62 protein-coding genes and 1 tRNA gene (2 of these 63 only partly in view) are annotated in these 57,118 nt (G+C 48.6%); 15 read left to right on the forward strand and 48 right to left on the reverse strand.

All coding sequences use genetic code 11. The features are described 5' to 3' along the window. The 9 genes from I8U19_RS13390 to I8U19_RS17700 all read right to left on the reverse strand — a co-directional run. Positions 1–605, reverse strand: partial view of a replicative DNA helicase gene (locus I8U19_RS13390; RefSeq protein WP_033100787.1) — the beginning only. Its footprint begins 712 nt before the window's first position; the window shows 605 of its 1,317 coding nt (coding positions 1–605); its start codon is at positions 603–605; its stop codon lies off the left edge, out of view. After that, positions 577–1,446, reverse strand: coding sequence for a helix-turn-helix domain-containing protein (locus tag I8U19_RS13395; protein WP_198056154.1), 870 nt, complete (start codon positions 1,444–1,446; stop codon positions 577–579). The genes I8U19_RS13390 and I8U19_RS13395 overlap by 29 nt, the downstream gene beginning before the upstream one ends. Before the next feature lie 234 nt (positions 1,447–1,680). Then, positions 1,681–2,229 (reverse strand): host-nuclease inhibitor Gam family protein, encoded by a 549-nt coding sequence (locus I8U19_RS13400; protein WP_198056155.1) that lies wholly within the window; start codon positions 2,227–2,229, stop codon positions 1,681–1,683. 255 nt (positions 2,230–2,484) lie between these two features. Next, the gene (locus tag I8U19_RS13405) at positions 2,485–2,685 is read right to left on the reverse strand and encodes a hypothetical protein (RefSeq protein WP_033100786.1); all 201 of its coding nucleotides are present in this window, start codon (positions 2,683–2,685) and stop codon (positions 2,485–2,487) included. Further along, on the reverse strand, positions 2,672–3,130 hold the full coding sequence (locus I8U19_RS13410) for a hypothetical protein (RefSeq protein WP_198056156.1): 459 nt from the start codon (positions 3,128–3,130) through the stop codon (positions 2,672–2,674). The genes I8U19_RS13405 and I8U19_RS13410 overlap by 14 nt, the downstream gene beginning before the upstream one ends. Before the next feature lie 57 nt (positions 3,131–3,187). After that, positions 3,188–3,370 carry a hypothetical protein gene (locus I8U19_RS13415; RefSeq protein WP_033100784.1) on the reverse strand — a complete coding sequence of 61 codons (183 nt, stop codon included), beginning with the start codon at positions 3,368–3,370 and terminating at the stop codon, positions 3,188–3,190. Then, a complete protein-coding gene (locus I8U19_RS13420) occupies positions 3,342–4,349 on the reverse strand; it encodes an ERF family protein (protein ID WP_198056157.1) in 1,008 nt (335 codons plus the stop codon). Before I8U19_RS13420 ends, I8U19_RS13415 begins: the two co-directional genes overlap by 29 nt. Positions 4,350–4,567: 218 nt before the next feature. Then, positions 4,568–4,870 carry a helix-turn-helix domain-containing protein gene (locus I8U19_RS13425; RefSeq protein ID WP_198056158.1) on the reverse strand — a complete coding sequence of 101 codons (303 nt, stop codon included), beginning with the start codon at positions 4,868–4,870 and terminating at the stop codon, positions 4,568–4,570. Beyond that, positions 4,861–5,127 carry a helix-turn-helix domain-containing protein gene (locus I8U19_RS17700; protein ID WP_052154149.1) on the reverse strand — a complete coding sequence of 89 codons (267 nt, stop codon included), beginning with the start codon at positions 5,125–5,127 and terminating at the stop codon, positions 4,861–4,863. The genes I8U19_RS13425 and I8U19_RS17700 overlap by 10 nt, the downstream gene beginning before the upstream one ends. A gap of 219 nt (positions 5,128–5,346) precedes the next feature. Here I8U19_RS17700 and I8U19_RS13430 point away from each other — a divergent pair, with 219 nt between their 5' ends. The 3 genes from I8U19_RS13430 to I8U19_RS13440 all read left to right on the forward strand — a co-directional run bounded on the left by I8U19_RS13430 (position 5,347) and on the right by I8U19_RS13440 (position 7,735). Next, positions 5,347–5,721, forward strand: a complete 375-nt coding sequence (locus I8U19_RS13430) for a helix-turn-helix domain-containing protein (RefSeq protein WP_052154141.1) — start codon at positions 5,347–5,349, stop codon at positions 5,719–5,721. A 130-nt stretch (positions 5,722–5,851) separates the two neighbouring features. Then, the gene (locus I8U19_RS13435) at positions 5,852–6,298 is read left to right on the forward strand and encodes an ImmA/IrrE family metallo-endopeptidase (protein WP_052154140.1); all 447 of its coding nucleotides are present in this window, start codon (positions 5,852–5,854) and stop codon (positions 6,296–6,298) included. A gap of 267 nt (positions 6,299–6,565) precedes the next feature. Next, the gene (locus tag I8U19_RS13440) at positions 6,566–7,735 is read left to right on the forward strand and encodes a site-specific integrase (protein ID WP_033100782.1); all 1,170 of its coding nucleotides are present in this window, start codon (positions 6,566–6,568) and stop codon (positions 7,733–7,735) included. Between the two features lie 95 nt (positions 7,736–7,830). On the opposite strand, the gene I8U19_RS13445 is transcribed toward I8U19_RS13440, so the two are convergent. Further along, positions 7,831–7,906, reverse strand: a tRNA-Ala gene (locus I8U19_RS13445). Positions 7,907–8,257: 351 nt separating this feature from the next. On the opposite strand from I8U19_RS13445, the gene I8U19_RS13450 reads away from it, so the two are divergent. After that, the gene (locus I8U19_RS13450) at positions 8,258–9,214 is read left to right on the forward strand and encodes a polysaccharide deacetylase family protein (RefSeq protein ID WP_232331017.1); all 957 of its coding nucleotides are present in this window, start codon (positions 8,258–8,260) and stop codon (positions 9,212–9,214) included. A 32-nt stretch (positions 9,215–9,246) separates the two neighbouring features. Here the strand turns inward: I8U19_RS13450 and I8U19_RS13455 are convergent, their stop codons facing one another. After that, positions 9,247–9,831 (reverse strand): lysophospholipid acyltransferase family protein, encoded by a 585-nt coding sequence (locus tag I8U19_RS13455; protein ID WP_033101244.1) that lies wholly within the window; start codon positions 9,829–9,831, stop codon positions 9,247–9,249. A gap of 174 nt (positions 9,832–10,005) precedes the next feature. Then, positions 10,006–11,829: an asparagine synthase (glutamine-hydrolyzing) gene (gene asnB, locus I8U19_RS13460; protein WP_033101243.1), complete on the reverse strand. Its 1,824-nt coding sequence runs from the start codon at positions 11,827–11,829 to the stop codon at positions 10,006–10,008. Positions 11,830–12,009: 180 nt separating this feature from the next. On the opposite strand from asnB, the gene I8U19_RS13465 reads away from it, so the two are divergent. Continuing rightward, a complete protein-coding gene (locus I8U19_RS13465; RefSeq protein WP_052154244.1) occupies positions 12,010–12,639 on the forward strand; it encodes a TetR/AcrR family transcriptional regulator in 630 nt (209 codons plus the stop codon). 166 nt (positions 12,640–12,805) lie between these two features. Then, positions 12,806–14,224 carry an MDR family MFS transporter gene (locus I8U19_RS13470; protein ID WP_198056159.1) on the forward strand — a complete coding sequence of 473 codons (1,419 nt, stop codon included), beginning with the start codon at positions 12,806–12,808 and terminating at the stop codon, positions 14,222–14,224. 146 nt (positions 14,225–14,370) lie between these two features. Here I8U19_RS13470 and I8U19_RS13475 read toward each other — a convergent pair whose 3' ends face one another. The 10 genes from I8U19_RS13475 to I8U19_RS13520 all read right to left on the reverse strand — a co-directional run bounded on the left by I8U19_RS13475 (position 14,371) and on the right by I8U19_RS13520 (position 21,763). Beyond that, on the reverse strand, positions 14,371–15,054 hold the full coding sequence (locus I8U19_RS13475; RefSeq protein ID WP_198056160.1) for a TerC family protein: 684 nt from the start codon (positions 15,052–15,054) through the stop codon (positions 14,371–14,373). 282 nt (positions 15,055–15,336) lie between these two features. Beyond that, entirely contained in the window at positions 15,337–15,564 is a 228-nt protein-coding gene (locus I8U19_RS13480; RefSeq protein ID WP_033101239.1) for a hypothetical protein, read from the reverse strand. A 14-nt stretch (positions 15,565–15,578) separates the two neighbouring features. Further along, positions 15,579–15,983: a hypothetical protein gene (locus I8U19_RS13485; protein ID WP_052154243.1), complete on the reverse strand. Its 405-nt coding sequence runs from the start codon at positions 15,981–15,983 to the stop codon at positions 15,579–15,581. Positions 15,984–16,034: 51 nt separating this feature from the next. Further along, complete coding sequence (locus tag I8U19_RS13490; RefSeq protein WP_198056161.1) at positions 16,035–16,421, reverse strand: anti-sigma factor; 387 nt, start codon at positions 16,419–16,421, stop codon at positions 16,035–16,037. 63 nt (positions 16,422–16,484) lie between these two features. Continuing rightward, a complete protein-coding gene (locus I8U19_RS13495; RefSeq protein ID WP_198056162.1) occupies positions 16,485–17,021 on the reverse strand; it encodes an RNA polymerase sigma factor in 537 nt (178 codons plus the stop codon). Between the two features lie 195 nt (positions 17,022–17,216). Then, positions 17,217–18,224: a FecCD family ABC transporter permease gene (locus I8U19_RS13500; protein ID WP_198056188.1), complete on the reverse strand. Its 1,008-nt coding sequence runs from the start codon at positions 18,222–18,224 to the stop codon at positions 17,217–17,219. Between the two features lie 2 nt (positions 18,225–18,226). Then, the gene (locus I8U19_RS13505) at positions 18,227–19,264 is read right to left on the reverse strand and encodes a FecCD family ABC transporter permease (RefSeq protein ID WP_198056163.1); all 1,038 of its coding nucleotides are present in this window, start codon (positions 19,262–19,264) and stop codon (positions 18,227–18,229) included. 21 nt (positions 19,265–19,285) lie between these two features. Then, positions 19,286–20,215 carry an iron-hydroxamate ABC transporter substrate-binding protein gene (locus tag I8U19_RS13510; protein WP_198056164.1) on the reverse strand — a complete coding sequence of 310 codons (930 nt, stop codon included), beginning with the start codon at positions 20,213–20,215 and terminating at the stop codon, positions 19,286–19,288. 178 nt (positions 20,216–20,393) lie between these two features. Continuing rightward, a complete protein-coding gene (locus tag I8U19_RS13515; RefSeq protein WP_198056165.1) occupies positions 20,394–21,209 on the reverse strand; it encodes an ABC transporter ATP-binding protein in 816 nt (271 codons plus the stop codon). A gap of 290 nt (positions 21,210–21,499) precedes the next feature. Beyond that, positions 21,500–21,763: an HPr family phosphocarrier protein gene (locus tag I8U19_RS13520; RefSeq protein ID WP_198056166.1), complete on the reverse strand. Its 264-nt coding sequence runs from the start codon at positions 21,761–21,763 to the stop codon at positions 21,500–21,502. Between the two features lie 276 nt (positions 21,764–22,039). Here I8U19_RS13520 and I8U19_RS13525 point away from each other — a divergent pair, with 276 nt between their 5' ends. After that, positions 22,040–22,357 carry a MerR family transcriptional regulator gene (locus I8U19_RS13525; RefSeq protein ID WP_033101233.1) on the forward strand — a complete coding sequence of 106 codons (318 nt, stop codon included), beginning with the start codon at positions 22,040–22,042 and terminating at the stop codon, positions 22,355–22,357. Positions 22,358–22,486: 129 nt separating this feature from the next. Here I8U19_RS13525 and I8U19_RS13530 read toward each other — a convergent pair whose 3' ends face one another. The 6 genes from I8U19_RS13530 to I8U19_RS13555 all read right to left on the reverse strand — a co-directional run bounded on the left by I8U19_RS13530 (position 22,487) and on the right by I8U19_RS13555 (position 29,337). Continuing rightward, positions 22,487–23,749 carry a PTS ascorbate transporter subunit IIC gene (locus I8U19_RS13530; RefSeq protein WP_198056189.1) on the reverse strand — a complete coding sequence of 421 codons (1,263 nt, stop codon included), beginning with the start codon at positions 23,747–23,749 and terminating at the stop codon, positions 22,487–22,489. 41 nt (positions 23,750–23,790) lie between these two features. After that, positions 23,791–24,054 carry a PTS sugar transporter subunit IIB gene (locus I8U19_RS13535; RefSeq protein ID WP_033101232.1) on the reverse strand — a complete coding sequence of 88 codons (264 nt, stop codon included), beginning with the start codon at positions 24,052–24,054 and terminating at the stop codon, positions 23,791–23,793. Continuing rightward, positions 24,051–26,120, reverse strand: coding sequence for a BglG family transcription antiterminator (locus I8U19_RS13540; protein ID WP_198056167.1), 2,070 nt, complete (start codon positions 26,118–26,120; stop codon positions 24,051–24,053). Before I8U19_RS13540 ends, I8U19_RS13535 begins: the two co-directional genes overlap by 4 nt. A 147-nt stretch (positions 26,121–26,267) precedes the next feature. Next, positions 26,268–27,089 (reverse strand): carbohydrate ABC transporter permease, encoded by an 822-nt coding sequence (locus I8U19_RS13545; RefSeq protein ID WP_052154241.1) that lies wholly within the window; start codon positions 27,087–27,089, stop codon positions 26,268–26,270. Then, positions 27,086–28,039, reverse strand: coding sequence for a carbohydrate ABC transporter permease (locus I8U19_RS13550; RefSeq protein ID WP_232337274.1), 954 nt, complete (start codon positions 28,037–28,039; stop codon positions 27,086–27,088). Before I8U19_RS13550 ends, I8U19_RS13545 begins: the two co-directional genes overlap by 4 nt. Before the next feature lie 62 nt (positions 28,040–28,101). Next, entirely contained in the window at positions 28,102–29,337 is a 1,236-nt protein-coding gene (locus I8U19_RS13555) for an ABC transporter substrate-binding protein (protein WP_232331023.1), read from the reverse strand. A 416-nt stretch (positions 29,338–29,753) separates the two neighbouring features. Between I8U19_RS13555 and I8U19_RS13560 the strand changes: the two genes are divergently transcribed. The 5 genes from I8U19_RS13560 to I8U19_RS13580 all read left to right on the forward strand — a co-directional run bounded on the left by I8U19_RS13560 (position 29,754) and on the right by I8U19_RS13580 (position 36,094). Then, positions 29,754–30,338 (forward strand): TetR/AcrR family transcriptional regulator, encoded by a 585-nt coding sequence (locus I8U19_RS13560; RefSeq protein WP_198056168.1) that lies wholly within the window; start codon positions 29,754–29,756, stop codon positions 30,336–30,338. Between the two features lie 45 nt (positions 30,339–30,383). Next, a complete protein-coding gene (locus I8U19_RS13565; protein ID WP_198056169.1) occupies positions 30,384–32,888 on the forward strand; it encodes a PEP/pyruvate-binding domain-containing protein in 2,505 nt (834 codons plus the stop codon). Continuing rightward, on the forward strand, positions 32,881–34,218 hold the full coding sequence (locus I8U19_RS13570; protein ID WP_198056170.1) for an MFS transporter: 1,338 nt from the start codon (positions 32,881–32,883) through the stop codon (positions 34,216–34,218). The genes I8U19_RS13565 and I8U19_RS13570 overlap by 8 nt, the downstream gene beginning before the upstream one ends. 143 nt (positions 34,219–34,361) lie before the next feature. Beyond that, positions 34,362–35,258: a YitT family protein gene (locus I8U19_RS13575; RefSeq protein ID WP_033101226.1), complete on the forward strand. Its 897-nt coding sequence runs from the start codon at positions 34,362–34,364 to the stop codon at positions 35,256–35,258. A gap of 86 nt (positions 35,259–35,344) precedes the next feature. Further along, a complete protein-coding gene (locus I8U19_RS13580) occupies positions 35,345–36,094 on the forward strand; it encodes an arylamine N-acetyltransferase family protein (protein ID WP_033101225.1) in 750 nt (249 codons plus the stop codon). A gap of 26 nt (positions 36,095–36,120) precedes the next feature. Here the strand turns inward: I8U19_RS13580 and I8U19_RS13585 are convergent, their stop codons facing one another. Together I8U19_RS13585 and I8U19_RS13590 are read right to left on the reverse strand one after the other, a co-directional pair. Then, a complete protein-coding gene (locus tag I8U19_RS13585) occupies positions 36,121–36,570 on the reverse strand; it encodes a riboflavin biosynthesis intermediates N-glycosidase (RefSeq protein WP_198056171.1) in 450 nt (149 codons plus the stop codon). Positions 36,571–36,621: 51 nt separating this feature from the next. Continuing rightward, entirely contained in the window at positions 36,622–36,807 is a 186-nt protein-coding gene (locus I8U19_RS13590; protein ID WP_152568559.1) for a hypothetical protein, read from the reverse strand. Positions 36,808–36,900: 93 nt separating this feature from the next. On the opposite strand from I8U19_RS13590, the gene I8U19_RS13595 reads away from it, so the two are divergent. From I8U19_RS13595 to I8U19_RS13605, 3 genes are all read left to right on the forward strand, one after another. Next, a complete protein-coding gene (locus I8U19_RS13595; RefSeq protein WP_198056172.1) occupies positions 36,901–38,025 on the forward strand; it encodes a hypothetical protein in 1,125 nt (374 codons plus the stop codon). Between the two features lie 85 nt (positions 38,026–38,110). After that, positions 38,111–38,536 (forward strand): hypothetical protein, encoded by a 426-nt coding sequence (locus I8U19_RS13600; RefSeq protein ID WP_152568558.1) that lies wholly within the window; start codon positions 38,111–38,113, stop codon positions 38,534–38,536. Between the two features lie 197 nt (positions 38,537–38,733). Continuing rightward, complete coding sequence (locus I8U19_RS13605) at positions 38,734–39,165, forward strand: hypothetical protein (RefSeq protein ID WP_152568557.1); 432 nt, start codon at positions 38,734–38,736, stop codon at positions 39,163–39,165. A 281-nt stretch (positions 39,166–39,446) separates the two neighbouring features. Here I8U19_RS13605 and I8U19_RS13610 read toward each other — a convergent pair whose 3' ends face one another. The 18 genes from I8U19_RS13610 to I8U19_RS17705 all read right to left on the reverse strand — a co-directional run. Next, positions 39,447–39,722, reverse strand: coding sequence for a hypothetical protein (locus I8U19_RS13610; protein WP_033101223.1), 276 nt, complete (start codon positions 39,720–39,722; stop codon positions 39,447–39,449). Continuing rightward, positions 39,719–40,864, reverse strand: a complete 1,146-nt coding sequence (locus I8U19_RS13615) for a sulfate/molybdate ABC transporter ATP-binding protein (RefSeq protein ID WP_198056173.1) — start codon at positions 40,862–40,864, stop codon at positions 39,719–39,721. The genes I8U19_RS13610 and I8U19_RS13615 overlap by 4 nt, the downstream gene beginning before the upstream one ends. 1 nt (position 40,865) lies before the next feature. Beyond that, entirely contained in the window at positions 40,866–41,708 is an 843-nt protein-coding gene (cysW, locus tag I8U19_RS13620) for a sulfate ABC transporter permease subunit CysW (RefSeq protein ID WP_198056174.1), read from the reverse strand. A gap of 12 nt (positions 41,709–41,720) precedes the next feature. Next, the gene (gene cysT, locus I8U19_RS13625; protein WP_033101221.1) at positions 41,721–42,557 is read right to left on the reverse strand and encodes a sulfate ABC transporter permease subunit CysT; all 837 of its coding nucleotides are present in this window, start codon (positions 42,555–42,557) and stop codon (positions 41,721–41,723) included. A gap of 33 nt (positions 42,558–42,590) precedes the next feature. Then, on the reverse strand, positions 42,591–43,610 hold the full coding sequence (locus I8U19_RS13630) for a sulfate ABC transporter substrate-binding protein (RefSeq protein ID WP_198056175.1): 1,020 nt from the start codon (positions 43,608–43,610) through the stop codon (positions 42,591–42,593). A 127-nt stretch (positions 43,611–43,737) separates the two neighbouring features. After that, positions 43,738–43,884 carry a YezD family protein gene (locus I8U19_RS13635; protein WP_370589277.1) on the reverse strand — a complete coding sequence of 49 codons (147 nt, stop codon included), beginning with the start codon at positions 43,882–43,884 and terminating at the stop codon, positions 43,738–43,740. A gap of 226 nt (positions 43,885–44,110) precedes the next feature. Further along, positions 44,111–45,349, reverse strand: coding sequence for a DUF4309 domain-containing protein (locus tag I8U19_RS13640; protein ID WP_033101219.1), 1,239 nt, complete (start codon positions 45,347–45,349; stop codon positions 44,111–44,113). Positions 45,350–45,464: 115 nt separating this feature from the next. Then, positions 45,465–46,442 carry a dTDP-glucose 4,6-dehydratase gene (gene rfbB, locus I8U19_RS13645; RefSeq protein ID WP_198056176.1) on the reverse strand — a complete coding sequence of 326 codons (978 nt, stop codon included), beginning with the start codon at positions 46,440–46,442 and terminating at the stop codon, positions 45,465–45,467. Next, entirely contained in the window at positions 46,439–47,338 is a 900-nt protein-coding gene (rfbA, locus tag I8U19_RS13650; RefSeq protein ID WP_033101218.1) for a glucose-1-phosphate thymidylyltransferase RfbA, read from the reverse strand. The genes rfbB and rfbA overlap by 4 nt, the downstream gene beginning before the upstream one ends. Positions 47,339–47,476: 138 nt before the next feature. Next, positions 47,477–48,304, reverse strand: coding sequence for a methyltransferase domain-containing protein (locus tag I8U19_RS13655; RefSeq protein ID WP_235281664.1), 828 nt, complete (start codon positions 48,302–48,304; stop codon positions 47,477–47,479). Positions 48,305–48,321: 17 nt separating this feature from the next. Continuing rightward, positions 48,322–49,266 (reverse strand): acyltransferase domain-containing protein, encoded by a 945-nt coding sequence (locus I8U19_RS13660; RefSeq protein ID WP_198056177.1) that lies wholly within the window; start codon positions 49,264–49,266, stop codon positions 48,322–48,324. A gap of 8 nt (positions 49,267–49,274) precedes the next feature. Further along, a complete protein-coding gene (locus I8U19_RS13665; RefSeq protein ID WP_198056178.1) occupies positions 49,275–50,627 on the reverse strand; it encodes an MATE family efflux transporter in 1,353 nt (450 codons plus the stop codon). 27 nt (positions 50,628–50,654) lie between these two features. Then, positions 50,655–52,058 (reverse strand): MATE family efflux transporter, encoded by a 1,404-nt coding sequence (locus I8U19_RS13670; RefSeq protein WP_198056179.1) that lies wholly within the window; start codon positions 52,056–52,058, stop codon positions 50,655–50,657. Positions 52,059–52,118: 60 nt separating this feature from the next. Then, complete coding sequence (locus tag I8U19_RS13675) at positions 52,119–53,555, reverse strand: DUF6179 domain-containing protein (RefSeq protein ID WP_033101215.1); 1,437 nt, start codon at positions 53,553–53,555, stop codon at positions 52,119–52,121. 2 nt (positions 53,556–53,557) lie between these two features. Then, a complete protein-coding gene (locus I8U19_RS13680) occupies positions 53,558–54,022 on the reverse strand; it encodes a DUF6323 family protein (RefSeq protein WP_033101214.1) in 465 nt (154 codons plus the stop codon). A gap of 433 nt (positions 54,023–54,455) precedes the next feature. Beyond that, on the reverse strand, positions 54,456–55,661 hold the full coding sequence (locus I8U19_RS13685) for a macrolide family glycosyltransferase (protein WP_198056180.1): 1,206 nt from the start codon (positions 55,659–55,661) through the stop codon (positions 54,456–54,458). Between the two features lie 53 nt (positions 55,662–55,714). After that, a complete protein-coding gene (locus I8U19_RS13690; RefSeq protein WP_198056181.1) occupies positions 55,715–56,563 on the reverse strand; it encodes a sugar phosphate isomerase/epimerase family protein in 849 nt (282 codons plus the stop codon). Positions 56,564–56,586: 23 nt separating this feature from the next. Further along, a protein-coding gene (locus tag I8U19_RS17705; protein ID WP_370589781.1) for a thioesterase domain-containing protein crosses the window boundary here: on the reverse strand, positions 56,587–57,118 show its 3' portion. It continues 425 nt past the right edge of the window; only the last 532 of its 957 coding nucleotides appear in the window; the start codon falls outside the window, past its right edge; its stop codon occupies positions 56,587–56,589.

A 57,118-nucleotide genomic window follows, 5' to 3' on the forward strand; every position in this document is an offset into this window, starting at 1 on the left:
GATGGCCGGGCGGCAAGGATATAAAGCCATCCTCGCCCCAGTCCACCCATCCATTCATCAAATTGCTTGAAACCGGTAAGAATCAGGTCATCTTTTTGTCTCAAGTAGTCCATATAGTCTTTCCGGGTATCCTTGATATGAACCAGGTCATTTCGGATACCTGGCCTGACAGAATCGGCCAACTGCTCAATTCGCCTGAACAGATCTTCATTATTCTCAAATTGATCCTGAAGGACTAATTGTTTGATTTGTTCACCGACGGTAGCGACACGCCGCCGGATCGACCGCTTTCTCACGATCTCGGCATAGTGCTTGGCATTTGCGGAAGTCGGGACGGCTGCGGCCAGTTCATTCAAGTAAGGAACCCCTCCAACTTCGTCCAAACGTTTGTAGATGACCAGCATTTCAGTAAGCGTAATCGGGTCGATCACTTTATCGTTTGAATGCATGTAGAGCATGGCTTTCCAAATCATTTCATGGGCAAAAGTGCTAAAATCCCTCGCTTCCAACAGAAAAGCCAGATCATCCATTACTTTGTTGTCAATCAAGACCGAACCAATCACAGCTTGTTCGGCCTCAATGATTTTTAGCTGTTCCAAGTTCATTTGGATCAGCTCCCCTCTCTAACCATGCGTGAAATCCCTTTATATCTTCAGGACTGTGTCCTGCCGCCACCCACCGATTAAAGGCAATAATCCTTGCCTGTTCGCTGATTTCCTTTTGCTCTCTGGCACGATCTCTCTCAGGAAATCGAACGACATTGCCGTTTCTGCTATTCATCTGCGCCAGTAAGGTTTGAAATTGTTTTCTTAGCTTTTCGGGTGAAAGAATATTGCTTTGCCAAAAGTGGTGACTGGTCGCCCAATCAATCACAGCAACAATCGTCTTTTTATCCCGTTTATCGATGGTCAATATCTTTCGGCAATCATCCGCCCATTTTTGCATGTTCTTGGCTTCATAATCTGGATTCCATTCATGGATCTTCCTCAGCAGGTACTTTGCCATTTTCATATACTCAGAATCATCATCGTACTTGCGACGATGATCTTTTTTTTGTTTCGTTTTGTTTTGTTTATTTAATATGGAAGGATTGCCGGAAACACTGTCGGAAGCAGAGGCGGAAAGATTGTCGGAAACACTGTCGGAAAATTTGTCGGCAATATTTGCAGACAAGCGGTTTAATTTGTAAATGGCTGATCGGTTCCCCGATCGGGATTTGAAGTCAATATACCCCTTTGTTTTCAACTCGTTTCTTGCATTTGCAACACTTCGTTCTGATAGTCCGGATTTGTGAGATAGCACCGTGACAGCTACGGAAAACTCTTCTGCCCATCCGGTTTTATTGCATGTGTGCATCAAGGCGTGCCACAGTGCAATCGCGGATGCGGACAATGGTTTTACCTCAAGCCGGTCATAAAATGCCCTAATCTCCAACAAATAGTTCATGTCTAAAACCCCTTTAAAATCACGCCATGAGCGAATGTCACACCTATCGGGTCACCAGCATATCTTAAAGTTCCTCCAAACAATCCTTTCTTGCTCCGTACTGTACTCAATGAGGGTCGGCTATCTTTCCCCCCAGAGGCAGAGTGTCACCGGGGGAAAGAACCATCATCACTGGATGTAACCCTCCGCTTTCAAAGGACGGTGGTTAGTCCGTCCCTTGCCAAGATATCCCGTCTATTTCACAATCTCGATTTTCAATTCATCCTCCCGATGTTCTACCGACACCCCGTCGATAACCATACCGGTTTCCGGGTCCACAACTCGATTGCCCTGAATTTTAAATGCTTTTCTGAGCCCGTTTTTATCCGGCTCCTCTTTGATACGAATTAAGTCGATGCGGCCCAAATCTTTGAGCGATTGAACCAAGGTTTTCTCTTGATAGTTCCATTTAGGCTGCTGCTTGCGGAATCCAATCTTCCCGTTCGGCAAATTCATTGATTTAAATTCAGGGTCTTCGTGCCTTAACTCATTTGCATAAGCCGTCAACAATCCAGTCAAGTAATCCAAATCCCAGTCAATTTGTCCGTTCACCATTTCAAGCCAAGCATAAATTTTTTCGATCTCTGATTCAGCCAGAGCGATGTTGCCAGCTTTTTTGCTTTGAAGAGCTTTGATTTTTCTAAGTACCCAATTGGCTTTTTCCGGTGAGTCAACCACGAAATGCTCTTTGATTTGCTCTTGTTCCTCCAAGAAATCATGCAAGCTGATTTCATTGATTACCATTTTGGTTCACATCCTTTGATAGAGGGCGGCACAAAGACCACCCCAAATCGACAGACTAGTCAGACACATATGTCGTCAGCTTTTACCCAATCACGTTGAAGTCGATGGACTCTTTTTTTACTGAGTAATTCTTACCTCGATACTTGATGTAAATGATGCTCTCCTTAACCCGGAGGTCAATCATCAACTTGATCTCGAAAAAATCGAACTGAACGTCTGAACCGTCAACCAACTTTGCTTTCATGATGATCTTTTTCACAGACGAACCACCAAATCTTCGGCAAAATAGCAACCAAAGTTTTTTGTCTTGATGACCGTTCGCCCGTTAACCGTAAAGATCGAAGCAATGGTGTCCATTTGTTTTTGGGCACAAACGATGGGATCTCCCTCTCGCAGATGATCAACCGGTTTATTGACAACAGCTTGAAATACAATGCGATCCTTATTCTTTTTCATCTTCATCACCTGCGGATTGGAGTAATTGATTTCTTTGATCTTCCAGTGCTTCAATCCCTTTCAGAAGCCGTGCAACAACGGGGTTGGTCGAAACAAGGACGGATTCGGTTGATTTTGGGGATCGAATAAAGGTGTTGCCTTTCCCATCGCAGAACCACAATAAATCTGGTTCCGACTTGATTCTCGTTAAGTCTTCGACTTTTTCCCATTTCAAATCAATCTGCTTTTGAACCTCATTTGCCTCACGATGCTCATAAAACCAAATGGAGGCAATTTGGCTTCCTGGGATGAAAATCCGTTTTTCTTCCCTTTCAATGATCAAGTTCGGGAATTTGTACCCTTCTTCATGGTCAAGTGAAATTTCGAAGACCCGTTGGGAATCTTGACCCAACACTTCAATGGTTTTATTGTCAACCATGCAAATTTCAGCTTTTCTGATGAACATCTCTTTCTCCCTTTCTTGGGAGCAAACCGGGCAGGCCAGCCACCCGGCTGCCCGATTTTATACAGACTGCTTGATTTGACGAATGGTGTAAACCAGGTCATCGTCCAGAATGCGACGAATGGCTTCCGTATGTCCGAGGTCCAATGCTTGGAGAATCTGAATCCGAATCCGTTCCAATTCCTCCACCTGTTCCGAGTCAATCACATGATACTCAGGAAGTCGCAGATAATTGGTTTCCATCTACTCCATCCTCCATCTCCACATGGATTTCCTCATCCAATCGCTCATTGTCCAGTCCCAAATCCTGATTTCCTTCTTGGTCTGAGGCAATCTGCTGGTCCCTGGAGGATGTGGTTTCAACTGGTTCTCCAGCTTCCAAATTGTCATCAGATTCTTGACTGGAAGATGTCGCTTGTTTTTCTTTGAATTCATTGACGGCTCTCACGATTTCAATTTCTGTTGCATTGCTCAAGGAATTGTTCTTATCCTTGCTCAAGAACTTGTTGATATCCGCGAATTCTTCATCCGTGACATCCGCTCGACTCGATTTTTTCGTGAAGGCGTACACGATGGCTTTTTGCCTTTTGGTGGTGATCTTCTTTTCACCACAAATTGCAAAGAAACGTCTTCTCTGCGCTCCATTTCCTTTTTGTTGTTTCGTTTCTTCTTGGTTCTCTTCCGCCAGTTGGTTCCACGCAGCCAAGTCTTTTTGCTTGGAAGGCTGTTGCTCGTGTCGATTCAGCTTTTTGAACTGGGATTTTGGTTGCTTCTGTTTATCACTTACGGGCTGAACCGGAACCGCATCACTATCCTCATCTGCTGCAAGTCCTAAGGCCAGGCTTAGAGAGTACCGTCTGGCGTAGGTAATGGCTGATCCTTGCTTTTGCGATGCCGTATTGGTTTGATTCCTCTCGTCTTCTTTCACCGGGATTGGTTCAAACTCAATCATTTCTCCCGATTCGTGAACCAGAATCGTGTAAATTCCAATAACCTTGTTGTTCTCATCCCGTACAGCGTTTTGAAACCAACCTAAGCCACTTTCTTTCATAGGTTGACGAATCACATCTGCAATGTCGGCCAAATCTGCATACTTGTACGAGTAAGATCCTCCGTTCTTGGTATGAATCGTAGCTGTTTGATTTTTGGGCGGGTTTTTTACCAGTCCTTGAAACTTCACAAAGGCCGCGAGAATATTGGTGTTGTTTTCGGCGAATTTCATTACTCGCTCACCTCGTTTTATTTGGCACATGTACATCAGCCAAAATACCGTCCGTTGGAGGGATAACGATTCCCTCCGTTGACCTCCAGTCTGTCGATCTGTTAGACTAGAGGTATCCAAATTTCTTTTTTAAGCTCGCTTGTCGCCACAAGCGGGCTTTTTGCTTTCACCATCATCTCTCTTAAACCACAAAACCACCCCCTTTCAGTACCCAAAATCTAGCCATGATTTATCGAAGCTTGACTATTCAGCCATTCCTCCAAGGCTTTCCGGGGAATCAGAAATCTCGTTCCAGCCCGAACCTTTGGAAAATCCGGACGACAAAGGAAATGCTCTCTTAACGTAGGTACAGATACTTGCAGTTGCTCAGCAGCTTGTTTAACCGTTAAAGCTAAAGGTTTATCTTCCAGCTCCTTGGTTTCAACAATTTCGATCATCCGCTCAAGAATATGTAATAGTTCACGCGATTTATCCAATTGCGAATTTGACGATGATGGGATTGTCATTTGCCCTAGTCGCAATGTACCTCACCTCTCTGAGTTCCCGTGGAACGTAACGGATAGACTTTTACATAGAGCTCGTCCAAACTCACTTGAAACAAATCAGCGATCATGATTAAATGCTCCGCTTTCATCTGGCATCTGCCTTTTTCAAGGTAGTGGTATCCAAGCACACTTTTATATCCTAGAAACTTTGACATAAACTCTTGGCTAAACCCCTTGTGAATCCTAAGTCGTTTGATCTTTTTAAGATCAATCAGGACATCACAGGTTTGCATAGGTTTACTCAGAACAATCACCACCCTTCCATTAAGGAATGTGGATATTTCCGTTTTGTCATTATATCTATATCCTACTTTCCGTTATGGCAAATGTCAAGTAAGAAAACTTACGTAATGGCATTTGTCTCTATTGATTTTACCTTTTCGGTTATGTATAATTTCCGTATCGGAATTACCAAAATGGCAACTTCAATCCGATCAAGGGAGGTGAATACTATGTCAATTTTAGGGGATCGCCTCAGACTGGCTAGAAAAAGAAAAGGTTGGACACAAGCTCAACTCGCATCTGCACTTGGTGTGAAAGAATCCACGGTAAATCGCTACGAAAATGGTGGAAGACAGCCAGATTTCGAGCAGCTTACCAATATCGCAAATCTTCTTGAAGTATCTCTTGAATATCTTGCTGGTCGCTCTGAAAATCCAAAGATTCCTGAGAGAGAGAATGACAAGGACCATGTATTTGATGAAATCGATACTTTATGCCTTCATCAACTTGGCGATTACACGAAAAAACTGCCCCCACAAGCGCAGGAGCAGTTACGCGAAATCATTATTGCCTATTTGAAGACATATCCCAGAAAGGTTGATTAACAAAAAACTTTAATCAATTGGACAAAAAATCAACAAACGCTCCGAATAAAAGTAGTAATACCTGTTTGTATGTAATATTTTATATACAAACGGTATCTATTACTTTTACTGTACAGGAGGCGGATATCGGATGTCATTGGACTTATTTAACATTGCGAATCAAGAAGGCATTGAAATTTGGTACAAAGAGTTAGATCCGCCCCTGGAAGCTATCTATTTGAATTCATTGAATCGCCCACCCTTGATCGTATTTGCCAACAGAATTGTTCATAATGACCCGTATTTCCGATGTATTTTTGCGGAGGAACTGGGACATCACTTTACATCTTGCGGCATAGCCGTCTGCCATCAACGGCTTAACAACCGGAAAGCAATAGAGATCGGTCGGATCGAGTTTAGGGCTATGCGTTGGGCTGCGGAATTCTTAATTCCATTCAAAAAGCTCATACGTGCTTATTCTAAGGGGATTACCACCTTCCATGAATTGGCTGATTATTTCCAAGTAACTGAAGAAATGGTTCAATTTCGATTTAAGTTACTTAACATCCGAAGAATGGGTTCAACAGATGTTTTATAGTCAACAAAATAGATATTTCTATCAGCAAAGATAAAGAAAAACTATCCGGGGAAACGATCATGATTCTTTATGCATGTGATCAATGTGAGAGAAAGAAAAAGAGCTTGGTTTTACCGGAGAACTGGATTACAATGCTAACCAAGCTCCCCAACACCTATGCAGAAAACCACTTTTGTTCTTGGGAGTGCCTTGCAAGATACAGAAATAGTGAAAAGAGTCTGAGCCATAGGTAGGGGAGCTTAGTATCTGATTGGTAGGGGGAACTGTATGAAAGGACATGTTCGTAAGAGAGGGAGTAAATGGTGCTTTGTATTAGATATTGGACAAGACCCACAAACAGGCAAGCGGAAGCAGAAATGGTTTAGCGGGTTTAAAACTAAAAAAGAAGCCGAAAAAGCACTGATCCAAAAAATTCATGAACTTGAGCAGGGGACCTTTGTTGAACCTGCTAAAACAACCTTAAAAGAATATATGGAACGGTGGCTAGAAGACTACGCAAAGACTGCTTTGAGACCATCAACGCTTCAAACGTACAAAACCTATATCAATGCACATATTATTCCCACTTTAGGTGCGATCACTTTACAACAGCTTCAACCTATGCATTTGCAACGCTTTTACAATGAGAAGCTCACAAATGGAAGGGTTGATGGGGAAGGGGGTTTATCACCGCACACAGTAAGATACCTTCACGTAATTCTTAAAGAAGCACTAGGTCATGCAGTAAAATGGCAATTGCTCAGTCGAAATGTTGCAGACTTAGCTGATCCTCCAGCTCTTGGAAAAAAGGATATCATCACATTGGAACCTGAAGAAGTCACTTTGTTCCTTGACCACGCAAGAAAAGATCGATTATATATAGCATTTCTTCTCGCGATCACAACCGGGCTACGAAGAGGCGAAATCCTTGGGCTACGGTGGAAAGACATCAATTTTGAGGCTAAAACTGCAAGTATAAGAAAGAATTTAGTAGTAGTGAATGGGAAGCCAGTATTACAAGAGCCTAAAACCAAAGGCAGCATTCGTTCAGTTTCCCTTCCGTCTACTACGATCGAAGAGTTAAAGAAGCACAAAAGAATACAGAACCAAGAAAAATTACTAGCAGGTGCGGGTTACCAGGATAATGATCTGATTGTGGCAACATCGGTCGGAACCCCGGTCAGCCCAAGAAATCTTCTAAGAAGCTTCTACAGAATCATAAAAAAAGCCAATCTACCTGATATTAGGTTTCATGACTTGCGGCACACACATGCCACCCTAATGTTAAAACAAGGGGAGCATCCGAAAATTGTGTCCGAAAGGCTAGGCCATTCAAATACACGAATCACAATGGACATTTACAGTCATGTTCTCCCTAATATGCAACAGGAAGCCGTTGATCGATTCGAAAAAATGTTCCTCGAAAACAGCAAGATTTCCAAAGTAAATCGCCATTGAGTGTATGTTTGCAAAATGTTTGCAATCAGCACTCTCCTCGACTATCCCCCGCCTTACATAATAAGAAAAACCCCTGAATTCTCAAGGGTTTTGGTTGGTGGAGCATAGCGGGCTCGAACCGCTGACCTCTACACTGCCAGTGTAGCGCTCTCCCAGCTGAGCTAATGCCCCGCGATATGCATTTTTGCGTCGAATCGAACTGACAGTTATAAATATAACTCATCCGCATTTGAAAGTCAAGCATCTTTCCCCAAAAAATTTTTCTCTTTTTTAAGCAAGATCCGGGCTCAAAAAGCTGGCTTTTCCCGTTTATGGCTGTTCTCCAATAAATCTTCACGACGACTGTGAAAAAATTCAATTCTTATTCACATCTTTCTTCGTTCAACCATTATACAATCATTTAGTAAGGTCGTTAAATTGCTCTTTGACATATCATTTTTTGGAAATCACTTTGATTTTCGTCAGGGCTATGCTCTGTTTTTTTGTCAACTATTGTTCAAACTAACATTGAGGTGAACCTATATGCGCCGAATCCTCGCCATTGGGTCCTTTTTTCTCGGTATGAGCCTGTTCCTGTCAGGATGTACTACTGATCAAGCGGACCAAGTACATAATGAGCAACAAAAACATCCTTCTTCGGCTGAAACGAATCATCCTCAGGATCAAAAACAATATGCTTCCGGAAGCAAACAAAATGCGGATCAGCAAAAACCAAGCAAACCGGCCGTAACCAATCCGATTCCAAAATACGAGTTCACCCCGGTCAATCCGGATACATTGGACCAAAAACAATCTGAAGATCTGGCGCGCCTCAAGGATCAATCGGTGATCTTTAACAGTTCGCGCAAAATAAAAAAGGTCGCCCTGACATTTGATGACGGGCCTGATGATCAATACACCCCGCAAATTTTGGATATTCTAAAGGAAGAAAATGTGCATGCCACTTTTTTTGTCGTTGGAAAAATGGCTCACAAAAACCCTCAGATGTTAAAACGCATTGTGTCAGAGGGCCATATAATCGGAAACCATACATGGGATCATCCGCTGATTCCGAAGCTTACGCAAAAACAGCTGGAAAGTGAACTGGAACGGGCCGACCAAGAAATCTATAAAATCATCGGCTACAAGGTTCATTTTTTCCGTCCCCCCTATGAAGCGATCCATGGCGGAAAAGAACAAATCCTGGCCAAAGGTTACCAGATTATCGATTGGGACGTGGATACAGAAGATTGGAAAGCAGGGCGCACACCGGAAGGCATTTATCAAACGATCGTCAAAGAGGTGCAACCCGGGAGCATCATCCTGGAGCATTGCGCCGGAGGTGATCGCAGTGCAACCGTCAAATCGCTGCGAAAAACGATTCAATATCTGAAAAACCAAGGATATGAAATCGTCACTCTGGATCAACTGCTGCAAATTCCAGCCTATGAGAACACACCGACAAAAGAAAACACTCCTCCCGCAGACGGAAGAGTGTAATCCCGGCACTTCCCGCAAAAGGGGAGTGCTTTTTACTTTTTTTCCCCGGCTAAAAACTCCATCCGTTCATTTAAGCAATTGAGCAAAGCTTTCTGCCGGTCTCCATCCTCCTGTTCGTGCGCGATCAATTCGCCAAACCGAATCACGATTGTCTTCCCTTTAAAAAGATCTCCCAACCGCAGCGACTCCGGACCTTCATAAACCGCCGGGAGAATGGGCACTTTCGCCCGGTCGGCCAAGTACGCCGCCCCTCTTTTCAAAGGTACTGATTCCTTGGTCCGGGTACCGCTGGGGAAAATCCCCACCACTTCTCCTTTTTTAAGTAAGCGAATCGGCGTTTTCAGGGAACTGGGGCCGGGTTGATCCCGGTTGACGGGAAAGCTGTTCAATTTGCCCAAAAACCAGGCGACAAGCGGTATCTTGAACAATTCAATTTTTGCCATATAGTGAATCGGCCTCGGAATGGAAACACCGAGCGCAATAATATCCAACCAGCCCGTGTGGGTGCAGGCCAAGACAAAGCCTCCTTCGGCTGGAACGTTCTCTGCTCCCTCAACACGAATGCGATAGAAAATTTTTAAAATGGTTGTAGCAATGATTTTCGCAAATGAATACATGGCTCCTCCTTTATCCGGATGACACAAGTGACTTTTGTTCTTACTCTTACAGTAACAGGGATTCCCAATTATGCAAAGAGGTAAATCAAAAATAAAAGGCCAATCCCTGCAATTCATACAGGAATTGGCCTATCAAGGGGTAGCTTCGTGGTAAAGTGGGAAATTCAAATTACATCAGGAAATGGTTATGCCATATTCTTTGATCCAGGAATTCACTTGAATCAAATACTCCAGTGCTTTGACGATCTGTCCTTCGTCGACGCCGGCTTTGCCATCGATCAACGCCTGCACGTTTCGTCTGTTGACCAGGGAGTAGATCGGGGAGTTATGGTCAGCCAGGATATCGTTGGCCCAGCGGATAATCGCTTGGTAATAAACAGGGTTTTGCGCAGTCGGATAGGCGCTTTTTCTGCGATAAAGCACATCGTCAGGCAGATAACCTTTCAGTGCACGCCGCAAAATCCCTTTTTCAATGTTATCGACTGTTTTCACCCGGTAGGGCACATTCCACAGGTACTCGACCAAACGATAATCACAGAACGGAACGCGAACCTCAAAGCCCGTGTACATGCTGGTCCGGTCTTTGCGATCGAGCATAAACGGCAGGAACCGGGTAATAAACAGGTAAGACATTTCCCGTTGCCGCGCTTCGAGATCGCCTTCTCCCTCCAAAGCCGGAACTTCGGAAATCGCTTCTGCATAGCGCGTCTGCACATAGTCGTCAGGACGGGCATAATTCAGCGTTTCCTGGGACAATAAACTGGACAAATAGCCGGTGGTGCTCACCCGCCACGGGAATGTGCCCGCATTGAGGAACTCATCCTGATGGAACCAGGGATATCCGCTGAATACTTCATCTGCCGATTCACCGGACAAGGCGACCGTGGCATCTTTTTTAATTTCCCGGAAGAGCAGGTAGAGGGACGTTTCCATCTCCCCGATCCCCGGCAGGTCACGTGCCCTTAACGGAACCAGCAGGTTTTCAAGCAATTCCTCCGAATCGAGGACAATCGTATGGTGCTCGGTTTTCACATGTTCGGAAACACGTTTTACCCACGGTTCATCGAGATCGCGATGGAGCAAATCCGTTTGGAAATCGCGATCGCTGCCGACAAAATCGAGCGAATACGTGTGCAGGGTGCGATTCTCTTTCGCCAGTTCCTTTCCGGCAATCGCCGTCAGACCGCTCGAATCCAGCCCGCCGGAAAGCATGGCCACCAGCGGCATGTCGGAGATGAGTTGGCGACGGACGGTATCTTCCAGGATTTCGCGAATTTTGGCTGCGGTTGTTTCCACGTCATCCGTATGGGGTTTGCTTTCCAGTTGCCAGTAGCGGGTCACCCGTTTGCCTTCGCGGGTAAAGGTGATCGAATGGCCGGCGCGAACCTCTTTGATCCCTTTGAATACACCCACGCCGGGCGTACGCATCGGGCCGTTTCCGAAAATCTCCGCCAATCCGTCTGCATCCAATTCCGGTTTCACTTCCGGATGTGCCAGGATCGCCTTGATCTCGGACGCAAACAGGATCATGCTTCCCTTTTCCGTGTAAAACAGCGGTTTCACGCCCAGGTGGTCACGTGCCAAAAACAGTTTTTGGTTCGCATCGTCCCAGATGGCAAAGGCAAAAATCCCGTTCAGGTGCCGTACGCAGTCTTCTCCCCATTCGAGGTAGGTGTGCAACAACACTTCGGTATCCGAATTGGTTTTAAAGGTATGGCCACGTTCTTGCAATTCTTTTTTCAGTTCAAGATAATTATAGATTTCGCCGTTGTATGTCATCGCGAAAAGACGGTCTCCCCATCGTTCCACCATCGGTTGCAGACCACCTTCCGGATCGATCACGATCAGGCGGCGGTGAGCCAGACCGGCCCGGGGTGACAGCCAAAAACCCTCTGCGTCAGGTCCGCGATTTTGAATCGTTCCCGCCATTTTCTCCAGAATTTCCTTTTGACCGGAAATGTCATTTTCCCAATCGATCCAGCCGGTAATTCCACACATGTCAACCATCTCCCATCATTTACCGACTTTATTAACACGACGTTTGTTAATCAACACATCGTTTATTATAATACATGTAGTATATATTTCAACAAGCAAACTGTTTCTAACCCGTTGATTAATCGACAAAAAGGGGAATGATTGATTATAAATACATGAAAACTCCACAGGGGGATGACCATGAAAAATCAACGGAAAAAACTTGATCCCCGGGTTGTCCGTACGCGCAAAATGCTGCGTAATGCCCTGATCGAACTGATGGGGGAAAAAGGATACGATGCGATCAGCGTACAGGAAATCACCCGGCGAGCAACTTTGAACCGGGCTACTTTTTACCTCCATTACCGGGATAAAGGGGATCTTTTGATGCAAAGCATCGAGGAAATTTTGGCGGAACTGGTGGAAGGGATGCAACAATGCCGGTTGGACAGTGAAAACATCACCGATGCCAATGGAAATGTGGTTCGTCCTCTTCCTGATCTGGTCTATGTCTTTGAGCATGTCGCCAAACACCAGCAGTTTTACAAAGTCATGCTTAACATGAACGGACAACAACGCTTTTTGTTTCGCCTGCTTGATGTATTTGCCGATATTTTGAATGAACGCCTCAATCAAAGTACGGCCTATGATATACAACCGGCTGTTCCCAAGGAAATTCTCATCCATTATGCCGCCTCCGCTTACCTCGGCGTCATTGCCTGGTGGTTGAGAAACAACCTCCCTTATCCTCCGGAATACATGGCCATGCAATTGACGCGGTTACGGATACAGCATCTGAAAATCGGACAATTTCCGCATCATCACAGATAAAAGACCGGTTACTCCGGTTAAAACCAGGGCTAAAAATTACACCAAGAGCAAATGATTCAAAAACTATACATTGTACCATTTTCATGCTATCCGCTATGATAAAAATGAATTCAGTTTTTTCCATAATAAATTCACCAAAACCCGCTTGAATTTCCAAAAGAGGGGGGTGGCGAGAATAGAAGGAATCCAGGCAGGCACTTTATCCAGAAAAGAAAAATACAAACAGGAGCGCATGCATCCCATTGTCCTGTTTTTGTTGTTCGGGACGGCTTTTACGCGGATGGCTGTGTTTATGAGTTTGCCTTTCCTCTCTTTTTACCTTACAAAACAAATGCACCTGGAAGTTTTGCAGGTCAGCACCGTCTTGGGAATGGCCGGTTTGGGAGGCGCAATCGGTGGGCTCATCGGAGGACCTCTCTCCGATTTCTTCGGGAGGCGGTTCATTCTCTGGCTTTCGATGATTTTGTGGACTTTCGTCTTCTTCGGTTTTATGTTTGCCAGGGATTATTACAGCTTCATCGGTTTAAGCCTGGCACATGGGCTGAGCCGTTCTTTTTTTGATCCGGCATCCCAGGCGCTGATGGCCGATCTGACGATAGAGTCCAAGCGGTTAAAAATTTTCGGATATCGGTATACTGCACTCAATGTCGGAATGGTTACCGGTCCGCTGCTCGGAACCTACTTATATGAATGGGTGGGGATTTATACCTTTTTCTTCACCGGAATCGCTTTTGCCCTTTACACGCTTCTCCTGATCGTGACATTGCGTAACTATCAGCAACAGACCAGATGGTCCCGGCCAAAGGAGTCGACACGGTTTTCCAGTTTTGTCCGGGTGCTGGCACGGGATCGGTCACTCGGGTATTACATCATGGGCAGTTTGTTGTTTTATATCGTTTATTCACAGATGGAAACAAACTTGCCCATTTATCTTTACAGCCTTTTAAGCAACGGTGAAAATGTCTATCCCCTCCTGATCGCCATTAACGCGTTGATGGTCATCTTATTGCAGGGGCTGGTAGCCAGCTGGGCCGAGAATAAAAACCCTCTGAGCAGCGTGATCCTGGGTTGCTTTATTTTCGCGCTGGGGTATGCCTCGTTTGCAATCGGAAAACACGCTTCTTTTTTTATCATCGGCATCGTATTGTTCACCTTTGGTGAAATGCTCATCTTTCCGATTACAAACAAGATGATCGACCAGCTGGCGGACGACCGCTACCGAGGAGCCTATTACGGAATCGGCAACCTCGCCCAGGCCGGTCTCTTCCTGGGACCGATGATTGGCGGCTGGATGTTCAAGCAGGTGGGAGCACCGCTCACCTGGTGGGTGATTGTCATCATCTCCCTGCATATCATCTGGTTTTATGCCATGGGATACCGGCGATACCGGCAAAAAAGCGGAGTGGGAATTGCCCAGATTGTCTATCGCGTGCTGTATGATCTCAGGCTCGCTTCTCTGATCAAGTTTTCCTATAAGATGATTCCTTTAATCTCCTTGCTGCTGGGAATCCTCTTTATCGCTTCCCGCTATTTCGGGGACCATCTGTCCTTCATGCGCTTGATTGATCTCTTTTCCACTTTATGATCCTGCCGTGAATCCCTTGGCCCGGTTCGTTTCCCTGTGGGGCAGATCGCTCCCGGCCAACGGGATTCTTCTCTTCATAAAAAAACAAGCATAGAAAATCTCAGCTGTCTCCAGCAGTGATCTTCTATGCCTGCTCCCGTCTGCCGTCATCTGCAATCCGAAGGATTCGTTTCGCTGCTCCTCACTTTCCAGAGCAGTCCAATCACAATGACCAATACAGTGAGACAAACCGGCAAAAAGTCATCAAAAGCGGGAAAGGAATCGACAACCAGGCGCCGGAAGATTTTGTCTTCCGCCATCATTTCCCCTGCGGTGTACCCCAACAATCCTCCCCCGACAATGATAATGACCGGGAAGCGTTCCATCAGTTTCATGATGAGCTGGCTCCCCCAAATGATGAGCGGAATGCTCAGCGCAAGGCCGATTATGATCAAGACCATATTTCCTTCGGCCGCTCCTGCGACAGCCACCACATTGTCCAAACTCATGACCAGATCCGCGATTAAAATTGTCCTGAACGCTTCCAGCAAACGCGAACTGCCCTGGATCTCGTGAGCATCATCCTCACCCTTTAATAATTTGATGGCGATCCAGACGAGAATCAAACTCCCCACGAACTGAACCAATGGAATTCTGAACATCCAGGCGGCGATAAACGTAAGGACAACTCTGAGCCCGATCGCTCCAAAACTCCCCCAAAACACTGCCTTTTTGCGCAACTCGGGTTTCAATCCCCGGCTGGCCATGGCAATCACGACTGCATTGTCTCCGCTTAATACAATGTTGACTAGGATAATTTTTACCAGACCGATCAAAAAAGCTGATATCATAAGGACAAACATCTCCCGGGTAGAGGTTATCGGGTGCCTGATTTTCATCGGGCGCATCGGGGCACGATTATACCATCGAACAACACCCCTGGAACCCAAGAAAAAGGTTCATCTTCGCTCCGAAGTGAACCTCCATTCATTTTACTTTTACTGCAAATAATCATGAAGACTGCATTACCAATACAATTATCCAATAAAACTATCTTAATATCAAATAAAACACCTGAACCCGTTTACGAAAAAACGGCCGCCAGGAGCACTCCCGACGGCCTTTATATCAAACTATTTTTGTTTTCGCCATATTTTGGCATAGTCGATTGGATTTAAATTGACCATATCCGCATACTCTTCTGTCAGTTGTTTTACGACAGGCAGCGGGAGGCCGGATTGGATCAATTCCTGCTCAAACCGTTTGATGGCGGTCCGTTTGCCGAGACTGCACCGGATATAAGCCGAGCTGAATTTGGTCAGTCCGGCCGCCGTTCGCCCAATGAGATGAAGATACCCCATTGCCCCTGCCTCCGTTATTGGTCAGAGGGTTTATGATTGGGCGGGTTAAACGGCGGTCTGTCATGCGGACCGAAAGGCGGTCTCCGGCCCCAATCTCTCCAGTCTTTTTGCGGGAAATAAAATTGCTTGTTTCCGGAGGAAAAATTGCGAACCAAATCTTTCAGTGAAAACATGTAATCGGATGTCATTTTAAGAGCGGCATCCTGAGGAATTCCCGCATCAATCAATTCCTTGTACAAGCTTCCGATCGCTTTGCCCATCTCACGGGCAGAATCTTCGGAATAGAGAATGTCAAACAGCTTTGTAAATACCTCCGGAACTTTATTTGACACAACCTCAAGCAATTCCGGGGCTTTTTTGGCCATAACCTCAAGAATTTCAGAGATTTCTTTCGCAGAAGGACCCGGTCTGAATTCCATAATCCCATCTCTCCTTTAATTGAATTGAAATGATGAAACAGAAGCTCAGCGTCACGGAATGAGCGCTGCAAAAATCTTCGTAAAGCCAGCCGACAGCGACCTGAAGGCAAACCGGACTGCATCCCGTCCGAGGAGAAAGGGAGAAACTGCCTGACTGAGCGCAGCCGGGATATTCCTGATCCAACCGGTACGCCGCCGCGGTGCTTGAAACTGGGCTGCCTGGATGCGCGCCCAAAGCTGATCACGAAACGCAGGATCAGGCTGTGAGCCCCACACGGAAACAGCGCTGTTTTTTACGGCAACGAGAAAGGCAAGTTCCCGCTTGCATGCATCACATTCTTTAACATGGTTGAGGGTGGACACGATTTCGGCGCTCGACAGCGTCTCAGTCAATAACCAGGGCAGCAATTCCTGCACGGTTTTACACGGTTCGCTCATCATCAGTCCCTCCTTTGCGCAATTGTTGCCGCATCCGGCCCTTCGCCTGATGCATCCGGCTTTTTACTGTCCCTTCTGGAATACCCAGCATACACTAATTTCTTTATAACTCATTCCTTCGACAAAGACGAGGTAAAAAAGCTCGGCATGGTGCGGTGGCAAGGCTGCAAGGGCGTCAGCGACGGAGAGTTCGGTCACCACCTGATCCGCAATATCCGGTTCTGAACCGCTTCGGAATTCGCCGATCTCCTCCAGGCTTTCCAATTGCGAATACCGGCGACGGGACCGCAGCCAATCAAGCAGCTTATGCCGGGCAATCGCAAAAATCCATGTCGCCACTTTCGCCTCTCCGTTATAGCGGGCGGAACTTTTCCAGATGGCCACAAAAATATCCTGCATCAAATCCTGAATGTCGGCATCATGATTTATCTGTACCCGCAGATAACCGTAGAGGCGCGGGGCAAACTCCTGATACAGTGCCGCAAACGCCCTCTGGTCTCCCATCGCCATCGCCTTTAGCCACTGCTCTGCCAGTGTGTCCGCATTTTCTCCTACGCGTTTCCCGGAAAACCCATCCCCACCACCTCCCCGTTCATTCATATAGTGAGTCGGGGCAAACCGGCTTTTGGTTCGATCAATCCAAAAAAATTTTTTCCCGTCAAAACGATATCCAGAACCAACCCGGGACTGATCACCTGAGCAACATCGGAAGAGAAATGTGCCCGCGATCCAATCATCCGCACATTTACAAAGAAAAAGCCCCGGGTTACCGGGGCAAAAACAACGATGGTGATACTACTTTTTGGCCATTAAGTACATAAAGTAGGGGGCGCCGATGATGGTTACGACGATTCCGGCCGGAATCCCGCTCGGGTCCAGTATAACCCTGCCGATGGTGTCCGCGGCAAGGAGCAAAATGGCCCCGATCATCGCCGCAAACGGAAGAAAGCGTTGATGTCGCGGTCCGACCAAGGCCCTGGCGATATGCGGAGCCATAAGCCCAATGAACGGAATACCCCCGCTTACGGATACAGAAGCCGAAGAAAGGGCGACCGCGATCAGAATAAGGAGCCGTCTGTCTCTTTCCACCCGAACGCCCAAACCGACAGAGAGATGCTCATGCAAATTCAAGATGTTGAGTAAATTCGACTTTGCCAAAGCCAACGGGACGAGCAAAAGAATCCAGGGAAGCAAAGCAAGAACAAAGATCCAATCATCCCCCCAAATTCTCCCTGCCATCCAGTTGGCAAAGAAATCATATTGCTCCCGTTGCAAACGGGTGGTCAGGATCAAAACAGCCCCGTACAGAGCCGCCGCGATTCCGACACCCGTTAAAACGAGCCGATTCGGGTCAACCCCCTCCCCTCTTTTATAAGCCATAATATATATGAAACCAGCCGTTAATATCCCTCCTGTCAACGCAAACAGGGGGAGTGCGAATAAAGAGCGGTTCGCTTCCGCTGTAAAAAACATGACATAAAAAACAACCATGAGCCCTGAACCTGCATTGATTCCCAAAATACCCGGATCGGAAAGAGGGTTTCGGGTAATGCTTTGCAGAATCGAGCCGGAAACAGCCAGCCCCATCCCGGCCAACACGGTTATAATGATTCTCGGAAGCCGGAAATCATACAAAATCAAATTTTCCCTGGCCGTTCCCTGCCCGAAAATCGTTCGCACCAATTGGGCAGGGGACAAAGAGACATATCCGGTGGCCATGCTGATCACAATCAATGCCAGAAGCAAAACCAATGCGGCGATCAGGGTAAAGCGAACCTTCTTAAGCGGGTCGAAACGGATCATGTTCATGTTCTTCCTCCCTTTCGTGCGAGATAAAGGAAGAAAGGAACGCCGATGATGGATACGATGGCGCCTACCGGTGTCTCGTACGGAGCATTGACCATTCTCGCCGCTGTGTCGGCCAGCACCATGAAGATACTCCCAAACACGGCTGAACACGGGATAATCCAGCGATAATCAGTTCCAACCAGATAACGGACGATATGCGGAGCGATCAATCCGACAAAAGAAACGGGACCAGCCAGCGAAACCGCGGCACCGGCCAGAATCAGCACAGCAACCGTCAGGACTGCCTTTGTCCATACAGTACGCTGCCCCAACCCTTTGGCCATTTCTTCCCCGAAGCTGAGGACGGTCAATCCTTTGGAAAGCATGACAGCCATCACCATGCCGACAACAATGGCCGGAAAAACAAGTTTTAATTGAAGCCAGTTTGTCCCGGAAACTCCTCCGGCCGTCCAGAAAGCAAGGTTTTGGGACAGTTTGTAATACAGGGCAATGCCTTCCGCCAAAGCGGTCAATAAGGCCGACACCGCCGCACCGGCCAGAGTGAGGCGGATCGGAGACATCCCTCCCGGCCGTAAAGATCCCAGACCAAATACCAACCCCGCTCCGATTCCGGCACCGATAAAAGAAACAATCATGATAGACAAATAGTCAGACGTGAAATGGAACGCAAATGCACAGGCGAGCGCCATGCTTGCACCGGCGTTCAAACCAAGCAAACCGGGATCTGCGAGGGAATTTCTCGTCATTCCCTGCATGATGGCTCCGCTGACCGCAAAGGCAGCCCCGACAATGGCTGCTCCCAACTCCCTTGGCAACCGGATGCCGACAATAATCTGATCCGCTTCCCTGGCAGGTTCGTAGTGTAAGATCGATCTCCATACTGTAAGAAAATCCAGATGGGCGGCTCCCACTGAGATCGCGAGCACCATCCCCCCGACCAGAATAATCAAGCCAAAAGCCAACACGGATGTTCCAATGGCCGGTCGGGAGTAAACCCGATTACCTGTTGCCTGTTTGTTTTTGGTCATCATCATTCGAATTAGTCCTTTTAATTCCTATCTTTTCTCTTTTGTCAGTGCATTTACGATAAAATCAAGTTCGTTTTCAAGCGTAATCGGGTCATTAAAATTGAAAGAGTTTGAGTCAAAGGTAATGACATGGTTCTTTTGCACAGCCGGAATCCTTTTCCAAACCTCTGTCTCCATAAATGAATTGTCTGCTGCTCCGTATCCTGTTCCCACAAACAGGTAATCTCCGGCGTACTGCGGAAGCACCTCTGCTGAGATGGCTTTATATCCCGTCCCAAAAACATCCTGCTCCACCTTTTTGGGAGCTTTGAGACCCAGAGCCTGATAGATTACCTCTGTCCCGCGGGCCCAGTTGTTTCCATATACGTAAACATCTTTTCCATAGCTCTCCAACACGGTAACCGTTGCATCGTCCCCGATGGCTTCATGAACCTTTTTCTTCGCCGCTTCGGCTTTTTCTTGCCACTCTTTCACCCACGCACGTGCTTCCTTTTCTTTGCCGACCAACTTTCCGATTTCAATATGTTGTTCGAGATAGTTGTGTTTCTCATAGGTAAAGGCGACAGTCGGGGCAATTTCGGCGTATTTCTTGAGGTTTTTATCGTTAGAATAGGCAATGATCAAATCGGGATTCAGAGCCAGCAGCTTTTCCAACGAATCATTGCCGATCACTTCCACGCGATCCAATTTGCCCTCATAAAATTTGTTTTTCTTGGGCCATTCGTTTACCGCGATCGGGGTGATTCCCAGCTTCAGCAGATTCCCGGTGTAGGATGCGGCCAACACGGCTATTCTCTTCGGATGGGCAGGCACTTTTACATCTCCCGTATCCGAATGGTAAATTTTCATATCTGAATCGGCTTGGTTCGTCTGGCCTGCTCCACCGGAACACGCCGTCAACAACCCCAACAGAATAACAAGCAAACTGAATAAAATATGTTTTTTATAAATACACATCCTGCTCATCCCTCACAAAAGATAATAAAAATCATTCTCAACAGCATATAAAAAATGATGCATGATTCCACAAACTGCCCGTGAGCTGCCAACACAACCCAGGGCTGAAAATCCGGAAGACGCGGGGAGGTCAGAAAGGACACCACGCCCCGGCCAACAAATCCATTTTGAAAAATCCTCAGATCATCATTTCTTCCTTTGAATGAAACCTCTTGATCAAATCATAAGTAAGGCACATCGGCTTTTTAGTTCTCGGGTCCAGTCCGATCTCAACATCAATGTTAAAGACACTCCTGATAACCTCCGAAGTCATCACCTCTTGCGCAGTCCCTTCCTTTATGATCCGACCCTTTTTCATGGCCACGAGATGATCAGCGAAACGGGCTGCCTGATTCAGATCATGGATCACCATCACAATGGTGCGTTTTTCTTTTTCATTCAAATATTTCAGCAACTCCAGGATCTCCAGCTGATGTGACAAATCAAGATAGGTTGTTGGTTCATCCAGAAGAATAATCTCCGTTTCCTGAGCCAATGCCACAGCGATCCAAACTCTTTGCCTCTGCCCTCCCGAAAGGGCATCGACTTGCCTGTCCCTGAAGTCGGCAATACCTGTGACCTGAAGCGCCCAATCAATTACCTCCCGGTCTGTATCCTTCAGCCTCCCCATCCCCTTTTGATACGGAAACCTGCCGTAGGAAACCAATTCCGCAACCGTAATTCCCTCCGGTGCAACAAGGGTCTGAGGCAAGATGGCCATTTTTTGCGCAATCTTCTTTGTCGATTGCTTCATCATTTCTTTCCCGTCCAGAAATACAGCACCCGACCGCGGAGAGAGGATTCGGGCCATCGCCTTCAGCAGGGTTGATTTCCCGCAACCATTCGGTCCGATGATCGCGGTAATTTTCTGATCAGGGATGTTCAGGTTTAACGTTTTGACAATCTCCTCATCGCCATAGGCTATGCTTAAATTCTCAGTATAAAGCCTGGACATCGGTTAGCCTCCCGTTTCTCTTTCCCGAACAATCGAAGAGACAGCGGCCCACTCTGCGTTCATATCCGGGCCCTTTCCTTCGCCAGCACTGAATTGATATCGATTCTCAATTTCATCTGTATTTTATTTAAAACACGGGATTATGTCAATTACTGAGAAAAGGTTATTCGCCTTCCCACTGCACCTGTACGGTATTGCAAGCTCGGGAAAAAGAAACGCAAGGCTGATTCGAGTCCCCTCAAAAAGCACCAAATATCGGGCAACGCCTCTTCATCCTCTTTTTTCCCGAATTATCCGGCTCTTTCAAACAGGAGATCCTTCATCTGTTCAAACACCATTTGAGCATCCGGTCCGGAAATGAGCAAGGTCACCTGACTGTTGACCAAACCGGTGGCCAATATGCACATGCCGAGCAAACTTCTTCCGTTGATCGTGGTATGCTGTGATTGGATTAAAATGACACTGTCAAATTGATCAATCTTCTGCACAAATTGAATCATTTTTTCCAACGGAATGCGGGATGGAATTTTGCACTGGAAGCGAAGTTCTTTCATGTAAGTCATCCCCTTTAAAAAGATTCGCAAAATGAAAAAGGAGACGCGTAAAAACCGTCAGCAACAAGGCGGGCAAGTTGATCCCATCGCTGCCCATGGCCCTTCGAGCCCCCCTTCCAAGTATTTCATACTTCCACCTGCATCCGCCACAATTACGCGACATTTTATGACAAGATTTCTCCCGACTCCCTCAAATTTTACGTAAGATAATCTGACAACCATTTAGAAAAATGTCAAAAAAGCTGCTAAAATCATGACATAAAGGGGGCGGATACCGTGTCATTAAAAGACCGAAAAGTGATCAATATCGGAACCGTCAGTGAATTAACCGGGTTATCCATCCGGCAAATCCGTTACTATGAGGAACGACAGCTGATTTTTCCGGAGAGAACCAAAGGCGGCACACGTAAATACTCCTTTTCCGACGTCGAAAAATTAATGGATATCGCAAATAAAATGGAAGACGGCTGGCAATCTCATGAGATCAGAAAAATGGAAGAAAAAAAGTTAAAAGATCCCAAACTCCGGCACAAAATGATCGAGGGACAGCTAAATGCCGCCTTTGGCATGAAAAACTACAATTACTCCAAGTGAAGGCCTGCTTCATAGGCCCGAACATTCCCGCAGCGGCAGGGATGCCTCAAGCAATCCCTTCGTCCGCTTTCCGTTTGAATAGAAAATCCCCCAGGGCCATCTGCGCCTGGGGGCTCCTTTTTCTTTGATTCAGAACAGTTTCATGATCTGGCTGAGGATGAGACCGACCACGCCGAAATCGGCATCGCCAAATGTGGTTCCCTGAAAGCCGAGTTCCCCGAGAGCCGGAAGCAGCAGGGCAGGCAAGAAGCTGATAATGAGACCATTGGCAAAGGCGCCGAAAATCGCCCCGCGGCGTCCGCCCGTCGCATTGCCGAACACACCGGCAGTCGCTCCGGTAAAGAAATGGGGCACCAACCCCGGCACGATCACTTTCAGTCCAACCAGCGGCAAGAGGAACATGCTGATCAGTCCGGCCACAAAGCTGGATAAAAATCCGATGATCACCGCATTGGGCGCAAACGGGAACACCGTCGGACAATCAAGGGCAGGCTTGGCATCCGGCACCAGTTTGTCGGCAATCCCCTTGAACGCCGGGACAATCTCCGCGATGAGCATCCGCACCCCGGCCAGAACCACATAAACACCAGCGGCAAACGTAATCGCCTGAATAATGGAATAGACGAGATAATTTTGTCCTCCGGAAAGCTCTTTTTGAATATAAGCAGGCCCGGCAAAGAGGGCGACAATCAAAAACAAAATCGTCATCGTCAAGGATACGGCAACAGAGGTATCCCGCAAAAAGCTGAGCTGTTTGGGCACTTTGATCGATTCGGTGGACTTCTCTTTGTTACCCGTCAGTTGCCCCACCAGACCGGCGACAAAATAGCCAAAAGAACCGAAATGGCCGATTGCAAAATCATCCGTGCCCGTAATTTTCCGCACATAAGGATGAAGGATCGCCGGGGAAACCACCATCAAAATCCCCAGGATCACGGACCCGACGGTGACCAGTAAAGCTCCGTGCAAGCCCCCGGTGGATAAAATGACGGCAAGCAAGCAGGCCATGAACAAGGTGTGATGCCCGGTCAGGAATACGAATTTCAAGCGCGTAAAACGGGCGAGAATGAGGTTGACCACCATCCCGAACACCATGATCAAAGCGGTGGAGGTGCCGAATGTGCTTTGCGCCACAGCCACAATCGCCTCGTTGTTGGGAATCACGCCCGAGATGGAAAATCCGCGGTTCAGCATCTTTCCAAAAACATCGAGGGAGCCGATAATCACATTGGCACCGGCACCGATCAGAATAAACCCGAGAACGGTCTTCAGCGTTCCCGAAATGATTTGCGCCAGCCCTTTCTTCTGCAGGAGCAGGCCGATCAGAGCAAAAATCCCTACCAGAATTGAAGGGGTTCCCAGGATATCAACGATCACTTGCAAAAACTTCATTTTCATCCCCAACTTCCTTTATTTGGATCGGACAGCTCTACTCATAGGTGCGAGGCGAGCTTCTCTTTGATCTCCTCGAGATTCATCACATTTTCCAACGCCACAATCGTGCGCGTGCCGTCGTCCAACTGGGAGATGATGTCCTGCGCCCCAAGATAGATATCCGCCTTTTCGGTGCGGGCGGTCGCCAAATCGGTGTGCTCCACCTCCGCCTCCTTACCCAGTTCACCCAACGCCTTCTTCACGTTTAATTCCATAATAAAGCTGCTGCCAAGTCCATTACCGCATACGACCAAGATTCTCATCTTTGCATATCCCCTTTTGAGTAATGATTGATCATATTCATCACTTCTTCCGTCGTCTCCGCCTGAATGAGGCGTTCAATTTCCTCTTCTTTTGCCAGCAGCTCCGACAGCTGGGCCAGTGCCAGCAAATGCGATTCATTGTCGGCAGCGGCCAGCACAAAGATCAAATGAACGGCTTTATTTTGCGGAAAAAGAACCGCTTCTCTCAACCGCAAAAAACTCATCGACAACTGGTTTACCCCATGTTCGGGACGAGCGTGCGGAATCGCCACTTTGGGCGCAAGCACCACATACGGCCCCAACTGGTTAATCGACTCAATCATGGCTGTCACATAACGCTCTTCAATCGAACCGCTGTCGATGAGAGGCTTAGCCGCCAGGCGGATCGCCTCTTTCCAATCAGCTGCCCGCGTGCGCAACTGAATGGTCTGTTCTGTGATTAACTCGTTCAACATCGGTTTCTTACTCTCCTTTTTAAATGGAGGAGTGAAATGGTTTGGCGCAAAAAGCGAGGCCAACGCTTTGGACAAACCGGCCCGGTCATGGATATCGGCATACTGCTCTATCACATCCATAACCTTAACCAATTGCTCCCGGTTTGCAGGAAAGCCATAAATTTCTCTCGATACTTCGCTACGCAACCGGGCCTTCTCTTCCCAGCTCAAAATCGGTTTCACAATAAAAAACTTGCAATCGGTTCGCAAATAGACGGTGGAAAAAACGATGTCACACTTGATTCGTCCGGAAAAAAACTGCCTTACAGTCAGGACATCGAGAAACAGAATATCCGGAAAGAGTTCACGCAGCACATGCGTCAGCAAATTGGAAATAGCAATACCGTTGGGACACACCACCACCGCTTTGGGCCTGCTGGTCAGTTCAAGCCCCTGTCGCCTCAGCCATCCGCCAAAATGCATGGTAAAATAAGCCATTTCTCCTTCGGGAACGGGCTTGCCCACCCGGTTTTGAAAAGGAATCACGCATTTTTTCACCAAATAGTGCAATGCTTCGTTTTCGCGCAAAATCACATCAAGCAGGGGATTTTGCATTTCGAGATCGTATTTGATCCGGTAATAAGCCGAATACAGATGCATCGCGATCAGCGAAGCCAGGTGATCTTTCTCGGCCAGACTGATACATGCGATACGTTCAAATTCCCCGACCATGGCTGCGGCGATCTCTTGCATCGGTTTTTCCTTTTGGGAAAAAACATTGGTCACGAGCAATTGGAAGGCGATATAGGCTTGTTCGGTTCGGAAGGCTTCTTCCGACAGCCCGTCCGGTGCCAATTCACCGAGAAGATGCCGGCTCACCCGGTATTCTTCAGTCCGGGCAATTTCCTCCCATTCCGCCTCATCCCAGCAGATCAGGCATTTCCGTTCCAGCCGCTTCCCCAAAAACTGAAGCATATAGGTGAGTTGCAGCAAATGCTCATCCGTATAGCGAACTTGCAGATCGCGTTCCACTCTCTCCAAACAGGATCGCACACCGGAATACGGAACTTCCCGGTCTTGCTCCAACACTTTTGTCAGCAAAACTTCTCCATTTTTTTGCTCCAATGCATGCAAAACCAGCCATCGCATCAGTTTGCGCTGCTGCCACTCCGGTCCGGTCAGAAGGTAGCCCTCCATCCTTGAATAGATCAGATCGACACCCGCCTGAGCGGCGATCCGTTTTGCTTCTTTGATATCGGACAAAGCCGTGTTGCGGCTCACTTGCAGAAAACTGCTGGCATGAATCAGCGACCAAGTTTCCTTGGTGGTGAGAAGCGACAACAGGATCAACCGGGCTCTCTCCCTGCTTGACCAAACATACTCTTCTCTCTGAACCGGTGAAAGCATGCTTTGCACTTTTTCCTTCAACACCGGTGGAAACACGAATCCCTCCCGGCGTCGGTATTCGATTTCCGGCAGCTTTTCACAGGTCAGCCAGGCATTGATCTTGTCCAGAGCATAAGCGAGTTGTCTGCGCGACAGACGAAGATTCTGTTGCAATTGATTCCATGAACTGTCCGGTCTCGTCACGATCTCCTGAAGCAGTTTCAGGCAGCGTTCATCCAGTAGCATGACCCATCCCCTTCTTTCCTTTAGTATAAACAGAGAATTTTCGTTTTTGTAACCGTTTCCATCACAAATATTGTAAATCGCTTTGTACAAATGTGGGATGATCGACAAAAAAAGACACCGCAGACTGAAGCAAGCGGTGTCTTTTCTTTACCCTTTGAGCGATCCGGCCAACAAACCGCGGATAAAGTATTTGCCGAGAAAAATATAAACGAGCAGCGTCGGGAGCGCGGCCATCAGCGCCCCGGCCATCTGGATATTCCACTGGACGATCTGGCTTCCGGAAAGATTTTGCAACGCCACCATGATCGGCTGCTGTGAAGTGTTGGTGATGGTGATCGCAAACAGGAATTCGTTCCAAATCTGCGTAAATTGCCAGATGCCGACAACCACGAATCCGGAAATGGACAACGGGAGAATGATCCGCCGGTAAATGCCCCAAATGCCGTTTCCGTCAAGTTGGGCCGCTTCGACCACCTCCCTTGGGATATTGGCATAGAAATTGCGAAAAATAAGCGTCGTGATGGGGATGCCGTATACGACATGGACAAGGATCAATCCCGGAATGGTATTGTAAAGCTGGATTTTCTGCAAAAATTGGATCAAGGGGATCAAAATGCTTTGATAAGGAATAAACATTCCGAACAAGATGAGCGCAAACAGCGTGTTGGAACCGGTAAACTGCCATTTGGACAGGATATATCCGTTGAGCGATCCGAGCAGTGCCGACAAGATCGTGGCCGGAATGACCAGGTAAAGCGTGTTGAGCAAATGGGGCTCCAATTTTTCAAACGCGATCCCGTAACTGGTCAGGTCGATTCTCGAGGGCAGTTCCCACATCTGAGCCAGCGTCGCTTCACTGACCGGCTTGAGACTGGTCGTCACCATCACATAGACAGGCAGCAGAAAAAAGACTGAGAGCAAAATGAGAATACCGTTGCTGAAAAATGGGGCGATGCGGTTTCGGATCACAAGCTCTCCTCCTTCCGAAAGGTAAGAACCAGATAGGGAATAATCAGAAGGGAAACGAGAACCAGCATGATTACGGCGATCGCCGCTCCTTGCGCATAATGACTTCCTTTGAATGTCGTCTCCACCATATATAGCCCGGGCATGTCAGTGACAAAGGCGGCACCAGGTCCCGTCATGGCATAAACCAGATCGAAAATTTTCAGGGATATGTGCCCCAGAATAATGATGGCACTGAATGTGATTGGTTTTAAAGCCGGTAACAGGATATAGCGGAAAACCTGCCATTCCGTTGCTCCGTCCACTCGCGCAGCCTCTTTCAGTTCATCAGAAATCGAGCGCAATCCAGATAAAAACATCGCCATGGTAAACCCGGACAATTGCCAGGCCGCCGCAATAATGACTGCGATCAGCGCCAGGGGCAGACCGGCGTGAAGCTGGCCGAGATGCAGATCGGGGACCACTTTTGTCTGCACGTACCAAAGCGGCGGATCATCGACGCCCAACTGTTTCAAAATCAGGTTGATGCCGGTGCTGGGGTTGAAAATCCATTGCCATACAACCCCTGTCACGATAAAAGACAAGGCCATCGGAAACAGAAAGATATTGCGAAACAGGGTTTCCCCTTTTCGCTTGCGATCAAGCAATACCGCCAAAAACAGGCCCAGGCAAATGCAGACGGCCATAAACAGAAGGGTAAACACAACCGTATTCCGCAGATCAGACTGAAAGCGAAAATCGGCAAACAGAAAGCGGTAATTGGCTAAGCCGGCAAAACTGAGATCCTTGAGGAACGTATTCCATTTCGTAAGGGAAATATAACCGGTCCACGCGATAAATCCATAGACAAAGACAAAAATCGCGATCAGCGAAGGGAGCACAAACAAAAAGGAAATCCATTTCTCCCTGTGCCGCCCTTTCTTCACTGTCGAAACCGTTTGTGCTTCGGCCAAAGCGATCGCCTCCTTTGAAAAAGATCAGGCGGCAGAACCAACTGCCACCTGAAACGATCTTGTTATTTTGTCGCCAGATTTGCCGTTGCATCTTGTTTCATCATCTGGATCGCCTGATCGACATTCCCTTGGGTGACAAATGTATTGATGATTTGGTTAAACTGCGTCACAAAGCCTTCCGGAGCGGCCGAACCGTGGGCGAGACTCGGAACCAGAGTGGACGAGCGAAAATCCTGCATTGTTTGTTTTCCGTAGACATCATACTTGCCCGGGTCCGCATCCAGCCGGGCGGGAATCGATCCTTTCAGCGGATTAAAGGCATCCTGCCCTTCAACCGAACCCAGCACGGCCAAAAATTTCCTTGTCGCCTCGGGATGTTTGATCCCTTTGGGCAATCCAAACGTGTCCGTTATAACGACGAACGTTTTATCCGTACCCGGGAACGGAGCCCAGGCGAAATCCTGGTTTGGCTTCAATTTCAGGTCATTCGTCAGGTAGCCTTTGGCCCAATCCCCCATCACATTCATCGCTGCTTCGCCTTTGCCCACCAATTGCGTGGCATCCTGCCAGTTTCTGGCCGCATGATCCTGATTGGTATACGAAAGCATCTTTTTAAAGGTAACGAGGGAATCTTTTACACGCGGGTCATCAAAAGATACCTGCCCTTTCCACAACTTGTCGTAATCGTCAGGCCCCAGTTTCCCCAGCAGAATATTTTCAAAAAGCTGCGTTGCTGTCCACGGTTCCTTATCCCCGAGAGAAAGCGGAGTCACTCCCTTGGATTTCAGCGTATCCGCCACCTTGAAGAACTCATCAAACGTCGCCGGCGGTTTCAGACCGTATTGGTCAAAGATCTTCTTGTTGTACCAGAGGACATTTCCCCGGTGAATATCGACCGGAACCGAATAAATCTTTCCGTCTTTGCTCACCAGATCAATCAACGCCTTGGGGAATTTGTCCTTCCAACCTTGCTCTGCATAAAAATCGTTAAGCGGTTCCATTTTGTCCGCTGCCACCCAGCTGTCGTTCAGCTCAGCACCGCCGTGAACCTGGAAAGTATCTGGCGGGTCGTTTCCCTGCATCCGCGTCGCCAGCACGGTTTTGGCATTGGTTCCCGCCCCGCCGGCGACCGCGGCATTAATGACCTCAATTTCGGGATTCTTCTTTTTGAAAAGGGCGATCAGTGCCTTCAAACCGTCTTCTTCACCGGCTCCTGTCCACCAACTGAAGATTTCCACCTGATTTTTATTGGCGGCATTGGATCCCGAAGAAGCCGAATCGGAACTGCATCCCGTCATGAGAACGAGCAACATGCCTGCCATCAGACAAGAGAACAAGGCGCGACCATTTAATTTCAAGCCCAAGCCCCCCTCTGGATCCAGAGTTGTATTAACATACTGAAACTAAATAAAATTAAGAAACCATCTGCTATTTGTAGTATAGCAATGAAAAGACCGTTTGAATAGACTAATATTTCAGATTAAAATATTTTGTCCTGTTCTTCATTTTTAATGTGTAACCGGATGAAATCATTTTTCCCGGTCTCCCCCCCATATCGGGTCGTGCGTTCTCCGATCGCAACTCATCAATACTCTTATGTGTTATTCACAAAAAATCAATCATTTATTAACTAAATATTGACATAAAGTTAAATAAAGTTATATAATTAATTTGTTAGTTAGTGCTCACTAACATCCAGGCTTTGTCAAGGAGGATGTTACAAACACCGATGACGACGACGGAAGAGAAAATCCTGACAGCGGCCATTGAGCTGATGGCGGAAAAAGGCTATCAAGCGGTCACCACCAAAGAAATTGCCAAGGCAGCAAATGTCAGTGAAATGACATTGTTCCGTCATTTCGGCTCCAAAATGAACCTCTTGGAGGCGGCCGTTGAGCGCTTTTCCATTATCGTGCCCCTTTGGCAAACGGTGGAGAAACAGATCTCCTGGAATCTCGAAGCCGATCTTCTTCTGATCGCACAACTGTACCAGTCACTCATCAGGCAAAACAAAAAGGCATTTACCGTCTTGTACAAAGAAAGCAAACATTTTCCCCATCTCAAGGAAAAAGTGATGTATAAAAACCCCGTTAGCCTGAAAAATCATCTCGTTGAATATTTCCGGGAAATGCAAGCGCGCGGACAAATGATCGACGTCAACCCGGAAGTGCCCGCGGTCGGGTTTCTCTATATGAATTTGAACGCTGTTTTGGGAATCAATGATCTACTCAGCCAACTGGATGAAAGTGAGTTCATCTTGCAGGCCGTTCGCATTTTCGCCCGTGGCCTGAAAGCTTAGGGACCTGAACGTAAACCACAGAGAGAAAAAAGGGGAGATGTGTTGATGTTCACCATCCCGTTTGAAACTGCACTCCAATATGAGGGCGCAACAGGGGCAAAAGCGAAAAACCTGTCCATCCTGGCAAACCACCAGTTGCCGGTTCCCGATGGTTTCGTGGTCACTGCAGAGGCACTTTCGCGTACGCTCGCCGCCAACCGAATCAGCCTGGATGATGCGCAGGGTCTGTCAGAGAAGCTGACGACAGCCGTGATTCCCGATGAAGTAAAAGAGGAGATCAAAGCCCGGTTTGAGCATTTGCGGAAATCGTTTGCCGCAGTGGCCGTGCGTTCCTCTTCCGCGGCAGAGGATCTGGAAGATGCCTCATTTGCCGGACAGTACGAAACCTTTCTCAATGTAACGGCATTTGAAGACCTACTGAACAAATTGCGGCATTGCTGGGCATCCATGTTTTCAGAACAGGTTCTTTCCTATCTGAAGAAAATGAACATCTCCCTCTCCGATCTGGCGATGGGCGTCGTGGTACAGGGTCTGGTGTATTCTGATGTCTCCGGTGTCATCTTCACAGCCAATCCCATCAGCAAGAATCCGCATGAAGTGGTGATCAACGCCAGCTACGGTCTGGGTGAGGCGATCGTGTCCGGAATGGCGACCCCCGATCAGTTCGTGATCGATAAAAAAAGCGGCAACCTGAAAAAAGAGCCGGGGTTGAAAGAAGTGAAAATTCTCGCCGGCCCCTCAGGAACCCGGACGGTGGAGACAACGGAAACGGAACGGCAGCAGTTTTGCCTGACCGATGCCCAAGTGCGGTCACTGGCTGACATCGCCCGGAGGGTGGAAGAAATTTATCAGCACCCGGTCGATTTGGAATTTGGCATCGAACAGGGCAAGATTTACCTGCTCCAGGCCCGGCCGATCACCACGGCCATCTCCGATTTCCAATGGTCGATTCTGCTGAACGAAGAGGACAAAAAAGATCAGTTCTGGTTTTATGATGAAACCCACTTTGATGGCCCAAAAAGCCCGCTTTTCACTTCTTTCATGGTTCCCGCCTTTGTCCACGGATTTCATGCCGGCTTTAGCAAGTTTAAGTTTCCGGTCGGCAAAAGCCGCATCAAATCGCATCTGAGTCACATCTACATGTCGATTGAACCGTTCCGCGGCAACATAAAAGAACGTTTGGCTCAACATCAGGAAATCGTCCGTCCGTTGCTCCCCAATGTCAAACAGTATCTGGCTGACCGGGTCAATCAGGTACTGATGCCGATTTACCGTCAATTGGATCAGGACAGCCACAGAGAGCTGGAACTGGATGAAGCACGGGAAAAAGTGGCCGATCTGTTCCGCTTTTACCAAAAAGCCTGGGAAGTGCACTTTGAAGTGGTCGCACCACCCTCAGCCGTAAACAGGATGTTGGAGAACCTTTATCAACAATTGACCGGGAAAAAGGATCCCATTTTCCTTCAAGAATTACTGGTTGGTGTCATGAACAAATCGCTGGAAACCGACCGGGAGCTTTGGAAACTGGCAGAGCAGGCAAAACAGGATCCAGAAGTGTTGGCAGCTTTGCAGGAAGAGACAGCAGACCGGGTTACGGAACGACTCGCCAGAAGCGATGCCGGCCAACGCTTTTTGCGCGAACTGCAACGGATGCTGGAAACATACGGATACCGCAAAGACAATACCCATGAATTCCTGGGGAAAACCTGGATTGAAGACCTGTCACTCCCACTGAGCCGTATTCAAACCTATTTGCAAAACGGATATCATTTTGCAGATGAGCATGCCCGGATCGTGAAGTCACGCACTCAAAAATACGAAGCATTTCTCGACTCTTTGCCGGAGAGCGAGCTGAAAAGCCGGTTTATGGAGGTCTACCAATGGGCGCTGGACGCGGCGACGATCCGCGATGACCACCACTTTTACATCGATGCCATGCTCTCCGCCAAATCACGCCTGTTCCTGCTGAACGTGGGCAATACCCTCACCAGGCACGGAGTGATAAACGAAAAAGAAGATATTTTCTTCCTCTACTATGATGAATTGCTGAAATTAATGGAAAAACCGCAGGATTCTTCAGGATTGATTGCAGAGCGCAAAGCGGAATTTGCAAGGAACCAAAATCGGATCATTCCGACCCATTTCGGCAAACCTTCGCCTGAATTGTTGTCCAATCCGCAAATTGCCCAAGTCCATGGTTTGCGCAATGTGGAAGAAAAAGATGAAGACCGGGAACTCAAAGGGTTTGCCGCATCTCCGGGCACTTTTACCGGCAAGGTGAGGGTGATCCGCAGTGAAGCAGAGTTTGGCAGACTGAAAAAAGGGGAAATCCTTGTCTGCAAAACGACAACGCCGACATGGACCATCCTCTTTACGGTGGCGGCGGCTGTTGTCACCGATGCAGGGGGCATCCTCTCCCATTCGGGAATCATTGCCCGTGAATACAACCTGCCTGCTGTCGTCGGTACCCGGAACGCGACCTCAAAGCTGAAAGACGGCGATACGGTCACCGTTGATGGAAGCAGCGGGACGGTGACGATCCATGACTAAGGGCAAGGAACTCCTTTTAATTGTATCGTTGTTGGTGGGGACGATTATGGTCCCCATCAATTCCACCATGATCGCCGTCGGTTTGTCGGCCATCTCCGCCTTTTTTCATGAGAGTTTAACCTCCATCTCCTGGGTGGTCACCATTTACCTGATCGTTATGGCCGTGACCCAGCCGATCGCCGGGAAGCTGGGTGATCTCTACGGTAACCGCCGCATCTACATGTGGGGACTCGCCCTGTTGTTTTTCGGTTCCATCGCCTGTGCCTTTTCGTTCAACCTGCCCTGGCTGATCGCTTTCCGATCGATTCAGGCAATCGGCGGCGCACTGGCCACTCCAAATGCCAGCGCCATCATTCGCCATGCCGTATCCAAAGAGCGCATGGCCAAAGTGTTCGGGCTGTTTGGAATGGGCATGGGGCTGGGGGCGGCGATCGGACCGTTGCTGGGTTCCACCCTGATCAGCTTGTGGGGGTGGAAGTCGATTTTTTGGGTCAATGTGCCTTTTCTCATCTTCGCCATCGCCACCACATGGTTCGTTCTGCCGAAAAGCGAGGTGCGCAAAAAAGCAGAACTCGACTGGCCCGGTTCCCTTTATCTGGCCGTCAGTTTTGCCATGTTGATTTTGCTGACTCATCCGCAAACGGTTCCGGGCTATATCGTGCTGGGGGTTCTGTTCGCCATCTTCGCCGCTTTATTCGTATATCGGGAGCTGCATGCCCCCTATCCTTTGATTCAGTTTTCACTGTTTAAAGACAGCACGTTCACCAGTGCCAATCTTTCCATTTTGCTCAGCAATTTTGTGATGTACGCCACTTTATTGGCCATGCCCCTCATTCTGGAATCCCACTACCACCTCTCAACCCAGAAGGTGGGACTGGTCATGTTTGTTTTCTCCATTTCCATGTCTGCCGCGGGATGGATCGGCGGACAGCTGACAGCCCGGTGGGGGAACCGCAAGATGATCGCACTGACCTTTGCAATCTCCGTGTTTGCCAGCGCGCTTTATTGGTTCCTTCATCTATCAACGTCAATCCCTTATCTCCTCTTCGCCTTGATCGCGGGGGGATTGGCCGGCGGACTCGGCAACTCCGCCATGCAGACGGCATCTCTGCAATCGGTGAGCAAAGAATTGTCGGGGACGGCCTCAGGCATTTTTTCCACGTTCCGTTATTTTGGCAGTATGATATCATCGACTCTGGTCAGTCTGTTGGTGGGCCAAGCATCATTGTTCGTCATTTTGCTGGCAGTATCGGCAGCAGGGATTTTCATTTCCAGAGGCATCAAGTTGGAATGGGAATCCAAACCGGCAACCCGGCTGGAGGCAAAATAACGGGAATTTCCCTGAATTACACTTAAGAAAGGGTGAAGCAGGTTGCCTGACTTTCGTCAATCATCAACAAGGCAGAAAACGCTGCTTCGCCCCACCACACGCGATAATTGAAAAAAACAAACTTTCACGGAAAGGAGCAAAAGATGGAAGCTGTAGCCAAACAATTGGAACCCGCAAAAAAAGAGCATAAAAAACTGCCCTTTGCCAACATGGTAAAGCGGATTATCTTGATTTTGGCAGGCGCTGCTCTTGTCTCTGTCGGATTGGAAATTTTTCTGGTGCCCAACCACGTCATTGACGGCGGGATTACCGGCATCTCGATTATTCTGTCACACCTCACCGGACTTAATTTGGGTGTTTTGCTCTTCACTCTCAATCTTCCGTTTTTCTTTCTCGGCTATAAACAAATCGGAAAAACGTTTGCCATTTCCACGTTAATCGGCGTCGTCGCAATGTCAGTCGGAACCAACCTGCTTCATCCCGTTCCCGGACTGACCAAAGATCCGTTGCTGGCCGCGGTATTCGGAGGAATCATCCTCGGAGCCGGTGTGGGCATGGTGATCCGCTATGGCGGCTCTTTGGACGGGACGGAAATTCTGGCTATTTTATTCAACAAGCGAATTCCACTGTCTGTCGGCCAAACAGTGATGTTCTTCAACCTGTTCATTCTCGGGAGCGCCGGATTCGTCTTCGGGTGGGACCGGGCGATGTACTCCTTGATGGCTTATTTTATCGCCTTCAAAACGATTGACATTACCATTGAAGGCTTTAATGAAACCAAATCGGTCTGGATTATCAGCGACTATCCGGAAGAGCTGGGAAAAGTGATTTTATACCGGCTGGGGAGGGGGGTCACTTATTTGAGCGGCGAGGGAGCCTATACAGGCGATGCGAAAAAAGTGATCTTCTGTGTGATCTCCCGTCTGGAAGAGGCGAAACTGAAATCGATTGTGGAAGAAATTGATCCCCAGGCATTCCTGGCGATCGGCAATATCCACGACATCCAGGGCGGTCGCTTCAAGAAACGGGATATTCACTGAGGTTACCGCCATCGCCTCTTCTTCCCGGGGGCTCTGCATCCATTTGCATGCCGGACATTCTCTGATCTCCAAGGAGTTGATTTCCCATGAAACGATCCGCTTATCTCGAACGGATCGGGATCAAAGCCGTAAAACATCCTGACCGGGCATTCCTGTCGCTTCTTCAGGAGAATCATCTGCTACACGTTCCCTTTGAAAACCTGGACATCCCGCTGAACCGACCCATTCGCATATCTTTGCCCGCTTTTTACAAAAAGATCGTGGAACAACGTCGCGGCGGTTTTTGCTATGAACTGAACGGCTTGTTTGACTGGCTGCTGCGGGAGTGCGGATTTGTCACCTCACGGATCTCTGCGCGCGTGCGGAATCCGGACGGTTCTTATGGCCGGGAATTCGATCATTTGACTCTGCTGGTTCATCTGGATCAGCCCTATTTAGTCGATGTCGGCTTCGGGAACAGCTGCCGGCTTCCGCTCCCGCTCACTGGTGAGGAAGTGGAAGACATCAGCGGCCGGTACCGCATCATTCCCGACCAAATCCGGGATCACTATCTCCTGCAAAGACAGGAGAATGGCGATTGGTCCACACAGTTCCGGTTTACGACCCAGTCGTATGAGCTGGACGCATTCACCGAGATGTGCGAATACCATCAAACTTCGCCCTCTTCCAATTTCACACAGAGAGCGATGTGCACCATTGCCACCAGGGACGGCCGAATCACCCTCACTTCCAACTTTTTGACGATCACCCGGAACGGACAGCAACAAAAGTTTCCCATCTCGTCCCGGCAACAGTTTGATGAAGAGCTCCTGCGTTATTTCGGCATCCGGGTATGAGTCTCATATCTGACCACATACCCGGATCATGATCGATTTTCTTCCCGGCGCAACTCTTCCCTGACTTCCATCAAAATCTGCCCGAGCATATTTTTGCCGCTTCCGTCTGCTCCGCAACCCCAATAATAATCAACGGGTGAATTTTCCACAATCCCCCGGTTGCCGGTGGAGAGCAAAATCGCCCGAATGTCATGATGGCTTTTAAACTTTTGCAACACCGCTTTTCGCATCACTTCATCTTTCACCAATTCCCAATCTTGGCGCAGGGGCAGACGGCGATCCCGGCCCATGGTCGCAGCGTCCTTCGGGCTTTTTATCAGGCGAATCTCCTCTTCATAGGGGGTTCCCGCAAACTTTTGCGCTTGAAAATAATGTTCACTGGTGGGCCACCATTTTCCGTCCAGCATGAAACCATGCGCCGAAAAATTGGAGAAACAACCATATGGTTCATTCACTCTATAAAAATAAATGGTCACCGAGGTTCACCTTCCTGCCCGTAAATATTCCCAATCAATAAAAATCTAGAATTATATCATAACATAATTTTTTAAATAGATATACACTTCCATCTCCTCTTTCCCATCGCCTGTCAACCAAAAAACACCCCCTTCAATCAGTTTTCCAGGGCGTGTCCGGTGAATGACGATCCGTCCGAATTCATCGGCTCTGCTGTCCAAATATGACTTATCCTCCTCCGGTTCAACTACGCTCAAAAAGGGACGGACTTCTCCTCTGGGGTGTTATCTCAAACCTTATGAATCACGCAATCATAAATTATGGTAAATCCACTCGAAAGGGGAGAGAAAATGGCTACTTTTTATGAAGCACTGATACACAAGAACAGACTTGCCCCCATGATCATGAAACGGCCCGAAGTAATAGGAATCGGAGTAGGATACGCCAATCCGAAGGTTCCCTCCCAAGGTGCTTGTCTCAATCTATATACCTGCAAAAACTTATCCGCCTCCATTCACTCTTCGTTGCAATCAGCAATAATGAAAGCGATCAGAAAAAATTCCGCCGTGCCTGTGCGAATCATTCAAAGAGGACGCTGCACCACACATCATCCACGATTTCGCAAATCATCCGCCCTCCCGAGTTGGCAAAGCCGCCTTCGTCCCGTGCCCGGGGGAGCCAGTATTGGCAATGCCGATGGGACAGGGACAGCCGGAGTGATAGTATCCGCGTTTTCCAAATACCCCCAACTGTATATTTTGAGTAATAATCATGTTCTCACTCACTACAATACCAATCAGTTCAGTGAAACGATTCAGCCGGGACCTTCCGATGGCGGGAAGCTCAGAAGGGATCGGATCGGACGAGCATTTTTATATGTTCCTTTCAATCGAAACGGGGTAAATTATATCGATGCTGCCCTCTCCATTCCGGATCGCAATGATCTCCTGGACCCCAGATACCTTTCGGGAGAATCAGGTCAGCGAATGGCATTGCCGGGCCATCTGATCAGTTATAAAGTGGGGGAACGCTTTAAAAAAACAGGGAGAACGTCGGGGATGGTCAGGGGAATCGTTGAGTCGATCCATACCGATATCAAAGTGCTCTACTATCTGCCTGAGGAAACCACATTTTATTACCGCAACCAAACGATTGTTACCGGGAGCAAACCCAGCGCTCTTCCGGGTGATTCCGGTTCTGTCTGGCTGCGGGATCGGGACAACTTTGCTGCCGCGGTCCTTTTGGCCGGAACGGACGATGGAATCATGTCCGTCAATTACCCAATTCACTGGGCTGTCCAGGCTTTAAAAATCAGAATCGCCCGTCCTTCAGGCCTGGGGAAAGCAACAAGCCCCCCTCCCAATCATAACTTTGCCTACGTTCAACCTCTCAACCCCGTGGAATTGGAGCAGATTCGTGTGCTGAAAGTAAAAGATCGGGGCATTCCATCGTCTCTACCAATCCGGAGAGCCTAAAAAAATAGAATTGGTTTTTGGCACAAACTATCATCCTCTTTTCTTCATATCATAGAGTGTAAATTTCAAAAGGAGTGATGAGATGTTGAAAAAATTATCCGCAGAAAGCAAAGCTGTTCCGAAGAGAAAATTGAGAGCGGCACAAGGGACGGTTGCGAATCCGACGGGTGTCTACACCTCTGATGACGGCGGCCGTTATTATGTCCGGCAAATCGGGAACACCATTTGGTGGGCTGGACTGGGGAACGGAGGAACTGGAGATAACTTTACGAATGTCTTTCGCGGAACCCGAACCGGAAACGTCGTCAGCGGAACCTGGGTCGATGTTCCGCGGGGAACAAACACCGGGTCTGGTACCTTAAGTTTCCAAATCAGCTTGGATCCGACTACACAGAGAGTCACCTTTACCAGAAGATCTGCAACGGGCGGATTCGGCGCAACCTTCTGGCAATTTGACATTCCGCAGGGATTAAGACGACCGGCAAGAAGAAGAGTCAAAAGAAAAAGATAAACGGCTTTCTCAGAAAGATGCCCGTGTACTGCGGGCATCTTTTCCGTTTTCAAGCAAGACTTCCACACCAGGAAATCAGCAGAGTTATTCATTTATTCGTTCATATTTGTGCCAAAAAACAGAAATGGTCGTTTGGTACAAACCATCATTCTCTTTTTTCATACGATAAATTGACTTTGAAAAAAGGGAGTGATTCCATGTCCACAAGCAGTTTGATTGCCGGAAACAAACTGATTCCCAAGAAAAAAGTGAGAGCAGCACAAGGGACCATCTCCAATCCGACGGGTGTGTACGATTGTGATGATGGCGGCCGTTATTATGTCCGGCAAATCGGGAACACCATTTGGTGGACTGGACTGGGAAATGCCGGAGATGGGGATAACTTTACGAATGTGTTTCGCGGAATCCGAAGCGGCAACGTCGTAAGAGGAACCTGGGTCGATGTCCCACGGGGGGTGACCAGAGGGTCCGGCAACTTAAGTTTCCAAATCAGTGTGGATCCCACCACGCAGAGAGTCACCTTTACCAGAAGATCGGCAACGGGCGGATTCGGCGGCACTTTTTGGCAGTTTGACATTCCGCGGGGATTGCGAAAACCGGCGAGAAAAGGGGTCAAGAAGAAAAAATAACCGGCAGAAAAAAGCAAGACCCGTCATCAAACGGGTCTGCTTCTTTGCTAACTCCTAAAACAGGAATATGTCGGGTGCTGATACTTCTCTTCCGCTCCAGGAACCCCCGGCCAAAAGTTACCGCAGAAAGCACCCATCCCCTTCTGTTTCGGTTCCTGCCGGCTTTTTCAAAGCGCTCCCCGATTTGCCGGCAGCTTTCCCATCTGATCAGCGGGCATTTTTTATGCCGACGGATTCAGCTGATCACATACAGGTCTGAGGAAGACGGCCTGCAATCTTCTTCAATTCTCCCAAGGATGTTTTCGTTTGTGATCCAATTGTGCATCTGGCTTCGCTCCGAGATATTGCCGGGGAATGGCATCTTCTTTTCCGTCCTTTCCGGTCACCCAGTTGGATTTTGGGTTTTCCGGCTTCAGATCCTGATTGCTCTGTTTCCACCAGTCCTCCATTTTCACCCCTCCAACTGCGATGTATGCTTTAAAAATAATTTCTTTTTCCAGTCCATTGTTTCCTTCCGCAAAGGTCACCGCAGAAAAACACTCATCCCTTTCATTCACTCCGCGACCTGCTCATCCCAGACCGGCCCGGAATCGGCCGCTTCGCCCAAGTCCGATTCTTCCGCAACAGCTTCGGTTTTGGAGTTTTCCAGGAAAATCTTCATGCTCTTCAAATTGACGTAAAGGGTATCATCCACTTGAATGTCCAATTCCCGGTACCGTTCGTCACTTACTTCCACCTCAAACAATTCACCGGTATCGGTTCTTTTCAAATTTAAGCGCACAATCGGCCCGACCGGGTTGATATGACGGACAATGGTCGAAATGCTGGTCTTTTCCGATTGCTCGCGGCTGATGCCGATTTCATGGGGTCTGACATAACCCACAGCGGGAACTTCATCCGCATGTGAAATTCCCGGCACGTCCAACTCATGCTCACCCAATTTGATTTTCCCTTGATGAATCCGGCCATGAAACAGATTGACTCTGCCGAGGAATGTGTAGACAAAGGCATTGGCCGGCGAACGGTAAACTTCTTCCGGTGTTCCGACCTGTTCGATCCGTCCCCGATTCATGATAACCACCTGGTCGGCCATCTCCAGCGCTTCCTCCTGGTCGTGGGTGACGAAGACAGTGGTGATCTGCAACTTCTCATGCAATTGTCTCAGCCAACGACGAAGATCTTGTCTCACTTTGGCGTCCAACGCTCCGAACGGTTCATCCAACAGCAGCACTTTGGGTTCAACGGCCAATGCCCGGGCAAGGGCCACCCGTTGCCTCTGTCCGCCGGAAAGTTGGGCCGGATAACGTTTGGCCAATCCCTCCAACTGCACCAGGCGCAGCAATTCCGTCACCCGTTCGTATATCTCTTGTTTGGATGGTCTCTTTTTCCGAGGGCGCACTTTCAATCCGAAAGCGATGTTTTCAAAAATATTCATATGCTGAAAGAGCGCATAGTGCTGAAAGACAAAGCCCACTTTCCGCTCCTGCACCCTGCGGTTGGTATAATCTTCACCGTGAAAGAAAATCTGACCCTGATCCGCCCTCTCCATGCCGGCAATCAACCGGAGCAGTGTGGTTTTGCCTGATCCGGATGGCCCGAGCAGTGCCATCAGTTGACCTGTCGGGATTTTCAGGCTGACATTTTGAACCGCCTGAAAGGAACCGAATGCTTTAGAAACGTTGCGCACCTCAATTCCCATTTCACTGTTCCTCCTCTGCTGCTTCTAACAGGCGTTTCGTCTTCCATTCGCTTAAACTCTTGATGATGAGGGTAATGATCGCCAATACCGCCAATATGGAGGCTACTGCAAAAGCTGCAACAAAATTGTATTCGTTATAAAGAATTTCTACATGAAGAGGGATGGTGTTGGTCATTCCCCGGATATGCCCGGAGACGACAGAAACCGCACCAAACTCGCCCATCGCCCGGGCATTGCACAAAATCACCCCATATAACAGCCCCCATTTTATATTGGGCAAAGTAACGCGCAAAAAGGTTTGCAAACCGCCTGCCCCGAGGGATAAAGCCGTCTCTTCCTCCTGTTTTCCCTGCGCCAGCATGACCGGGATCAATTCTCTGACCACAAAGGGAAACGTTACAAATACAGTCGCCAACACCATGCCGGGAACTGCAAAAATAATTTTGATATCATGCGCTTCCAGCCACGGTCCCAATATCCCCTGCGCACCAAACAGCAACACAAAGATTAATCCCGATATGACGGGGGATACGGCAAAGGGCAGATCAATGAGCGTGATGAGCAGGTTTTTTCCCCTGAACTCAAATTTGGTAATCGCCCAGGCAGCGGCTATTCCAAAAATCGTATTGAGAGAAACGGAAATCGCCGCGACGAGCAAGGTTAAACGGATCGCCGAGAGCGCATCCGCATCCTCAACGGATTCAATGTAAACCAAAATTCCTTTTTTCAGGGCTTCTGAAAAAACGGCAAACAGTGGTACGATGAGAAAAAGGAAAAGAAAAATAAGGGCGGCAAAAATAAGCAAAAAGCGAACCAACGCCGCAGGCTGAACCGGTTTCGGCATATTCCTCCCTCCTTATCCGATGAAATAACGCCGGCCACTAACCCATTGCAAACAATTGATTATAAAAAGCAAGATAAAGGAAGCAATCAAGACCACTGAAGCAATCGCAGTAGCTCCTGCATAGTCATACTGCTCCAGCTTGGTCACGATGAGCAGAGGGGTCACCTCTGTCACCATTGGCATATTGCCGGAAATAAAAATTACGGAACCGTATTCTCCCAAAGCCCGGGCAAAAGCGAGGGCAAAGCCGGTCAGGAGTGCGGGCAACAACGGAGGAAACAACACCCTGACAAAGGTTTGCAGCCGGCTGGCCCCGAGCGAAAAAGCAGCCTCCTCCAACTGATGATCCAAGTCCTGTAAAACGGGCTGGATCGTTCGCACCACAAACGGAAAGCCGATAAAAGTTAAAGCAACTATGACACCAAGCGGAGTAAAAGCCACTTTGATCCCCAAGGGAGCCAAAAACTTGCCGATCCATCCGTTGTCGGAATAGACCGAAGTCAGAGCGATCCCGGCAACAGCTGTAGGCAGCGCAAACGGCAGATCGACAATCCCGTCCACCAGCCGTTTTCCGATAAAATCATAACGAACCAAAACCCAGGCGATCAGCGTCCCGAATACGGCATTGATGACGGAAGCGACAAAGGATGCGCCAAAGGTGAGCCGGTAAGAAGCGATGACTCGCGGATCGGTCACCACATCCCAATACTCTTTCCAAGATAAACTGGCCGTCTTGTAAAAGATCAGCGAGAGCGGAATCAGTACGATCAGACTCAGGTAAACCAGGGTATAGCCCATAGTCAGGCCAAATCCGGGAATGATGCTCTTTTTTGCCAACCTTTTCGCCATGAAACCTCCCCCTTCACTTTCTCAGCAAACCGGTCATTTTTTCTGATAGATCTGATCAAAGATGCCTCCGTCGGCAAAGTGGGTTTTCTGCGCTTTTTCCCAACCGCCGAATACCTCATCGATGGTGAACAAATCGATTTTCGGAAACTGGCTTGCGTATTTTGCCGCAACTTTCGGCGAACGCGGACGATAAAAATGTTTGGCGGCGATCTCCTGCCCCTCATCCGAATACAAATAGTCCAGATAAGCTTGTGCCACCTTGCGCGTTCCGTGCCGGTCCACGACTTTGTCGACAACCGCTACCGGCGGTTCCGCCAAAATGCTTTGCGAGGGATACACAATTTCAAATTTGTCTTTGCCAAACTCTTTCTGCGACAGCAGTGCTTCGTTTTCCCAAGCCAACAGCACATCACCGATTCCCCGCTCCACAAACGTCGTCGTCGCCCCACGCGCACCCGAATCCAGGACAGGGACATTCCGATATAATCTGGTCACAAAATCTCTTGCTTTCGCCTGATTTCCCTTATTCTTTTTCAGTGCATAACCCCATGCGGCCAAATAGTTCCACCTTGCTCCGCCCGAAGTTTTGGGATTGGGGGTAATGACGGATATCCCCGGTTTGACCAAGTCATCCCAATCCTTGATTCCTTTCGGGTTTCCCTTTCTCACCAGAAAGACAATCGCCGAAGTGTAGGGCGAGCTGTTCTCCGGCAGCCTCTTTTGCCAGTCTTGGCTGATCAGGCCCTTCTCGGCGATCGCATCGATATCATAAGAGAGGGCCAAAGTGACCACATCTGCATCCAATCCGTCCTGAACTGACCGCGATTGTTGCCCCGAACCGCCATGCGACTGTTTGATCGTCACCGTTTCCCCCGTCTTTTTCTTCCAATACGCGGCAAATTGCCGGTTGAAGTCCTGATAAAATTCACGGGTCGGATCATATGAAACATTCAAAAGCTCCACTTCGTTCTTCCCGGATCCGGAGGAAGGGCCGCATCCCGAAATCCCTGCCACCAAACTGAGCGAAACCAGTAACATCAATAACCTTTTCATCCGTTTTTCTCCTCTCCATTCAAAAAATAAAAAAGCTCCAATAAACCTGCCTGTGCATGGCAAGATTACTGGAGCCTTCGGTTGTCCGATCGGCGCAATATTTGATTATGGAAATGATTCTTGAGTGTCAGCCTCTTATTTTTTCTGTGCGGTCAATCTGAACAATCCTGGAATCATGAACGGTTATCAATACAGATCCGTATTTCAGCCCTTCCAATGCCCGAATAATGCGCTCAATCCACTGTTCGTCAATCCCGTATGGATGATCAGACAAGAAGATCCCCTCCATCCATAAAGGAAACCCATCCGCCTTGGAGAATAGAAACAGTCAGATTGGGCTGCATCCTTCGATCTTTATAATCTCAAGTATGTTAGTCGAGATTATGGCGACAGGATCCCATTTAATTCAATCAACAAATATAGAATATTTTATATAATATTATTCCCCAAAATCATACTTGTCAATCATAAAATGCGACCTTGATAACCGGCTTTTCTTCCTATTCGTTCTGCGGCAACAAAGTGCCGAATTCATCATCGTAGAGTCCGCTCTTGCGAAGCCAGATATAATCCAGTTCACCTTTGTCGTTGAAGAAAAAGTCCGCTTTTTTGTCATTCAGTTTGTAGGAGACAAACTTCCCGTCAAGAATGTCAAAGGAGCTTTTGTCACGATCCGGTTTTCCAAACACCCGCTCAATGTTCTCTTTGGTGATCGGAAGAGGTTGTTCCGTTTCTCTGACGCTGATCGATGTCAACCGGTCCTTGAAAAATTTGAGCTGTATTTCCCTGTCTTTAAACCGAAAGCCCAGCCCTTTCTCCTGGTCACTCACTATACGGGAAGACACATTGTTTTCATAATCACCACAGGTGCCCGCTGCCACTTGTTGCAGGGAAGTGCCCAACGGCCCGCAATCGTAGTTGCCCAGGTCCCCCCGGCTGATCCACTGCTTCAGCTGTTTCGCCGCCGACAATCCACCCTCGGGGCTGATCCGTTTGTCGCTGCCCACCGGATGGGCGGCTGTTACAAACTGGGTGCGCGGTCTGCCGTCATAAGGGAAGTTGCTGGTGGTTTCTAATGTGAACCTGTCCAATTTATTGGTTTTCGAGCTGTACGAGAAGGTTACGTGATAAGAGTTCAAATTATATTGATAATACGTCTCAAGATCCGACATATCCGATTTTCCTTCATTGGTTTCGGAGGGGGGCCCAAAAACGCGTTTGACCTCGCTGATCAGCAACGACTCGTTTTTCCGCGCCTGGATCATGATGCTTTTCAACTTTTCATTTTGAAAATCAAGCCCAATCAACTTGCTGTTTCCATCGAGATAGAACAGGCTCGAATTGGAACCGTCAATCTCATAAACATCCGTCCGCTTAACCGGTTTTCCGCAACGGTTTATCACTTCCTGAATCGCAGTCCCGATCGGGCCGCATCGGTAGTCCGGCAGATTGCCGCTGGCGGCCAGCCTTTTGATCGTTTCGGTATAGGTCTCTTTCTTCTTCCCGGCAAACAAATGACGCACCCAGGCATTGGTTTCATCCTCGTAAGCACTGAGCAGAATGGTCATGATGAGCGGGATGAGGATGACGCTGAAAATAAAGGACATCATTTTATACATCTTTCGTTTTGAACGTACGCTGAGGAAAGGCTTGGGTTTGCTTCCCGACAAATCTCCGGCAATGTGCGGTTCTTCCTGGTTTGTCATTTTGGCTTCAACTTTTTCACGATTCCCATCCATTCTTTGTCTGTGCACTCCTTATTTTTTTGAATTCTCTACTTATGAGAACAAGCTCATTTTACCAAATGAGAAAAAGAAGTGAACACAGAACAATCCAACATTCCGGGCAGGGCCATTACCCGTTCGCACGCTTTTTGATCCGTTCCCACCAGTCCCGGTTGTCCAGATACCATTGAATGGTTTGCCTGAGGCCATCTTCGAGAGTATACCTTGGCTTCCAGCCCAATTCTCTTTGGATCTTGGCCGAATGGATCGCATAGCGCCGGTCATGGCCCAACCGGTCTTCGACAAATCGGATCAATTCCTCTGATTTCCCGAGAACCTTCAAAATCAGTTTTACAATTTCAAGATTGGTTCTCTCATTATTTCCGCCGATGTTATAAACTTCTCCGTCCTTGCCCCGATGGATCACCCTGTCAAGGGCCGCACAATGGTCTTCCACATGCAGCCAGTCGCGCACATGGAGGCCGTCCCCGTAAACGGGCAATTCCTGATCCTCGAGGGCATGGGTAATCATCAGCGGAATCAATTTCTCCGGAAACTGGTAGGGGCCGTAGTTATTGGAACAACGGGTGATGTTTACCGGCAAATCAAACGTTTCATGATAAGCGCGAACCAACAGATCCGCACTTGCTTTGCTGGCCGAGTACGGACTGTTGGGAGCCAGCCCTGTCTCTTCGGTAAAAACGCCGGTTTCGCCGAGTGAGCCATACACTTCATCGGTAGATACTTGCAGGAATTTTTTTACTTTATGTTTTCTTGCCGCCTCCAAAAGGACGTGCGTCCCGACGATATTGGTTTTAACAAAAATATCCGGATTTTTGATACTGCGATCCACATGCGACTCCGCCGCGCAGTTGACAATCACCTCCACCCCGTTCCCCACAAGCGACTCCACCAGATTTCTGTCGCCAATGTCCCCTTTGACAAAGCGATAGTTGGCATGTGTCTCCACGTCTTGCAAATTCTCCCGATTCCCGGCGTAAGTCAACAGATCGAGATTGATGATCTCATATTCCGGATACCGGTTCGCCATATAGCGGATAAAGTTGCTCCCAATAAAGCCGGCTCCCCCGGTCACCAGCAATTTCATGTTGCTTCCTCCTGTCCGTTGTGGATTTTCTTGCGCCCGATCACCGAGAGCAGATACTGCCCATATTCGTTTTTCTGCATCGGTTCTGCCAATCTCCGCAAATCTTTGTCGCGAATATAGCCCATGTGGTAAGCGATCTCCTCCAGACATGCCACCTTCAGACCCTGACGTTTCTCGATCGTCTCGATAAATTGGGAAGCTTGCAAAAGGGTTTCATGCGTTCCCGTATCCAGCCAGGCAAACCCTCGCCCCATCAATTCCACGTGCAGGGCTCCCATATCCAGGTAGACTTTGTTCACATCGGTTATCTCCAACTCTCCCCGGGCGGATGGTTTTATCTGTTTGGCAATCTCCACCACATCATTATCGTAAAAATAAAAACCGGTGATAGCATAATTAGATTTCGGATTAGCAGGCTTTTCTTCAATTGAAATCACCCTGTTCGCTTCATCAAATTCTACCACACCGAAGCGCTGCGGGTCTCTGACGTTGTAGCCAAAAATGGTGGCCCCCTTCTTCCTCGCCGCCACTCTTCGCAGAATGGGCGTCAGACCATGACCGTAGAAAATGTTATCCCCCAGGATAAGCGCCACCCGGTCACGGCCGATAAATTCTTCCCCGATGAGAAAAGCCTGGGCGATCCCATCAGGTGAAGGTTGAATCGCATACGACAAGCGGATGCCGAGATCGGCTCCATCCCCCAATAATTGTTGAATCAGCGGAGTATCCTGCGGGGTGGAGATGATCAGGATATCCCTGATCCCGGCCAACATCAGGACGGACAATGGATAGTAGATCATCGGTTTATCGTAGACGGGCAACAGTTGCTTGCAAATCACCTTGGTCAACGGATAGAGACGGGTTCCAGTGCCGCCCGCCAGAACAATCCCTTTCATGCACATCCTCCTCTCTCAAGGCTCCGGGGCAGGCCCCGCATTCAAAAATAGACTCCCAAGTTTCCTGAAGAAACCAGGGAGTCTGCTTCGGCGGATAGAGGCTGCATGATGCCAAGACCGGCTGTGCTTCCCGCTTGATCAATCTTTCTTCCCCACCGCCATATACAGCTGGCGAATAACCGAATGATGTTCATCCCGGATCATTTTTCTCCAACCGAGGGAAATTTGCCCCAGCACTTTACTGGATAAAAAGCCGTCCTGAACCAGCTTATACGGGATCCCGATCCCCTCCGATCTGAAAAACATCTCATCCCCCAGAAGCGCGCTGTGGGCACTGATGATTTCAAATTCCACATCGGTAAAACCGCCTTCTTTCAGGATGCGCGGGAGTTCTCTCCCGATTTTCGGATTGCCTCCCTCAGCCGCACGCGCCTTGCAATAAGCATCGTAAAGCTCGCGCAAACCGGAAACCGGCGGATAGGTCATGATGTGCATTTCAAAATCATTGTCGATGACGATCACTTTCCCTCCCGGCTTTACGATTCGGTAAATTTCCCGAACGGCCTCGAGAGGGTCAGGCAAATGCTCCAGCACCAATCTGGCAATGGCAAAATCAAACGAATCATCCTCCAGCCCGGTATCCGTGATCGAGCCTTCAATCACCTGCCACCTGTCCAACTTTTGTTTTGCCAAATAATTACCGGCATACTCGACCAGGAGCGGATCGATCTCCACGGCCGTCACCTCGGCTCCCGGAATATGTACCAACAGTTTTTCCACAAGAAAACCGGGGCCCGATCCCAACTCCACAATTGAACCGGCTTGATCCAGACCGAACTCCTGGTAATGTTTCCATTCACTTTGCCAAAACAAGTCGACCTGCGCCTTTAAGCGATTGATCTCAGCCTCCACATTATTGGCAATCGTTTTGATATGATAGGAACCGGATGGATTCAATGATTTCACTTCCTCACTCTGGGGATTCACGGCTGAAGCAACCGGGCATACAACATTTCCAAAGCCTTTTGATGACCGGTGAACGGGGAGAGCAGGCTGAAAACATGAAGATCCCGTTTTGTCCGGAAGTGAGCATTTGCCAGGTTGGCCAAGGTACCTGAAGGTCCCAAATCAATAAAAGTCACTCCATGGGCGACCGCTTCATTTAAAGCCTCGCCAAACCGAATCGGTTGTCTTAAAACATCCCAAAAATAATTCGCTGTCAAATGAGGCATCCGCCTTCCGGTCACTGAAGAATAGAACGGAATGCGCGGAGGCCGGAACGTAACTTGCCACAAACGCTCCCGCACCGCTTCTCCCGCGGCATCAATATGCGCAGAATGAAACGGGACGGTCACGGGAAGACGCAGGTGCGTGATATCCTTCATTCGCAGATATCTCTCAACCACATCCAGCCCCTCTTCATTTCCCGCCAGCACAAAATGGGACTGATGATTCACCGCAGCCAACTGCGCATGATGGTGAATGACAGGTACCTCATCATAGAGTGCCGGCGAAGCCAGAACTGCGATCATCCCCCCGGGCGGAGAGAGCGCCTTGAGCAGACGGGCTTGATCGAACAGACAGCGCAAACCGTCTTCCGCATCCAGCGCGCCGGCGACCACGGCGGCAGCATATTCCCCCATGCTGGAACCGATCACCGCCTGAGGCCGGATCCCTTTCGACATCAGCATGTGGGCCGTCGCCACCTCAACCATGAAAATGGCCGGATGGGTATAGAACAAATCAACAAACTCATCGCTTTTGGAGCGACGTTCATCATAGAGATACCGGATCAGGGAGTTGCCCGAAAGCTCTTGAAAAACGGCATCCAACCGGTTCATCTGTTCCCGGAATTCAGGTTCGTGGTCATAAAACGCTTTTCCCATATGAAAGTATTGCGAACCCTGACCGGAAAACATAAAAACCATTTTATCCCTCATGATTTCATCCCTGAAGATTCCATGACCGTCATCTTCCACCCTTTTTTCCATGAACCAAAAAGATAGTAGAACAGACTGCAGGCAGCCAGCGCGACAAAACTGGCCAGGATGGCCAACCATACACCGTTCACCTTAAAACCAGCTTGTGTAAGGAATGCTGCGGCCGGCACCCTGACCACAACGAGGGAAGCGAGAGAAAAAAGAGTAATGATCCCGCTTTTCCCCACCCCGGTGATAATGCCGTTGCACACGTATAAAACGCTGAAGAGCAAATAACTGAGACTGACGATTCGGAAATATCCGATTCCGATGCTCACAATGTTCGGATCATTGATAAACAGCTCCATGATGAAATGAGGAGCGAAAAAACAGAGCAGAGAAATGAGCAGAACGACGGGAAGGTTGACGATCAGTCCCCGGCGGAAGAGATTTGGGATCTCCGAAAACCTGCCCGCTTGCAATGTTTTTCCGGTGAGCACCGAAATCGCAATCATCACTGCGATCGAAGGCATGGCGGCGATGGAGTCGATCCTGCTGGTCACATAAAAAACCGCAATTGCATCGCTGCCAAAGGGATTGACAAAAAACAGGATACAGGCATAGCCCAAAGCCAGCATCAACTGCTGCATAAAGACCGGCATCCCCGCAGGCAAGAAGGCGGCCATTAATTTACCGTTGAATTTCCAACCGGTCGGCCTGGTAAGGAGACCTTTTACCCGGCGCCGGATGTACCACAAGCTGACGATGATGGCGATGACGGAAACGATCAGCGCAGCAATGGCAACCCCGTTTAATCCCCATTTCGGAAACGGACCGGTTCCTTCGATAAACAAGGGAACCAGAACCAGATTGCCCACGATGGAAACCGCCACGAACAGCATCCGGGCAACGACATTTCCGACACCCCTGAGCATGGAAACGGTGAGGAAGGACAGGTACATAACGGCAAAACCGAGCATCATGATCCGCAGATAGCCGCCCGCCAGCCCGATGACAGATTCAGGGGTTCCAAACAAGGCAAGCAGCGATCGGGAAGAAAAATATCCCCCTGCGGTCATGATGACGACCAGACAAACACCGAAAGACCAGGACAGGTTCACATAGGTCTGCATCTTTTCCTTATTTTTGGCTTGAAAATGCTGCAAAATCGGGGTTGTGGCGACTCTGGCCGCTCCGCCGGCGATGGCTGCGAAAGCCAGGATGATCGGAAAACAGGCTCCGATGGCCGCTACCGCCAACCCTCCCAGTAGATGGCCCACCCAGATGACGTGGATGATGCTGTCAGCCATCATCAGCGCGCTCTCAATAAAAACCGGCAGGGCAATTTGCATGATCAGCCTCTTGCTCACAATATCACTCCGCTTTCATCTGAGAAGTTAAGATTCGCTGCTGCCCGCTACACCGGTCGGTTCGGACTGAACGGCAGTCGTCCCTATTTTCATTTGATTTTGAATTTGTTTCAGATTCGCAACCACGCATCCGAAGGTAATTGCTGCCGCACAGAAGTCGGAAATCGGCCCGGAAATCAGCACTCCTTCAACCCCCAAAAACCTCGGCAGAATGAGCAGGGCCGGAACCAGAATGAAAACTTGCCGGGTTAAGCTTAACAGGATCGCCTGTTTGGCCTTGCCGAGAGACTGAAAATATCCCGAACCGACGATGGACAGGCCGATCAGCGGGGTAAAGAGGAGGTACGTGACCAGCGCATGGCTGCCGAAAGAAATCAATTGCCGGCTTTCGCTGTTGAAAATGGCAACGATGTACTCCGGCAGGAAATAAACGAAGAGCGAGGCGACACTGGCAATTACCGTGGAAATAATCAACGCCGTTTTCAATGTGCTCTTCACGCGCTCAAAATTTTTGGCACCATAGTTATAGCCGATAATCGGCTGGATCCCGAGGCTGATCCCCCATACGGGCAGCATAATGAATGTTTGCACGGCATTGACGACGTTCATGCCTGCGATCGCCGTATTTCCGCCGTAACGGAGCAACACATTGTTAATGATGACAAACAACACGCTGCTCGCCAATTGGGTGATGAAGGAGCCGACACCCACAGCCAGAATTTTCCCGACCAGCCTGCCATCAAGCCGCATATTTTTGGCGCGGATTTTCAAGAGGCTCTTGCTCAGAAAAAAATGCGATAAAACCCACAGCGCCGAAACCAGCTGAGAGATGGCCGTGGCCAGCGCTGCACCTTGCATCCCCCAGCCAAAGCCGAAAATGAAAAGAGGAGCCAATATCACGTTCAGCACCGACCCGATCAACAGCGTAAACATCGCTTTCTTGGGGTTTCCTTCCGCTCTGATAAAGTTGTTCATGCCCGAGCCGACAATCATGAAGATGCTGGCCAACAAAATGATCCAAATATAATCGGCCGCCGGCTTCAGCACTTCCGGGCTCGCGCCAAATGCTTTCAAAATCGGATTCAGAAAGATCAGACAGGGAACGGTAAAAAGAATCGAGACAATGATAAGCAAGGTTAAAGCGTTCCCCATCACTTTCTCAGCTTCAGCGGTGTTCTTCTCTCCCAGGCGAATGGAAGTGAGTGCGGTCGCTCCGGTTCCGATCAGGGTGGAAAAAGCCATGATGGTCATCATGATGGGAAAGGAAACGGCAATCCCGGCAATCCCCAGGTCACCGATCCCGTTTCCGATAAACACCCGGTCAATAATGTTATAGAAGGCGCCGACAAACAAGCCGACAATCATGGGCAAGGAGTAGCTGATCAGTAATTTTATGGTATTTTCTTCACTCAACGCGTTGGTTTTGTTCATGCGCATTTCCTCCAAAACTCAATGATTTCTGCTTAAAACCGGTCTAAAAGGGCCGGCATCTCAATAAAACCGGATTTCCTCATAATCGATATCACTGATCAGGTTGCCAATGGCATTGATTCGGTCATCACTCAATTTTTGCATAAACTCAACGTAATGCATTTTCCATTCGCTCTCGTCGTCTTTTCCGGCAGCCACGATCGATTGAAAATCGAGAAAATCGGCGCGCAGCTCCTCATAAAATACGATTTTTGCGAAAATCGCCAGTTCCATGTCGCCAAAAGTGGCAAAGAGCGCTTCATATTCATCTCCATACAAACAACCGGAATCAAGCAGATCCAAATAGTCATGCAGGGAAGAAAAATAATCCCTGATCAGTTGCACTTTTTCTTCTTTTGTTTCGAGCCGCATCATTTCGTCCAGCAATCGGCGCAAGCGGACGTCGCTCATTCGATCCGCTTCGTTCAGCAAGAGCACAATCGATTTCGTCTTTACTTCTTTTTCTCTGATGATGACGGTTTCCAAGCTGTCATGGTTTGCAGCGTTGATCACTCGCTGAATCAAATTGTTCCGGCACTGGTTCATATAGTCTGTGAGCGGAGGATCGGTTTTCATCTCGTGCTGCAGCCGCTCCATCGCCTGATGAATGGCGGCGGCGATCTGTGAGGCATTCAGCCGGCTGAACATCCGTTGCAACCGGTTGTACTGATTGGCGGAAATTCTGATTTGACCGGCATCCCCCCCTGATAAAATCGAAAAGATGGCATTATTCAATACCAACTCAAAGATGTTGAACAATTCTATCCGGTAATCAAACCTGCACACTTTTCCATAGTCGGTCAGCAGATCCAGCAAGTCCCTCCGGTCGAATCTGCGGCAAAATCGCGTCTCCATTTGCAGGCGTTCCAGATACTGCCGGATATAAAAGACGCCCTGAAGGCGCATGTCATCGACCGCCAAAGGATAATCGATGCTGGCCATGGTATTGTGGGCATCAAAAACAATGCCGTACTTTTTCATAAAGATCGGCAACGATTCATCGATCGTCATATTGTAGGCATCGACGGGCACATCCAATTTGTTTTTCTTTACTTCCTGATAGAGCTGCTTCGTTTCTTCAAATAACCGGCGCAACAATTCCAATCCTTGTTCGTAGATGTTGCGGATATTGCCTGTTTTCAGCTCGGTGACTGCCTGATCCGGGTTGATGAATTGAAGGGTATAGGCATCAACAGCGTAGAGGAGGGAGGCCATGATACTTTCTGCCGTTTCAGAGGTCACGGAAGAACTTTCACCCTGCGTATAGCGCCGGATCAAATCCTGCAGAATGCCCATCAATCCGGCCTGGATGCGATATACCTCCTGACCGGTGAGCAATCCGGCACGAAGTCCTTCATTCAAAAGGGATATCGTATATTGATTCCGCCGGAGATTCGCTTTTTTTATCTTGCTGCGCGAAACAAGACCGGATCTCTCTTTGTCGTTTTCAAACTCCAAACCTAATCCTCCCCCTCAAATAAAGACTCACGCAGCGATTCGCTTCGGAAATTCTCGGCAAACTCCTCCAGTCTGCTTTTTAAAAGTTCCACCGAACCCGCACACTCACCGTCAAACATCTCCTTCATCATGCTGATCAGTTTGAAATCGCCGATTTTGTCTTCCGTTTCATTTCGCAAATAATAGAAGATCTCGTGCAGTTCCGTAAGTGTTGCCGCGTAATTGTCTTCATGGATATACGGTGATTCGGAAAATATCTCGATCAATTCCTTCGTCACTTCAATGCCCAGTTCCACCCGGCCGTAATCGCGCAACACCTTGTTTCTGGCGACCATCATGTTTTTTACTTCATCGGGAGTCAAGATCAAACCAAATTCTTTTGTCTTCTCATTGAGTTCCAGAATTTCGGTCATATACTTTTCCTGAACCGAGATATTGATTGCGTTGAATATACGGGATAAATACATGAGCTTCCCTTCCTCTCTGAAAGCACGACTTCCCGCCTTTTGCCCCCTTTCATCGGAAACGAATTTGCTCAAAAAGCATCATGTCTTGCAGATACAACCCGGGATCAAACTCAGGCAAAATCGGGAGGGAAACGGAAACTGCTGACCGACCATTCGAAACCCCGGGAATCAAGGGGGGACACCGCGGCCCAACCCTCAGCACAATTTCACAAAAACGGTTGACTTTTCTTTTTGTTTATGTTATATTAGGGTTGGGATAATTTATTATTTATTTTGATATCCCATTTTACCTTATTTCCCTCTTTCATGTCAAATGTTTTTCGGTCGTTCAATTATCTGATTATTTCAACATATATTTTTGTTTTGCCCGTCCCCTGACATCCTTGGCGCCAGACCGGTTGTCAGGGGTTTCGTATGGAAAAGCCGATCTCCGTCAGCCTATGTTTCGCTCTTTTTTAAAGGCCATTATCTCCTCGACCGCTTTCTTGCAGCCCCCCGCTTCCTCAAACCAACGCTTGATTTTCCCGAGATTCACCCGATACTCCGGCGCGGTTGACACCAGATCCAGCGCCTGACGGAGGATTTCCGGCGTCAGCGTATCCTTGTCCAGAGTGATTGAAGCTCCCAGACTGGCAAATCTGCCGGCCATATACGGCTGGTCGCCGCCGATCGGGATCACGACAAAGGGGATTTGCTGATAGACCAGATCGCTCGTTGTGTTCAATCCCCCGTGCGTGACAGCCACATCCGTATATTTCAGAATTTCCCGTTGCGGCACATAGTGTCTTACAATGAAGTTGTCCGGGATCGCGAACCGGGAAACATCGGTATTGTAGGCTGCAATCACGACCACCGTTTCCAAGTCTTCCTTGAAAGCGTTGAAAAATACATCGTAAAGATTCGGATTTGCATTGTTAAAAGCCGTTCCCAACGAAATGAATACCACCTTTTTGCCCTCAAGTCTGTCAAAAGGAAAATCGATCTTTTCCTCCAAAACACTTTCGGGTCCGCCGATAAAACGAAAACTTGGATCATAATCCTCATGCCTTGTCACAAATTCTTTCGCCGTATAAGCAATGTTCAGATCGCCATAATGGGTGATCATCCCGGTCAGCTGCGGCATCTCCACTCCATAGTTTTCTTTCAGCCGATTGACCATTTTCCTGTACTCGCCGAGAGCCGGGTGATCCTGCATCACTTCCATGCCGACCGTGTTTTCGTTTTGCGGAGCCAATTCCTCCGGTCTGGCAAAAACGGCATGGGAGCAGATCACCGGTACCTTCAAAATTTGTGAAATGATATTGCCGACCGGATACATCGAATCGTAGATCATGTAATCGATGGTTTCCTCTTTGATTTCCTCCAGAATATGCTGAACCACTTTTTCCGTGGATAATAACATGCGCAGAGCGATGTCAAACAACTGTTTGTTCTTGTCGATCCGGGGATTGCCTTTCGGAAGTTTGGCCCCATCCCCCAAGCTTTTGAATATCGCGCCGGTCCTGGCGATTTTTTCCCGAAAATCATCGGTGCAAAAGTAAATCACCTTTTCTCCACGGTTGCTTAACTCCGCGACCAGGCCCAATGTCGGATTGACATGGCCATGTGAAGGGCCGTTTAAAAAAAGAACGGTTGACATGGTTTCTTCTCCCTCTCTTTCCCAATTCTGTCCGGCTTGAACGGGCAATCTCTTTATCCCCGGGAATTGAGCAGCCGGTTCAATTCCGTCCGAAGATACCGGATCCCCTGTCTGGCCGCCTCTTTGCAGTTGTGTTCCCCTTCATATTCAAAAGCCAGATAGCCGTCATAGCCTTGCTCCAGCATTTTCCGAAACAGCGACCGGTAATCGATGATCCCCTGGCCATGTACGGCCGGCTTCAAATATCGGCCGTCCGCACACAGGGTCCCGCTTTCGTCCGCAGTAACCTGCCAGTCCTTGAGATGAGCATTGACCATCACTTTTCCCAACCTCTCACAGGCTTCAAGCGGGTCATCCCCGGCCACCAGCATGTTTCCACAGTCCAGTGTCAGTTTGAGTCCGGGCACTTGCCGGAGAATCGTTTCGATCTCAGCCAGACTGCAAAAAGGCACTCTGAGGTCGGGGTAGTTCTCGATGGTGACGGTGATTTGCTTCGATTGGGCATAAGCGGTAATCTCCTGCAACGCCTGGATTATTTTCGGGAGCACGCTCAGCTTTTCCGCCTCACTTTGAATCTGATCGGCAAACGCGGGAACGAGCATGACCATGGGTGCGGAGAGCTCCTCCGCCTGATCGACAATCCGCTTGCCCAATGCGATGTTTTCCGCATAGACATCCTCTTTGCCGGCAGCCAGATCAACGAAGGCATCGATACAGGAAATTTTCATCCCGTATTTGTCCAGCAGACCGGTAATCTCCCCCGCCGGCCGGCTGAAATCAAACATCAGCAACTCAATCGCCTCAAACCCCTCATCGGCGGCAAACCTGACCACATCCTCCAGCTTCATTTCCCCTGTTCTCATGAGGGGCACCAGCGAATAGGTCATCAGGCTGAATTTCATCTTCTTCCATCCTTTCATCGCTTTTAGCGGTCTGTCCGAACAGCGTCCGTCCCCGCATACAACGCTTCGCAAACTTTGCCGATATCCGCCTGGGCCGCGGGTTCAAACAGCATGGTCATATGGCTGGAGGAAGAGGCGTCCAACAGCTTGAACCGGGGAAACAGCTGCTCCCAACCGCTCCAGTAACATTCATGGTCGATGGCAATTTGATCAGAGGCGGTTGTCAGATAGGGCTGGAGTTCACCGAAAAACAGGCCGCTCTGATTGCGAAAATAGTAGCAGCTCACCCCGGAAGGGTCCGGCAGGGGCAACAGCGGGTATTGATCCAGCTGAAACGCCTCCTGTACGCGGAGATTCTGCTGAAACAACCTCAACAATTCCTCTTCTGTCTTGGCCAGAGACAATCCGCGCTCTCTTCCCAACCGGATCAGTTGCCGCAAAAATTCCTCTTCGTCTCCTGGAAATCCGGCTTCTTCCTGATGAATGAGCTTTTCCCTGACGGATGGCCAATCCCGGCGCGTCCGGTTGAGCAGAGTCATATTGACTGCCTGCAAC

It is taken from the genome of Thermoactinomyces sp. CICC 10523, assembly GCF_016055105.1.
Classification (GTDB): domain Bacteria; phylum Bacillota; class Bacilli; order Thermoactinomycetales; family Thermoactinomycetaceae; genus Thermoactinomyces_A; species Thermoactinomyces_A daqus.

Excerpts from the sequence above, each read along its gene's own strand:
- I8U19_RS13410 (WP_198056156.1), bottom strand. The coding sequence starts at position 3,130 with ATGTTCATCAGAAAAGCTGAAATTTGCATGGTTGACAATAAAACCATT.
- cysW (WP_198056174.1), bottom strand. The coding sequence starts at position 41,708 with ATGCCGAAACCGGTTCAGCCTGCGGCGTTGGTTCGCTTTTTGCTTATT.
- I8U19_RS13555 (WP_232331023.1), bottom strand. The coding sequence starts at position 29,337 with ATGACGGGATGCAGTTCCGATTCGGCTTCTTCGGGATCCAATGCCGCC.
- I8U19_RS13430 (WP_052154141.1), top strand. The coding sequence starts at position 5,347 with ATGTCAATTTTAGGGGATCGCCTCAGACTGGCTAGAAAAAGAAAAGGT.
- I8U19_RS13575 (WP_033101226.1), top strand. The coding sequence starts at position 34,362 with ATGGAAGCTGTAGCCAAACAATTGGAACCCGCAAAAAAAGAGCATAAA.
- I8U19_RS13420 (WP_198056157.1), bottom strand. The coding sequence starts at position 4,349 with ATGAAATTCGCCGAAAACAACACCAATATTCTCGCGGCCTTTGTGAAG.
- I8U19_RS13395 (WP_198056154.1), bottom strand. The coding sequence starts at position 1,446 with ATGAACTATTTGTTGGAGATTAGGGCATTTTATGACCGGCTTGAGGTA.
- I8U19_RS13405 (WP_033100786.1), bottom strand. The coding sequence starts at position 2,685 with ATGAAAAAGAATAAGGATCGCATTGTATTTCAAGCTGTTGTCAATAAA.
- I8U19_RS13660 (WP_198056177.1), bottom strand. The coding sequence starts at position 49,266 with ATGGTTTTTATGTTTTCCGGTCAGGGTTCGCAATACTTTCATATGGGA.
- cysT (WP_033101221.1), bottom strand. The coding sequence starts at position 42,557 with ATGGCGAAAAGGTTGGCAAAAAAGAGCATCATTCCCGGATTTGGCCTG.
- rfbB (WP_198056176.1), bottom strand. The coding sequence starts at position 46,442 with ATGAAATTGCTGGTGACCGGGGGAGCCGGCTTTATTGGGAGCAACTTT.
- I8U19_RS13475 (WP_198056160.1), bottom strand. The coding sequence starts at position 15,054 with ATGATATCAGCTTTTTTGATCGGTCTGGTAAAAATTATCCTAGTCAAC.
- I8U19_RS13565 (WP_198056169.1), top strand. The coding sequence starts at position 30,384 with ATGTTCACCATCCCGTTTGAAACTGCACTCCAATATGAGGGCGCAACA.
- asnB (WP_033101243.1), bottom strand. The coding sequence starts at position 11,829 with ATGTGTGGAATTACCGGCTGGATCGATTGGGAAAATGACATTTCCGGT.
- I8U19_RS13520 (WP_198056166.1), bottom strand. The coding sequence starts at position 21,763 with ATGAAAGAACTTCGCTTCCAGTGCAAAATTCCATCCCGCATTCCGTTG.
- I8U19_RS13640 (WP_033101219.1), bottom strand. The coding sequence starts at position 45,349 with ATGGATGGGAATCGTGAAAAAGTTGAAGCCAAAATGACAAACCAGGAA.
- I8U19_RS13510 (WP_198056164.1), bottom strand. The coding sequence starts at position 20,215 with ATGTGTATTTATAAAAAACATATTTTATTCAGTTTGCTTGTTATTCTG.
- I8U19_RS13480 (WP_033101239.1), bottom strand. The coding sequence starts at position 15,564 with ATGGGGTATCTTCATCTCATTGGGCGAACGGCGGCCGGACTGACCAAA.
- I8U19_RS13485 (WP_052154243.1), bottom strand. The coding sequence starts at position 15,983 with ATGGAATTCAGACCGGGTCCTTCTGCGAAAGAAATCTCTGAAATTCTT.
- I8U19_RS13415 (WP_033100784.1), bottom strand. The coding sequence starts at position 3,370 with ATGGAAACCAATTATCTGCGACTTCCTGAGTATCATGTGATTGACTCG.
- I8U19_RS13685 (WP_198056180.1), bottom strand. The coding sequence starts at position 55,661 with ATGTCAACCGTTCTTTTTTTAAACGGCCCTTCACATGGCCATGTCAAT.
- I8U19_RS13670 (WP_198056179.1), bottom strand. The coding sequence starts at position 52,058 with ATGAACAAAACCAACGCGTTGAGTGAAGAAAATACCATAAAATTACTG.
- I8U19_RS13605 (WP_152568557.1), top strand. The coding sequence starts at position 38,734 with ATGTCCACAAGCAGTTTGATTGCCGGAAACAAACTGATTCCCAAGAAA.
- rfbA (WP_033101218.1), bottom strand. The coding sequence starts at position 47,338 with ATGAAAGGGATTGTTCTGGCGGGCGGCACTGGAACCCGTCTCTATCCG.
- I8U19_RS13680 (WP_033101214.1), bottom strand. The coding sequence starts at position 54,022 with ATGTATTTATCCCGTATATTCAACGCAATCAATATCTCGGTTCAGGAA.
- I8U19_RS13570 (WP_198056170.1), top strand. The coding sequence starts at position 32,881 with ATGACTAAGGGCAAGGAACTCCTTTTAATTGTATCGTTGTTGGTGGGG.
- I8U19_RS17700 (WP_052154149.1), bottom strand. The coding sequence starts at position 5,127 with ATGCAAACCTGTGATGTCCTGATTGATCTTAAAAAGATCAAACGACTT.
- I8U19_RS13560 (WP_198056168.1), top strand. The coding sequence starts at position 29,754 with ATGTTACAAACACCGATGACGACGACGGAAGAGAAAATCCTGACAGCG.
- I8U19_RS13490 (WP_198056161.1), bottom strand. The coding sequence starts at position 16,421 with ATGAGCGAACCGTGTAAAACCGTGCAGGAATTGCTGCCCTGGTTATTG.
- I8U19_RS13615 (WP_198056173.1), bottom strand. The coding sequence starts at position 40,864 with ATGGGAATTGAGGTGCGCAACGTTTCTAAAGCATTCGGTTCCTTTCAG.
- I8U19_RS13435 (WP_052154140.1), top strand. The coding sequence starts at position 5,852 with ATGTCATTGGACTTATTTAACATTGCGAATCAAGAAGGCATTGAAATT.
- I8U19_RS13535 (WP_033101232.1), bottom strand. The coding sequence starts at position 24,054 with ATGAGAATCTTGGTCGTATGCGGTAATGGACTTGGCAGCAGCTTTATT.
- I8U19_RS13595 (WP_198056172.1), top strand. The coding sequence starts at position 36,901 with ATGGCTACTTTTTATGAAGCACTGATACACAAGAACAGACTTGCCCCC.
- I8U19_RS13450 (WP_232331017.1), top strand. The coding sequence starts at position 8,258 with ATGCGCCGAATCCTCGCCATTGGGTCCTTTTTTCTCGGTATGAGCCTG.
- I8U19_RS13440 (WP_033100782.1), top strand. The coding sequence starts at position 6,566 with ATGAAAGGACATGTTCGTAAGAGAGGGAGTAAATGGTGCTTTGTATTA.
- I8U19_RS13580 (WP_033101225.1), top strand. The coding sequence starts at position 35,345 with ATGAAACGATCCGCTTATCTCGAACGGATCGGGATCAAAGCCGTAAAA.
- I8U19_RS13515 (WP_198056165.1), bottom strand. The coding sequence starts at position 21,209 with ATGTCCAGGCTTTATACTGAGAATTTAAGCATAGCCTATGGCGATGAG.
- I8U19_RS13465 (WP_052154244.1), top strand. The coding sequence starts at position 12,010 with ATGAAAAATCAACGGAAAAAACTTGATCCCCGGGTTGTCCGTACGCGC.
- I8U19_RS13540 (WP_198056167.1), bottom strand. The coding sequence starts at position 26,120 with ATGCTACTGGATGAACGCTGCCTGAAACTGCTTCAGGAGATCGTGACG.
- I8U19_RS13495 (WP_198056162.1), bottom strand. The coding sequence starts at position 17,021 with ATGAATGAACGGGGAGGTGGTGGGGATGGGTTTTCCGGGAAACGCGTA.
- I8U19_RS13630 (WP_198056175.1), bottom strand. The coding sequence starts at position 43,610 with ATGAAAAGGTTATTGATGTTACTGGTTTCGCTCAGTTTGGTGGCAGGG.
- I8U19_RS13500 (WP_198056188.1), bottom strand. The coding sequence starts at position 18,224 with ATGATCCGTTTCGACCCGCTTAAGAAGGTTCGCTTTACCCTGATCGCC.
- I8U19_RS13690 (WP_198056181.1), bottom strand. The coding sequence starts at position 56,563 with ATGAAATTCAGCCTGATGACCTATTCGCTGGTGCCCCTCATGAGAACA.
- I8U19_RS13530 (WP_198056189.1), bottom strand. The coding sequence starts at position 23,749 with ATGAAGTTTTTGCAAGTGATCGTTGATATCCTGGGAACCCCTTCAATT.
- I8U19_RS13400 (WP_198056155.1), bottom strand. The coding sequence starts at position 2,229 with ATGGTAATCAATGAAATCAGCTTGCATGATTTCTTGGAGGAACAAGAG.
- I8U19_RS13455 (WP_033101244.1), bottom strand. The coding sequence starts at position 9,831 with ATGTATTCATTTGCGAAAATCATTGCTACAACCATTTTAAAAATTTTC.
- I8U19_RS13505 (WP_198056163.1), bottom strand. The coding sequence starts at position 19,264 with ATGATGATGACCAAAAACAAACAGGCAACAGGTAATCGGGTTTACTCC.